The 56529-nt window shown below is 73.9% G+C and carries 50 protein-coding genes (2 of these 50 running past the window's edge); 27 read left to right on the forward strand and 23 right to left on the reverse strand.

Annotated features, from left to right (window positions below; all coding sequences use genetic code 11):
- Together CFP65_RS24270 and CFP65_RS24275 are read left to right on the forward strand one after the other, a co-directional pair.
- Nucleotides 1–276 carry the 3' portion of a sec-independent translocase gene (locus tag CFP65_RS24270; protein ID WP_104818182.1) on the forward strand. It extends 144 nt beyond the left edge of the window, so only the last 276 of its 420 coding nucleotides appear in the window; its start codon lies beyond the left edge, outside the window; it ends in the stop codon at nt 274–276.
- Nucleotides 277–494: 218 nt separating this feature from the next.
- Nucleotides 495–1181, forward strand: a complete 687-nt coding sequence (locus CFP65_RS24275) for a hypothetical protein (RefSeq protein ID WP_371682455.1) — start codon at nt 495–497, stop codon at nt 1179–1181.
- A gap of 27 nt (nt 1182–1208) precedes the next feature.
- Here CFP65_RS24275 and fdxA read toward each other — a convergent pair whose 3' ends face one another.
- Nucleotides 1209–1532, reverse strand: coding sequence for a ferredoxin (fdxA, locus tag CFP65_RS24280; RefSeq protein WP_104818184.1), 324 nt, complete (start codon nt 1530–1532; stop codon nt 1209–1211).
- A 95-nt stretch (nt 1533–1627) separates the two neighbouring features.
- Here fdxA and soxR point away from each other — a divergent pair, with 95 nt between their 5' ends.
- A complete protein-coding gene (gene soxR / locus CFP65_RS24285; protein WP_104818185.1) occupies nt 1628–2089 on the forward strand; it encodes a redox-sensitive transcriptional activator SoxR in 462 nt (153 codons plus the stop codon).
- Between the two features lie 83 nt (nt 2090–2172).
- Here soxR and CFP65_RS24290 read toward each other — a convergent pair whose 3' ends face one another.
- The 5 genes from CFP65_RS24290 to CFP65_RS24310 all read right to left on the reverse strand — a co-directional run bounded on the left by CFP65_RS24290 (nt 2173) and on the right by CFP65_RS24310 (nt 7075).
- Nucleotides 2173–3333 (reverse strand): Mrp/NBP35 family ATP-binding protein, encoded by a 1161-nt coding sequence (locus tag CFP65_RS24290; protein WP_104818186.1) that lies wholly within the window; start codon nt 3331–3333, stop codon nt 2173–2175.
- Nucleotides 3334–3412: 79 nt separating this feature from the next.
- Nucleotides 3413–3964, reverse strand: a complete 552-nt coding sequence (locus CFP65_RS24295) for a DUF1003 domain-containing protein (protein WP_104821084.1) — start codon at nt 3962–3964, stop codon at nt 3413–3415.
- A gap of 88 nt (nt 3965–4052) precedes the next feature.
- Nucleotides 4053–5357 carry a magnesium transporter MgtE N-terminal domain-containing protein gene (locus CFP65_RS24300; protein WP_104818187.1) on the reverse strand — a complete coding sequence of 435 codons (1305 nt, stop codon included), beginning with the start codon at nt 5355–5357 and terminating at the stop codon, nt 4053–4055.
- A 102-nt stretch (nt 5358–5459) separates the two neighbouring features.
- Nucleotides 5460–6287, reverse strand: a complete 828-nt coding sequence (locus CFP65_RS24305; RefSeq protein WP_104818188.1) for a MerR family transcriptional regulator — start codon at nt 6285–6287, stop codon at nt 5460–5462.
- 224 nt (nt 6288–6511) lie between these two features.
- Nucleotides 6512–7075 (reverse strand): hypothetical protein, encoded by a 564-nt coding sequence (locus CFP65_RS24310; RefSeq protein WP_104818189.1) that lies wholly within the window; start codon nt 7073–7075, stop codon nt 6512–6514.
- 137 nt (nt 7076–7212) lie between these two features.
- Here CFP65_RS24310 and CFP65_RS24315 point away from each other — a divergent pair, with 137 nt between their 5' ends.
- Nucleotides 7213–8172: a DMT family transporter gene (locus CFP65_RS24315; RefSeq protein ID WP_168219624.1), complete on the forward strand. Its 960-nt coding sequence runs from the start codon at nt 7213–7215 to the stop codon at nt 8170–8172.
- Between the two features lie 20 nt (nt 8173–8192).
- Here CFP65_RS24315 and corA read toward each other — a convergent pair whose 3' ends face one another.
- On the reverse strand, nt 8193–9308 hold the full coding sequence (corA, locus tag CFP65_RS24320; RefSeq protein WP_104818190.1) for a magnesium/cobalt transporter CorA: 1116 nt from the start codon (nt 9306–9308) through the stop codon (nt 8193–8195).
- 389 nt (nt 9309–9697) lie between these two features.
- On the opposite strand from corA, the gene CFP65_RS24325 reads away from it, so the two are divergent.
- The gene (locus tag CFP65_RS24325; RefSeq protein ID WP_104818191.1) at nt 9698–10348 is read left to right on the forward strand and encodes a suppressor of fused domain protein; all 651 of its coding nucleotides are present in this window, start codon (nt 9698–9700) and stop codon (nt 10346–10348) included.
- A 17-nt stretch (nt 10349–10365) separates the two neighbouring features.
- On the opposite strand, the gene CFP65_RS24330 is transcribed toward CFP65_RS24325, so the two are convergent.
- From CFP65_RS24330 to CFP65_RS24350, 6 genes are all read right to left on the reverse strand, one after another.
- A complete protein-coding gene (locus CFP65_RS24330) occupies nt 10366–10962 on the reverse strand; it encodes a MarC family protein (RefSeq protein WP_104818192.1) in 597 nt (198 codons plus the stop codon).
- 175 nt (nt 10963–11137) lie between these two features.
- Nucleotides 11138–11998: a PHP domain-containing protein gene (locus CFP65_RS24335; protein ID WP_104818193.1), complete on the reverse strand. Its 861-nt coding sequence runs from the start codon at nt 11996–11998 to the stop codon at nt 11138–11140.
- A 164-nt stretch (nt 11999–12162) separates the two neighbouring features.
- Nucleotides 12163–12801 (reverse strand): DUF6758 family protein, encoded by a 639-nt coding sequence (locus CFP65_RS24340; RefSeq protein ID WP_104818194.1) that lies wholly within the window; start codon nt 12799–12801, stop codon nt 12163–12165.
- A gap of 286 nt (nt 12802–13087) precedes the next feature.
- Nucleotides 13088–13234, reverse strand: coding sequence for a hypothetical protein (locus CFP65_RS39835; protein ID WP_168219625.1), 147 nt, complete (start codon nt 13232–13234; stop codon nt 13088–13090).
- Nucleotides 13235–13546: 312 nt separating this feature from the next.
- Complete coding sequence (locus tag CFP65_RS24345; RefSeq protein ID WP_104818195.1) at nt 13547–14446, reverse strand: alpha/beta fold hydrolase; 900 nt, start codon at nt 14444–14446, stop codon at nt 13547–13549.
- Nucleotides 14447–14643: 197 nt separating this feature from the next.
- Nucleotides 14644–17280: a DEAD/DEAH box helicase gene (locus CFP65_RS24350; protein WP_104818196.1), complete on the reverse strand. Its 2637-nt coding sequence runs from the start codon at nt 17278–17280 to the stop codon at nt 14644–14646.
- Nucleotides 17281–17934: 654 nt separating this feature from the next.
- Between CFP65_RS24350 and CFP65_RS24355 the strand changes: the two genes are divergently transcribed.
- A complete protein-coding gene (locus tag CFP65_RS24355; protein WP_104818197.1) occupies nt 17935–18678 on the forward strand; it encodes a ferritin-like fold-containing protein in 744 nt (247 codons plus the stop codon).
- Nucleotides 18679–18786: 108 nt separating this feature from the next.
- On the opposite strand, the gene CFP65_RS39840 is transcribed toward CFP65_RS24355, so the two are convergent.
- From CFP65_RS39840 to CFP65_RS24365, 3 genes are all read right to left on the reverse strand, one after another.
- Nucleotides 18787–19068, reverse strand: a complete 282-nt coding sequence (locus tag CFP65_RS39840; RefSeq protein ID WP_168219565.1) for a hypothetical protein — start codon at nt 19066–19068, stop codon at nt 18787–18789.
- A 133-nt stretch (nt 19069–19201) separates the two neighbouring features.
- On the reverse strand, nt 19202–19429 hold the full coding sequence (locus tag CFP65_RS24360; protein WP_104818198.1) for a DUF3107 domain-containing protein: 228 nt from the start codon (nt 19427–19429) through the stop codon (nt 19202–19204).
- A gap of 154 nt (nt 19430–19583) precedes the next feature.
- A complete protein-coding gene (locus tag CFP65_RS24365) occupies nt 19584–20240 on the reverse strand; it encodes a TetR/AcrR family transcriptional regulator (RefSeq protein ID WP_104818199.1) in 657 nt (218 codons plus the stop codon).
- Between the two features lie 366 nt (nt 20241–20606).
- Between CFP65_RS24365 and CFP65_RS24370 the strand changes: the two genes are divergently transcribed.
- The 6 genes from CFP65_RS24370 to CFP65_RS24395 all read left to right on the forward strand — a co-directional run bounded on the left by CFP65_RS24370 (nt 20607) and on the right by CFP65_RS24395 (nt 27356).
- Nucleotides 20607–21566, forward strand: a complete 960-nt coding sequence (locus tag CFP65_RS24370; protein WP_104818200.1) for an alpha/beta fold hydrolase — start codon at nt 20607–20609, stop codon at nt 21564–21566.
- Between the two features lie 254 nt (nt 21567–21820).
- Entirely contained in the window at nt 21821–23365 is a 1545-nt protein-coding gene (locus tag CFP65_RS24375; protein WP_158702342.1) for a DUF3492 domain-containing protein, read from the forward strand.
- Nucleotides 23365–24330, forward strand: coding sequence for a hypothetical protein (locus CFP65_RS24380; protein WP_104818202.1), 966 nt, complete (start codon nt 23365–23367; stop codon nt 24328–24330). The genes CFP65_RS24375 and CFP65_RS24380 overlap by 1 nt, the downstream gene beginning before the upstream one ends.
- 324 nt (nt 24331–24654) lie before the next feature.
- Nucleotides 24655–25617 (forward strand): NAD(P)-dependent oxidoreductase, encoded by a 963-nt coding sequence (locus CFP65_RS24385; protein WP_104818203.1) that lies wholly within the window; start codon nt 24655–24657, stop codon nt 25615–25617.
- Nucleotides 25618–25822: 205 nt separating this feature from the next.
- The gene (moeZ, locus tag CFP65_RS24390; protein ID WP_104818204.1) at nt 25823–27001 is read left to right on the forward strand and encodes an adenylyltransferase/sulfurtransferase MoeZ; all 1179 of its coding nucleotides are present in this window, start codon (nt 25823–25825) and stop codon (nt 26999–27001) included.
- A 79-nt stretch (nt 27002–27080) separates the two neighbouring features.
- A complete protein-coding gene (locus tag CFP65_RS24395; protein WP_158702343.1) occupies nt 27081–27356 on the forward strand; it encodes a hypothetical protein in 276 nt (91 codons plus the stop codon).
- A 3-nt stretch (nt 27357–27359) separates the two neighbouring features.
- Here the strand turns inward: CFP65_RS24395 and CFP65_RS24400 are convergent, their stop codons facing one another.
- On the reverse strand, nt 27360–30086 hold the full coding sequence (locus CFP65_RS24400) for a lysylphosphatidylglycerol synthase transmembrane domain-containing protein (RefSeq protein WP_254552541.1): 2727 nt from the start codon (nt 30084–30086) through the stop codon (nt 27360–27362).
- Nucleotides 30087–30253: 167 nt separating this feature from the next.
- Between CFP65_RS24400 and CFP65_RS24405 the strand changes: the two genes are divergently transcribed.
- From CFP65_RS24405 to CFP65_RS24420, 4 genes are all read left to right on the forward strand, one after another.
- Complete coding sequence (locus CFP65_RS24405; RefSeq protein WP_104818206.1) at nt 30254–30577, forward strand: MGMT family protein; 324 nt, start codon at nt 30254–30256, stop codon at nt 30575–30577.
- 149 nt (nt 30578–30726) lie between these two features.
- Nucleotides 30727–34146, forward strand: a complete 3420-nt coding sequence (locus tag CFP65_RS24410; protein WP_104818207.1) for an ATP-dependent DNA helicase — start codon at nt 30727–30729, stop codon at nt 34144–34146.
- A gap of 205 nt (nt 34147–34351) precedes the next feature.
- Entirely contained in the window at nt 34352–37534 is a 3183-nt protein-coding gene (locus CFP65_RS24415; RefSeq protein WP_104821087.1) for an ATP-dependent DNA helicase, read from the forward strand.
- Between the two features lie 191 nt (nt 37535–37725).
- Nucleotides 37726–38919: a PP2C family protein-serine/threonine phosphatase gene (locus CFP65_RS24420; RefSeq protein WP_158702344.1), complete on the forward strand. Its 1194-nt coding sequence runs from the start codon at nt 37726–37728 to the stop codon at nt 38917–38919.
- A gap of 54 nt (nt 38920–38973) precedes the next feature.
- Here CFP65_RS24420 and CFP65_RS24425 read toward each other — a convergent pair whose 3' ends face one another.
- On the reverse strand, nt 38974–39888 hold the full coding sequence (locus CFP65_RS24425) for an endonuclease/exonuclease/phosphatase family protein (RefSeq protein WP_254552542.1): 915 nt from the start codon (nt 39886–39888) through the stop codon (nt 38974–38976).
- 86 nt (nt 39889–39974) lie between these two features.
- Here CFP65_RS24425 and CFP65_RS24430 point away from each other — a divergent pair, with 86 nt between their 5' ends.
- The 5 genes from CFP65_RS24430 to nudC all read left to right on the forward strand — a co-directional run bounded on the left by CFP65_RS24430 (nt 39975) and on the right by nudC (nt 46666).
- Nucleotides 39975–40568, forward strand: a complete 594-nt coding sequence (locus CFP65_RS24430) for a PadR family transcriptional regulator (protein ID WP_104818209.1) — start codon at nt 39975–39977, stop codon at nt 40566–40568.
- A 72-nt stretch (nt 40569–40640) separates the two neighbouring features.
- The gene (locus tag CFP65_RS24435) at nt 40641–41396 is read left to right on the forward strand and encodes an ABC transporter ATP-binding protein (RefSeq protein ID WP_104818210.1); all 756 of its coding nucleotides are present in this window, start codon (nt 40641–40643) and stop codon (nt 41394–41396) included.
- Nucleotides 41393–44206 (forward strand): FtsX-like permease family protein, encoded by a 2814-nt coding sequence (locus CFP65_RS24440; protein ID WP_104818211.1) that lies wholly within the window; start codon nt 41393–41395, stop codon nt 44204–44206. Before CFP65_RS24435 ends, CFP65_RS24440 begins: the two co-directional genes overlap by 4 nt.
- A gap of 56 nt (nt 44207–44262) precedes the next feature.
- Nucleotides 44263–45663: a dipeptidase gene (locus CFP65_RS24445; RefSeq protein ID WP_104818212.1), complete on the forward strand. Its 1401-nt coding sequence runs from the start codon at nt 44263–44265 to the stop codon at nt 45661–45663.
- A 52-nt stretch (nt 45664–45715) separates the two neighbouring features.
- Nucleotides 45716–46666 carry an NAD(+) diphosphatase gene (gene nudC / locus CFP65_RS24450; protein WP_104818213.1) on the forward strand — a complete coding sequence of 317 codons (951 nt, stop codon included), beginning with the start codon at nt 45716–45718 and terminating at the stop codon, nt 46664–46666.
- 140 nt (nt 46667–46806) lie between these two features.
- Here the strand turns inward: nudC and CFP65_RS24455 are convergent, their stop codons facing one another.
- A complete protein-coding gene (locus CFP65_RS24455) occupies nt 46807–47325 on the reverse strand; it encodes an ATP-binding protein (protein WP_104818214.1) in 519 nt (172 codons plus the stop codon).
- Between the two features lie 178 nt (nt 47326–47503).
- Between CFP65_RS24455 and CFP65_RS24460 the strand changes: the two genes are divergently transcribed.
- A complete protein-coding gene (locus CFP65_RS24460) occupies nt 47504–48316 on the forward strand; it encodes a GntR family transcriptional regulator (RefSeq protein WP_158702345.1) in 813 nt (270 codons plus the stop codon).
- A gap of 59 nt (nt 48317–48375) precedes the next feature.
- Here CFP65_RS24460 and CFP65_RS24465 read toward each other — a convergent pair whose 3' ends face one another.
- Nucleotides 48376–48633 carry a mycoredoxin gene (locus tag CFP65_RS24465; protein ID WP_104818216.1) on the reverse strand — a complete coding sequence of 86 codons (258 nt, stop codon included), beginning with the start codon at nt 48631–48633 and terminating at the stop codon, nt 48376–48378.
- Nucleotides 48634–48782: 149 nt separating this feature from the next.
- Here CFP65_RS24465 and CFP65_RS24470 point away from each other — a divergent pair, with 149 nt between their 5' ends.
- From CFP65_RS24470 to CFP65_RS24485, 4 genes are all read left to right on the forward strand, one after another.
- Entirely contained in the window at nt 48783–51083 is a 2301-nt protein-coding gene (locus CFP65_RS24470) for an ATP-dependent DNA helicase UvrD2 (protein ID WP_104818217.1), read from the forward strand.
- 305 nt (nt 51084–51388) lie between these two features.
- Nucleotides 51389–51871 carry a hypothetical protein gene (locus CFP65_RS24475; protein ID WP_104818218.1) on the forward strand — a complete coding sequence of 161 codons (483 nt, stop codon included), beginning with the start codon at nt 51389–51391 and terminating at the stop codon, nt 51869–51871.
- Nucleotides 51872–52033: 162 nt separating this feature from the next.
- The gene (locus CFP65_RS40025; protein WP_371682456.1) at nt 52034–52399 is read left to right on the forward strand and encodes a WhiB family transcriptional regulator; all 366 of its coding nucleotides are present in this window, start codon (nt 52034–52036) and stop codon (nt 52397–52399) included.
- Between the two features lie 146 nt (nt 52400–52545).
- Entirely contained in the window at nt 52546–52791 is a 246-nt protein-coding gene (locus tag CFP65_RS24485; RefSeq protein WP_174805655.1) for a hypothetical protein, read from the forward strand.
- 99 nt (nt 52792–52890) lie between these two features.
- Here the strand turns inward: CFP65_RS24485 and CFP65_RS24490 are convergent, their stop codons facing one another.
- Together CFP65_RS24490 and CFP65_RS24495 are read right to left on the reverse strand one after the other, a co-directional pair.
- Nucleotides 52891–54222, reverse strand: a complete 1332-nt coding sequence (locus CFP65_RS24490; protein ID WP_104818219.1) for an AarF/ABC1/UbiB kinase family protein — start codon at nt 54220–54222, stop codon at nt 52891–52893.
- Nucleotides 54223–54514: 292 nt separating this feature from the next.
- The gene (locus CFP65_RS24495; RefSeq protein ID WP_158702346.1) at nt 54515–55579 is read right to left on the reverse strand and encodes a ThiF family adenylyltransferase; all 1065 of its coding nucleotides are present in this window, start codon (nt 55577–55579) and stop codon (nt 54515–54517) included.
- Between the two features lie 219 nt (nt 55580–55798).
- Here CFP65_RS24495 and CFP65_RS24500 point away from each other — a divergent pair, with 219 nt between their 5' ends.
- Nucleotides 55799–56479 (forward strand): M48 family metallopeptidase, encoded by a 681-nt coding sequence (locus CFP65_RS24500; RefSeq protein WP_104818221.1) that lies wholly within the window; start codon nt 55799–55801, stop codon nt 56477–56479.
- Between the two features lie 25 nt (nt 56480–56504).
- Here the strand turns inward: CFP65_RS24500 and CFP65_RS24505 are convergent, their stop codons facing one another.
- On the reverse strand, nt 56505–56529 hold the 3' portion of the coding sequence (locus CFP65_RS24505; RefSeq protein WP_104818222.1) for an NUDIX hydrolase. It continues 548 nt past the right edge of the window; 25 of the gene's 573 nt are visible here — the last part of the coding sequence; the start codon falls outside the window, past its right edge; its stop codon occupies nt 56505–56507.

Here is a 56529-nt window from a genome sequence, read left to right on the forward strand (position 1 = left end):
GAGGACATCCGGGCCGAGCTCGGTCCGGAGTTCAAGGACTTCGACTTCGAGGACCTGCACCCGAAGACCTTCGTCCGCAAGCAGCTGCTCGGTGGCAACGAGGACCCGCTCGGCTTCAAGGAGATCCGCGACGGCCTCGACTTCAAGTCGGTGCTGAACGACGAGCCCACCAAGCCCGCCCCGCCGGCCCCGAACCTGGTCAAGCCCGCCGCTCCCGACACCGGCACCCCGCTGGCCAAGGGCGAGCGCCCGCCGTACGACCTCGACGCCACCTGAGCGCCGCGCCGCGCTGACCGGCCGCCCGGCTGCGCACCTCGCCGCCGCGCGCGCCGCTGCGCTGTCCGGCCTCCGCCGCGCGCGCCGCTATTGTGCTGAGTGCTCCCGGTGTGGGCCAGGTCACGGAGGTTTCGTGCCCGACCTGCCGGGTGGGGGCGCCGGCGTGCGCCACGATGGAGCCCGCTACCGCAGGGAACAGGTGTCGAGGAGGTCCGGGGTTGGACACGACGAGCAGTGCGAGAACCGTCACGGCGGGGGAGCAGGGCGCGCCCGTGGTCGGTGCCCAGGCGGGCCCCCCGGCGGATCCGCTGGCCCCGTACCTGGCGGCGGACTTCCCCTGGTACGGCCTGGACGAGGGCTGGACGGGCCGCCGCTGGCTGATGCAGGCCGGCGCCGGGCAGACGGCCCGGGGCGCCCAGCGCGGCAGCGTGGACTACGGCACCCTCGGCCACGGTGACGAGCCGGCCCGGCAGTACGAGCCGCGGGACATGCGGCGCTTCGCCGTGGTGGTCACCATGGCCCGCCGGGACGTGCGCCGCAGCGCCGACAACACCGGCACCCTGGAGGCCACCTCCGCCTCCTCCGCCGCCTGGCTGGCCGGCTCCGGCCTCCTCGCGGCCACCTGGCCCGGCCAGCTCGACCGGGCGCTGCGCCAGGACTGGCTCGACCAGCAGACCGCCCTCGCCTGGGACTTGGCCGACGACCTGGACGGCCCCGGCTGGTCCACCCTCACCCTCCCGGTCAACGGCCTCCCGCAGCCCTTCCGCTACCGCGAGTCCGAGTACGGCTGGGTCCTCGCCGGCGAGGCCCCGGGCGTCCTCCTCGGCGCCTACGGCCGGGGCGTCTCCGCCTACGGCGCCGGCTTCTCCGCCGTCCAGGACCTCACCAACTACGACGGCCGCTGAATTCCGGCCGGCTCCCCGGTGGGGCGGTCAGACGGTGTCCCGCAGCGGCAGCGCTGCCACGATCGGATGGTCCTTCGGGATCAGACCGAGCTTCGCGCTGCCGCCGGGGGAGCCCAGGTCGTCGAAGAACTCGACGTTCGCCCGGTTGAACTCCCGCCAGGGCTCCGGGGTGTCGTCCTCGTAGTAGATCGCCTCGACCGGGCAGACCGGTTCGCAGGCACCGCAGTCGATGCACTCGTCGGGGTGGATGTAGAGCATCCGTTCGCCCTCGTAGATGCAGTCGACCGGGCACTCGTCCAGGCAGGCCTTGTCCTTGACGTCCACGCAGGGCACGGCGATCACGAAGGTCATCGGGCTGGGGTCCTCTCGGGGTCGGTACCGCTTGCCGGTCCGGCCCGGCCGACCGTATGACCTCAAGTAATCTTGAGGTCAAGAGGAGGCGGTGCATGACCCAGCAGCCCGGCGAGGCCAGGGCCACCCCCGACGACCGGCTCGCCATCGGCGAGGTCAGTGCCCGGACCGGGGCCGCGGTCTCGGCCCTGCGCTTCTACGAGGAACTCGGCCTGATCGCCTCCGAGCGGGACGGGCGCAACCAGCGCCGCTACCCCCGCCACATGCTGCGCCGGATCGCCCTGATCTCGGTGGCCAAGCGGATCGGCATCCCCCTGCAGGACCTCCGGGAGACCTTCGCCGACGTGCCGCTCGACCGCCCGCCGAGCCACCAGGAGTGGCAGCGCGCCTCACGCGGCTGGAAGGCCCGCCTGGAGGAACGCCGCCAGACCATCGAACGGCTGGAGGCCGAACTCACCGGCTGCATCGGTTGCGGCTGCCTCTCGATGAAGGCCTGCGCCCTCCTGAACCCCGGCGACACCCTCGCCGAGGACGGCGCCGGCCCACGCCGCCTCTAAGCCGGCCCCCGCCGCCTGTAGGCCGGCCCGAGCAATGGAACGGCCCCGGACAGGAACCTGTCCGGGGCCGTCGTGCCGTTCCGTCAGAACTTGTTCTTCGGGGTCAGCCCCAGGGAGAGGCCGGAGAGGCCGCGCTGGCGGTTGCCGAGCTTGGCGGCGATGGCGTGGAGGGCGGTGCCGGCCGGGGAGTCGGGGGCGGCCAGGACCACCGGGGTGCCGTCGTCGCCGCCCTCGCGGAGGCGGACGTCGATCGGGATGGAGCCCAGGACCGGGACGGTGGCGCCGACGGAGCGGGTGAGGGCGTCGGCCACGGTCTGGCCGCCGCCGGTGCCGAAGACGTCGACGATCTCGTCGCAGTGGGGGCAGGGCATGCCGGCCATGTTCTCGATGACGCCGACGATCTTCTGGTGGGTCTGGAGGGCGATGGTGCCGGCCCGCTCGGCCACCTCGGCGGCGGCCTGCTGCGGGGTGGTGACCAGCAGGATCTCGGCGTTGGGGACGAGCTGCGCGACCGAGATGGCGATGTCACCGGTGCCCGGCGGCAGGTCGAGGAGGAGGACGTCCAGGTCGCCCCAGTAGACGTCCGCGAGGAACTGCTGGAGGGCGCGGTGCAGCATCGGGCCGCGCCAGACCACCGGCGCGTTGCCGGGGGTGAACATGCCGATCGAGATGACCTTCACGCCGTGCGCGGACGGCGGCATGATCATGTCCTGGACCTGGGTGGGACGGCCCTCGACCCCGAGCATGCGGGGCACGGAGTGCCCGTAGATGTCGGCGTCGACCACGGCGACCTTCTGGCCCTGGGCGGCCAGCGCGGCGGCCAGGTTGACGGTGACCGAGGACTTGCCGACGCCGCCCTTGCCGGAGGCGACGGCGTAGACCCGGGTCAGGGTGCCGGGCTTGGCGAACGGGATCTCGCGCTCGGGCGCACCCCCGCGCAGCAGCTGCGAGAGCTCCTTGCGCTGCTCCTCGCTCATCACGTCGAGCTCGACCTCGACGCCGGTCACTCCGGCGACGGCGCCCACGGCCTCCGTCACCCGGCTGGTGATGGTCTCCCGCATCGGACAGCCGGACACGGTCAGGTAGACCCCGACGCGGACGGCACCGCCGTCGCCGATCTCGACCGATTTCACCATCCCGATCTCGGTGATCGGACGGTTGATCTCGGGGTCGTTGACGGTCGCCAGCGCCGCGCGTACGGACTCCTCCGTCACGCCGACCGCAACCTCTGTCTCGTTGGCCATGTGTTGATGGTACGGCCCGGCGCCGAGCCGGTGACTCGGCAGTAGCGTGCCACCGGTCACAGCGCCGGAACGCACCCGGTCAGAGCATTTCCGAGGCGTCCCGGCGCTCGTCGATCTCCTTGAGCAGGGACTGGAGTTCGGAGCGGATGAAGTCGCGGGTGGCGACCTCGCCGAGGCCCTGGCGCAGGGCCGCGACCTCGCGGGTCAGGTACTCCGTGTCGGCGATGTTGCGGTCGCTGCGGGCCCGGTCCTGCTCCATGTTGACCCGGTCCCGGTTGTCCTGCCGGTTCTGCGCGAGCAGGATCAGCGGGGCCGCGTAGGAGGCCTGCAGCGAGAGCGCCAGGGTGAGGAAGATGAACGGGTACTCGTCGAAGCGGACGGCCGGCGGCAGGAAGACGTTCCAGGCCACCCAGCACAGGATGACCACCGACATCCAGACGATGAACCGTCCGGTGCCGAGGAAGCGGGCGATCCGCTCCGAGAGCTTGGCGAAGGACTCCGGGTCGTAGGTCGGCAGGGTCAGCAGGCCGGGCCGCGAGGTGCGCGGCTGGTCGAGCCGGGCCCGGGCGGCCGAGCTCGACGGCTGCTCGGTACGGGTGGAGCTGCCCTCCCGCACCCGCAGCTCGCGCAGCTCGCGGAGCGACCGGAGCTCGCCCTGGAGGCGCTGGCGCGGGGAGGACTCGTCCCGTCGGCGGGCGTCGTCCCGGCGGCCCTTGCGGTCAGCGTCCACGGATGTCCTCGCTCTCGTGGCCGTGCTCCAGGTCGGAGCCGTTGAGGCCGTGCAGGGCTGCCTCGCGCCAGTCGTCCGGCAGCAGGTGGTCGAGCACGTCGTCGACGGTGACGGCGCCCAGCAGGTGGTCGGCCTCGTCGACCACCGGCGCCGCGACCATGTTGTAGGTGGCGAGGTAGCTGGTGATCAGCGGCAGCGGGGTGTCCGGCGGCAGCGGGTCGAGGTCGTCGTCGACCAGCGAACCGACCAGGGTGAACGGCGGCTCGCGCAGCAGCCGCTGGAAGTGCACGGTGCCCAGGTACTTGCCGGTGGGCGTCTCGTTCGGCGGCCGGCAGACGTACACCTGGGCGGCCAGGGCCGGCTTGTTGTCGGAGATCCGCACCCGGGCCAGCGCCTCGGCCACCGTGGCGTCCGGCTCCAGGACGATCGGCTCGGTGGTCATCAGACCACCGGCGGTGTCCTCCTCGTAGGAGAGCAGGCGGCGCATCTCGGCGGCGTCCTCGGGCTCCATCAGGCGCAGCAGCCGCTCGGCGTCCTCCTCGGGGAGGTCGGAGAGCAGGTCGGCCGCGTCGTCCGGGTCCATCGCCTCCAGGACGTCGGCGGCGCGCTCCTCCTGGAGCTTGCCGATGATCTCGACCTGGTCGTCCTCGGGCAGCTCCTCCAGGACGTCCGCGAGGCGGTCGTCGTCGAGCGCGGCGGCGACCTCGGCGCGGCGCTTGGAGGAGAGGTGGTGCATCACGTTGGCCAGGTCGGCCGGGCGCAGCTGCTCGAAGGTGGCGAGCAGGTTGGCGGCGCCCTGGCCCTCCTCGGCGAGCGCGAAGCCGGTGACGGCGGACCAGTCCAGGGTGAGCGTCTCGCCCTTGGCCTTGCGCAGCCGGCTGAGCTTGCCGGTCTGGACGAAGACCTTGGTGATCTCCCACTCCCGGACGCGGGTCTGCACCATGGCCACGTCCAGGACGGTGACCTCCTCGTGCGTCTTCGTCCGGGTGACGGTGCGGTCGAGCAGCTCGGCGAGCACCAGGGTCTCGGAGGGGCGCTGCTCGAACCGGCGCATGTTGATCACGCCGGTGGTCAGCACCTGGCCGGATTCGAGGCTGGTGACCCGGGTCATCGGCAGGAAGATCCGCCGCCGGGCCACCACCTCGACCACCAGGCCGAGCACCCGGGGCGGGCGGCCGCCGATCCGCAGCGAGACCACCACGTCGCGGACCCGCCCGACCTGGTCGCCGTTGGGATCGAAGACGGCCACCCCGGAGAGATGGGAGATGAAGACCCGGCTGCCTGGCCCTGCCACGGGGACTCCCTCGCGCGCTCTGCGGATGTTCCGCGCTTAGGCTACCCGGTGCCGATCAGCCGGGGCCGGGTCAGTGGCCCGACAGGGGGCGCGGGCGGGTGGTCAGCGCATCACCACCGGGGTTTGCAGCTCGGTGACCCAGGTCTCCGGAGCGCCCTCGCACTCCAGGTAGAGCTCGCGGCTGTGGCCGGTGGCCCGGTGGCCGGTCTCCTCGATCCAGCGGACCAGCGCCTGCTCGGTGGCGAGCACCCCGTCCATGGAGCCGTGGTGGACCGCGGTGGCCGCGCTCTCGATCGCCGGCAGGTCGACCACCGCGAACCCGTGCCCGGCGCCCGCCCCGGTCACCCCGGCCGCCACCGGCAGGGCCGCGTGCACCTCGACGGTGCCGTCGGGCCCGTCCACGTAGTAGGCCAGGCTCGCCCCGGCCGGGGTCAGCCCGGCGGCGGCCACCAGGCGGCAGAGCTCCGGGAAGAGCAGGGAGATCACCGGGGTGATGTCCCCGGGCTGGTAGCTGGCGGCGGTGGCGGACAGCTCCGCGACGCGGACGGCCGGGATCTGCTTGAGGACGACATCGTTGGTGGGCATCTGCCCCTCGCTCTCGATCGTCCGGAGCCTCGCCTCGACCCTGGTCAGCCTGGTGGTCGTCTCGGCCACGAGGGCGGCCAGTTCGGCCTGCCGCAGCCTGAGCATCCCGCGCAGCTCCTCGGCGCCGACCAGGTCACCGAGGATCGCGCCGACCTGCTCCAGCGTGAAGCCGAGGTCCTTGAGCGCGATCACCCGGTTGAGCTCGGCGAGCTGCCCGGCCTCGTAGCCCCGGTACCCGGTGTGCGGGTCGACCCGGGCCGGGCGCAGCAGGCCGATGGCGTCGTAGTGCCTGAGCATGCGGACCGACACGCGGCCGTGCTTGGCGAAGTCTCCGATGGTGAACATGGTGCGTCCGAGTGAAGGGTCTGACACGGTGTGAGGGTCAAGCCACTGGGGGCGCGGGTCAGTTGCACTACCAGGGGCGCGGGGAACTGCGCGAGGTCGGAAGAAGCGGGCCGTACGCCGACCGGAGGGCGCCAGTTGCACTGTCCAGGGGCGCGAGGAACTGCGCGCAGCGGGAGGCCGCAGGCCGTGTGTGGCTGGTCGCGCAGTTCCCCGCGCCCCAGGGCTTAGCGCCCCAGCTTGCCCTTGGCCACGAGCTTGGGGAGGCCGGCCGGGATCGGCTTGCGGGTGGTGGCGGGGGAGGCCATCGGGACGGCGGCGTGCGAGGCCTCGGGCATCGCGCCGGGCTGCTCGGTCAGCGGGCCGGCCGGCTCCAGGCGGAGCACCCGGCACTCGCGGGCCCAGCGCTCGTCGATGGTGTCGGTGTCGGGGGCGTTGAGCCGCTTGCCCTTGAGCTCCTCGACGGCGCCCAGCCAGCCCTCGCTCCGCGGGGCGAGCTCGCTGACCCGGGCGGGCCAGGCGGTGAGCCGGCCCCACTTGTCCTTGCTGCGCACCGTCACCTCGGCGCCGGCCCCGGCGGTGAGCCCGTGCAGCGGCTGCTCGATGCCGTCGCCGACCACCACCACGGCCCCGTCGTGCCAGGCGTGCCAGAGCGCCCGGGCCTGCGGCTGCCCGTCGGCCCGCACCCAGAGCAGGCCGGACTTCTTGGCGGCCTCCTCCAGCAGGGCGCGCTCCTCGATGGCGGCGGTGGCGGTGGCGGCAGCAGCGGTGGCGGGCGTCGTGGGCTCCATGGCCCAACAGCGTACGGGGTCGGGCCCGCGCTGTCCGGAGGGTGTCTCAGCGCCCGGGACGACAGTGTCATGACTCCGGTAGACCCCTTACCTTGGTACCGTTCCCGTCACCCGCGACCGACCACCGGAGGAGAGCTGTGCCCACCGTCGCCCGGCCTGACGCCGCAGCTCAGACCCCCGCCCCCAGCCTCCGGCCGGGGGGACCCCCTGCCGCCTCGGCGGCCCGGCCGGCGCTGCCCAAGCTCGACCTGCTGCTGCTGGCCGTCTCGATCGGCGGGATCTCGCTCTCCGCACCCCTGATCAGCGCCACCGCCGCCCCCGCACTGGCCATCGCCTTCTGGCGCAACGTCATGTCGGTGGGCGTGCTCGGCCCGTACGCGCTGCTGCGCCACCGCGCCGAGCTGCGCGGGATCGGCCGCCGGGCGCTGCTGCTCGCGACGGCGGCCGGGGTGCTGCTCGCGGTGCACTTCGCGCTCTGGATGCCCAGCCTGCGGATGACCTCGGTGGCCTCGGCCACCGCGATGGTCACCACCACCCCGCTCTGGACCATCCTCCTGATGCGGCTGCTCGGCCACCGGGCGCCGCGGCTGGTGCGGATCGGCATGTGCGTGGCCTTCCTCGGGGTGCTCACACTGACCGGGGTCGACCTCTCGCTCTCGCCGCAGGCGCTGGCTGGTGACGCGCTGGCACTCGGCGCCGGGCTGGCCGCCGCCGGGTACATGCTGCTCGGCGCGGAGGTGCGAAAGACGGTCAGCACCACCGCGTACACCCTGGTCTGCTACGCCACCACGGCCGTGGTGCTGCTCGGGATCTGCCTGGTGACCGGCACCGGGCTGTCCGGCTGGTCGGCCGGGGCCTGGTGGCAGATCGCGCTGCTCATGGTGGCCGCCCAGCTGCTCGGCCACTCGCTCAGCAACCGGGTGGTGCGCACCCTGGGCCCCTCGGTCACCTCCACCGCGATCCTGCTGGAGACCCCGGGCGCGGCGCTGATCGCCGCGCTCTGGCTCGGCCAGTGGCCGCCGGCCGGGGCCTACCCGGCCGTCGCGGTGATCCTGCTGGGCCTGGTGCTGGTGGCCCGGGGCAGCCGGGAGGGCTGACCGGCCGTCGGCCCGGTGCCTCAGAGCCAGCCGTTGCGGCGGAAGCCCTTGTACATGCCGATGCAGATCACGGTGATGACCCCGAGCACGATCGGGTAGCCGTAGCGGTGGTGCAGCTCCGGCATGTAGTCGAAGTTCATCCCGTAGACGCCGGTGATCATGGTCGGCACCGCGAAGATCGCCGCCCAGGCGGTGATCTTGCGCATGTCCTCGTTCTGGGCCACCGAGACCTGGGCCAGATTGGCCTGGAGCAGCGAGTTGAGCAGCTCGTCGAAGCCGTGCACCTGCTCGGTGACCCGGGCCAGGTGGTCGGCCACGTCCCGGAAGTACTTGCGCATCTCCGGGCCGATCGGGGCCTTCTCGGCCTCCGAGAGCAGCTGCATCGGCCGCAGCAGCGGGGCCACCGCCCGCTTGAACTCCAGCACCTCGCGCTTGAGCTGGTAGACCCGCCCGACATCGGCCCCGCGCCCGCCGCGGTTGGCGAACACGTCGAACTCGATCTCGTCCACGTCGGTCTGCAGCCGGTCGGCGACCAGCAGGTAGTCGTCCACCACCTGGTCGGCGATCGCGTGCAGCACGGCGGCCGGGCCCTTGCAGAGCAGGCCGGTGCCGTCGTGGTCGCCCTCCAGCCGGCGGCGCAGGTCCTTGAGCGAGCCGTGGCCGCCGTGCCGGACGGTGATCACGAAGTCGGCGCCGACGAAGACCATCAGCTCGCCGGTCTCCACCACCTCGCTGGTCGGGGTGAGCTGGTCGTGCTCCACGTACCGGATGGTCTTGAAGACGGCGAAGAGCACCTCGTCGTACCGCTCGACCTTGGGTCGCTGGTGCGCGTGCACCGCGTCCTCCACCGCCAGCGGGTGCAGGCCGAAGCGCTGCGCGATGCCCTCGAACTCGGCCTCGGTGGGCTCGTGCAGACCGATCCAGCTGAACGATTCAGCGCTCTGCTGGCGGGCGTTGCGCACGCGCTGGACGGCCTCGCGCGGGCTGCAGGTCTCGCCGTGCCGCTTGCCCGCCTGGTAGACGGCGCAGTCGACCACGGCGGACACGCCGTGGCCGGGGTGCAGTGGGTCGAAGGTCGCGTCGGGGCGGCGGCGCTGCGGACGGACGACGGCACGCAGGTTGTTCATCATCGACATGGCTGGCTCCTCGAGCAGGAGGCGTCACACGGCGGGGGTGGTCGCACGGGTGTGACGGCGAGGGGGACACCGACGGAGAGGAATGCGGTGCCCTGCGCGGCCGTGTACGAAGAAGCGCTCGGCGGGCCCGGTGACTACCGGGTGACGGACCGTCCGGTCAGCGGGAGGTGACCTGGGTGACGGTGGCCGGGCGGCGAGGACGACGTGACCGGGCAGAGCTGCCGGTACTGCATGGTCGGCTGGTATCCACCGCAACCACCTCCTCCGTGCCGCTTCCCACCGGGGAGCGGAAACACCCCCGGAGGCCAGTTGCCCAGGGTAACAGCTGCCGGGCGCGGCCCGCCGGGGTGTTGACGCCGTGCTGACGGAGGAGGTCTAAGGTCGGGGCCATGGCGCACGACTTCCCCCTGTTCGGCGATTTCTCCGACAACTCCGCGGCCGGCCCGGACGAGCACACCCGCGAGGCCGTCCTGGCCGCCGTGGAGGCCCGGCTGCTCAGCACCTTCGGCGAGCCCAGCGGCCGGGCCGGGGTCACCTTCCTCGGGGCCGACCGGATCGAGGTGCTGCGGTTCGGCCCGGACGCCGAGGGCCTGGTCCGGTACGCGACGCTCGGCATGGCCGCCGCACCGATGAACGACCCCTCGGCGATGCTCGCCGACCCCGTCCGCGGGCCCCGGGTCGAGCTGGTGCTCACCGTGCGCGGGGGGCGCGACGAGGTGCTCCGCACGCTGGCCACCTTCGCGGCCACCCCCCAGGTCGAGGGCCTGATCGTCGCCCCCGGCGCCTCCCTCGACCTCGGCCAACCCCTCTGGCCCGGCGCCCCCTTCACCTCCGTCCTCACCGCCGAACCCGGCGGCCTGGTCCCCGACCTGGCACTGGCCGCCCCCGCCGACCCGGTCCGCTTCCTCCCGCTGCTCCCGATGACCCCCAACGAGGCGGCCTTCAAGCGGGTCCAGGGAGCGGCGGCCCTGGAGGAGCGCTGGCTCAAGCACGGCACGGACCTCCGCGACCCCGAGCGCAAGGGTGTCGCACTCGGGTGACCCTCCGGCGGGCGCGGTCAGCGGGTGTCGATGAAGCCGAAGACGCCGCTGGCGACCAGCTGCACGGCGATGGCCGAGAGCAGCAGGCCCGACAGTCGGGTGATGAGCACCACGCCACCCTCCTTGATGATCCGGATGATCACCAGGGAGAACCGCATGGTCAGCCACATCACCACGTGCATGGCCACGATGGCGGTCCAGACGGCCAGCTCCTCGGTGGCGCCGTCCGCGCCCTGGACGGCCAGGATGACGGCGACGATCGCGCCCGGGCCGGCCAGCAGCGGGGTGCCGAGGGGGACGAGGGCGACGTTGACGTCCTTGGTCTGGGTCGGCTCGTCGATCTTGCCGGTGAGCAGGTCGAGGGCGATCAGCAGCAGCAGGATGCCGCCGGAGATCTGCAGCGCCGGGATCGAGACGTGCAGGTAGTCCAGGATCTGCTGGCCGAACAGGCCGAAGCAGGTGATCACGCCGAGCGCGACCAGCGCCGCCTGCCAGGCCATCTTCCGCTGGGTGCGGGCGGCCCGGCCGGAGGTGAGGGCCAGGAAGATCGGGATCGTCCCCGGCGGGTCCATGATCACGAACAGGGTGACGAAGAGCGAGCCGAAGGTCTTCATCCGGTCGGCCTTCGGAGGGGCCCTCGCCCTGGCGGGCCGGAAAGATCGCGCATGGCACGCATTCTCCGGCCCGCCGACCGCCGCCGCACGTCCAGCGCCCGGTCGGCCACGCCCGCCGCCGCACGTCCGGTGTCCGGTCGGTGGCGGCCACCGGCGGCTGCCGGGTGACGGTCGCTCAGGCGGTGATCGGCTTCGCCCCGGTCGCCTGGGCGAGCAGTGCTTCGTAGGACTCCGGGCTGGTGGTGTACTCGCCCAGCCGGACGGTCTTGCGGGTGCCGTGGTAGTCGCTGGAGCCGGTGGTGAACAGGCCCAGCTCGGCGGCCAGGCCGGTGAGGTGGGTGCGGGCGCCCTCGTCGTGGTCCATGTGGTCGACCTCCAGGCCGCCCAGGCCGGCCGCCGCCAGGTCGGCGATCACCTGGTCGGAGACGGTCCGGCCGCGCTTGGCCGCACCCGGGTGGGCGAAGACCGGCACGCCCCCGGCGGCCCGGACCAGCCGGACGGCCGCCACCGGGTCGGTCTCGTGCTTGCGCACGTCGGCCCGGCCGCCGTTGACCAGCCACTCGGGGGTGAAGGCGTCCGAGACGGTGGCCACCACGCCGGCCTCGACCAGCGCGCTGGCGATGTGCGGACGGCCCACCGAGCCCTCGCCGGCGATCCGCTGCACCTGCTCCCAGGTGATCGGCGCGCCCAGCTCCCGGCAGCGCTCGACGATCGCCCGGCCCCGGCGGAACCGGTCGGTGCGGACCAGCTCCCGCTCGGCGGCGAACTCCGGCTCCGCCGGGTCGAACAGGTAGGCCAGCAGGTGCATCGAGATGCCGCCCACCACACAGGACAGCTCGGCCCCCGGCACCAGGGTCAGCCCGCTGCCGGGCGGCAGGGCCCGGACGGCCTCGGCGGCCTCGGCGTGCCCGGCGACGGTGTCGTGGTCGGTCAGCGCCACCACGTCCAGGCCGGCGGCCACCGCGTTGGCGACCAGCTCGGCTGGGCTGTCCGTGCCGTCGGAGGCGTTGCTGTGGGCGTGCAGGTCGATGCGCACGGGTCTTGGCTCCCAGGGTCTGTCCGACATTGACTGCCGAGTCCGGCCCGGGTGTCGGCCGTTCGGGTCAGGCCAGGATAGATCGCCGACTCGTACGGGCGCGGAGGGTCCGTCAGGCGGGACGGCAGTGCGGCGGACGGACCGTCAGTGCTGCGGACGGCCCGTCAGGTGAGCAGCCGGGGCGAGAGCGCGCCGCAGGTCAGGAGCTCCAGCTCGGCCCCGGCGTCCCGCAGGTCGGTGAGCACCAGCTCGTCGTACATCAGCAGGGCCGACTGCTCGGGCCAGACGATCGCCCAGAGCCAGAGCCCGCGGGCCTCGCCGACGAAGACGGCCCGGTCAGCCGGGGCGTCCGGCACGTGGAACATCGGGGTGGGGCGGCCGGCGGCCATCAGCTTGGCGTCGGCGGGCTTGTAGAGCGAGACCGAGGGCCCCGGATCCGGGCCGGGCAGGCCCGCGTACCGGGCGCCGAGGCCGACGCCGAGCTCCTCGGCCACCAGCACCAGCTCGCCGAAGCCGCCGAGCGGCGCGGGGCCGGAGCAGGCCACGGCGGTGGCCCGGGCGCCGGAGAGGTCGTCGCCCGCGTGGGCGATGCCGGTGTACAGCCAGCCGACCGGCAGCGGCCAGGGCAGCCAGACCGGCACCTGCGAGCGGGCCACGGCCACCCCGAGCGCCTCGACGCTCGGTGGCAGCACAGGCTGCATCGGGTGCACTGCGCCGTGCTGGTCGCACTGCCAGGTGTCGGAGAAGAGACCGGGCGCGCGGACCCGGCCGGCGCACCTCGGGCAGCTTGGCTCGCCCCTCATGACTGACAACGGTCCTCCTCCCGGAGCGCCGCGTCAAGGACGATCACCCGTACGGGGCGCGTCGCTCACTCCCCCCGAACCGCCCGCGATACCGCGGCGGCCCCGCCCGGTGCCCGGGCAGTCCTAAGGGGATGTCCCGTGACGCGTACCGGCAAACGCCGCACCCGCACAGGGCGGCTCCGGACGCACTGACGCCCCGTCATCCGGCTCGTGGAGCTCAGGTGGATGACAGGGCGTCAGTGGGGTATCGGGGGCTCCGCCGCGGCCGGGGCCGGGGCGGCTCCGGTCAGGCCGCCTTGCACGGGCGGATGAGCAGACGTTCGCCGGTGCGGGCGGCGGCCTCGACCAGCTCGCGCACCGTGGCGGCGTCGGCGATCAGGCTGTCGGTCGCGGTGCCCTGGGCGTCGTCCAGGCGGAGGATCTCGAAACGCATGGGGGCCTCTCCTTCTCTGGCCTCGGTGGCTTGCGAGGCGCGTTCGGTTCGGTCGTTCGTGCGGGAGGTGCGGTGTCGCGGTGCGGGGGTCGTACCGACCACGGTGTCGGATCCCGACTTCCAGGTCGTTGCCCGCCCGTTAAGTCCCGGTTTCGGCCCCGCGGGGCCATCAGTGTCAACGGGGGCGCTGCTACGAATGATTCCCGGACAGAATCAAATATTACCCGAGCTAAAGATTTCTGTCCCGTGCTATGTCAAGTCGGCGTGATGTAGATCACAACTACTGGTGTACGGGAGGTTCAGTTGGGCGGTTCAGGCCCAGAAGGCGGCGAGTGCGGCGGCCGTGGCGGCGGGCTGCTCGGCGTTGGGGGAGTGGCCGGCGTCCGGCACGGTCACCCGGGCGGCGCCGAGGCGCTCGGCCATCGCGGTCTGCTCCTCGACCGGCCAGGCGTAGTCCCGCACGCCCGAGAGCACCAGCTTGGGCAGCGGCACGGCGGCCAGCTCGGCCACCCGGTCCGGGGCCGCGATCAGGTGGGCGCCCATGGCGGCCAGGGCCGTCGGCACGTTGGCCAGCCAGCGGCGGTGCAGGAAGGCGGCGATCTCGGCCCGCGGCCGGGTGGCGCCCGAACCCTCCTCCATCTGCTGCATCACCTGCCAGATGCTCTCCAGATCCATCGAACCGAGCGCGTCCACCAACAGCTTCGTCCGGGCCGCCTCGCCCGGCTCGATCGCACCCGGGCCGGTGGCGAGCAGGGTCAGCGAACGCCAGGGCAGCGCGGCCTCCGCGCCCTCCCGGGCGCCGGCCGCAGCGGCGAGTACGGCCTCGCGGACCACCTGGCCGCCGAAGGAGTGGCCGAGCAGGTGCAGCGGGCCGTCCCCGGCCAGGCCGGTCGCCGTTTCGGTGAGGGCCCCGGTCATCGCGAGCACGTCCTGGGCCAGCTCGGCGACGGCGTACGCGGCCGGGTCGGCCGGGCCACCGGACTCGTACTGGCCACGCTGGTCGACCGTCACCACCCGGTAGCCGGCCTCGGCGAGCGGGGCCAGCAGGGCGATGAAGTCCTCCTTGCTCCCGGTGAAGCCGGGCACCAGCAGCGCCGTCCCGCGCACGGCCCCGGCCGGCTCGGCCAGGTGCGCGGCGAACTCGCCCCGGGGGGTGGCCAGCCGCAGGGCCCGGGCGCAGCCGGGGAGGTTCAGGAAGGGCGGCGTGCTCATCGGGTCGGGCTCCTTCACCAGGCGTACGGGCTGGTCGGTCGGCTTCGACCGTGTCTGCATGTCTGAGTGCGTGCGGGTGTGCGTGCGGGTGCGGGTGCTGCATGCGGGCTGCGCTCCGTCCGCCGGAGGGCGGGGAACGCGGGACGGGCGGGCGGATCGTACCGATCCGCCCGCCCGTCCCGTCACTTGCTCGGTGCTCAGCTCTTCGCAGGGGCCTTGGCGGCGGTCTTGCGGGCGGCCGTCTTCTTGACCGGAGCCTCCGCCGGGGCGGTTGCGGCGGCCTTGCGGGCCCGGGGCGCCTTGGCCGGAGCCTCGGTGACCTCGGCCGTCTCGGCCTTGGGGGCGGCGGCCTTGCGGGTGCGCTTGGCCGGGGCCGGGATCTCGACCGTGGCCTCGGCGACGACGGCCTCGGCGGCCTTCTTGGCGGCCGTCTTGCGGGTGGTGGTCTTCTTGGCCGGGGCCTCGACGACCTCCGCGACAGCCTCCGCCTTGGGGGCGGCGGCCTTGCGGGTGCGCTTGACGGGGGCGGCCTCGGTGGCCTCGGCCACGACGGCCTCGGCGGCCTTCTTGGCGGCGGTCTTGCGAGCAGCGGTCTTCTTGACCGGAGCCTCGACGATGACCTCCGCGACGGCCTCCACGACCTCGGCCTTGGGGGCGGCGGCCTTGCGGGTGCGCTTGGCCGGGGCCGGGATCTCGACCGTGGCCTCCGCGACCTTCTTGGCGGCGGTCTTGCGAGCAGCGGTCTTCTTGACCGGAGCCTCGACGACGACCTCCGCGACGACCTCCACGACCTCGGCCTTGGGGGCGGCGGCCTTGCGGGTGCGCTTGGCCGGGGCGGCCTCGGTGGCCTCGGCCACGACGGCCTCGGCGACCTTCTTGGCGGCCGTCTTGCGAGCAGCGGTCTTCTTGACCGGAGCCTCGACGACGGCCTCCGCGACGACCTCCAAGACCTCCGCCTTGGGCGCGGCGGTCTTGGGGGCGGCAGCCTTGCGGCTGCGCGGCGCGGGCACCTCGGCGACCACGGCGGCCTCGGTCTCGACCGGGGCGGTGGTGGTGGCAGCGGCGGCGGCCTTGCGGGTGCGGGTGCGCTTGGCCGGCGCCGGGACCTCGACGGTCTCGACGACAGCGGCGGCGACCGCGACGGGCGCGGCGGCCGGCGCAGCCGGGGCGGTCTCCACCGGGGCGACCGGGGCGGCCGTGGCGGTCTCGACGGCGGCCGTCGGCTGACCGGCCGAGCGACCGCGCCGCGAGCGGCTGCGGCGGCTGGGGGCCGCCTCGCCGGCGGCCGGGGCCTCCATGGCCGGAGCCGGGGCGGGGGCCTCGGTGGTGGCCGGGGCCTCGACCGCCTGGTTCGCGGCGGCCGCAGCGGCGGAGCCGCCACGGTTGCGACGGCGACGGCGACGCGGGGCCGCCTCGCCCTCGGCGGCCGGACCGGTCAGCGGAGCCTCGGTGGCCGGGGCCTCGACGGCCGGGTTCGCGGCGGAGGAACCACCACGGGTGCGACGGCGCTCGCGCGGCGGGCGGGCCGGACGCTGCTCGGCGGTACGGGCACCGGGGCCCGCCTCGCCACGGCCGCCGCGCTCGCCACCGCGACCACCACGGTCACGGTCACGGTCGCGACCGCCACGGCCACCGCGGCCGCCGGTCTCGCCCAGGTCCTCGAGGGTCTCGGCGCCGAGACCGGCGCGGGTGCGCTCGGACCGCGGCAGGACGCCCTTGGTGCCCGGGGCGATCTTCAGCAGCTCGTAGAAGTGCGGGGAGGTCGAGTAGGTCTCCTCGGGCTCGTTGAAGTTGAGCTCGAGCGCCTTGTTGATGAGCTGCCAGCGCGGGATGTCGTCCCAGTCGACCAGCGTCACGGCGGTGCCGGAGGCGCCGGCGCGGCCGGTGCGGCCGATCCGGTGCAGGTAGGTCTTCTCGTCCTCGGTGCACTGGTAGTTGACGACGTGCGTGACGCCCTCGACGTCGATGCCACGGGCGGCGACGTCGGTGCAGACCAGCACGTCCACCTTGCCGGAGCGGAAGGCCCGCAGGGCCTGCTCGCGGGCACCCTGGCCGAGGTCGCCGTGCACGGCGCCGGCCGCGAAGCCGCGCTGGGTCAGCTGGTCGGCCACGTCGGCGGCGGTGCGCTTGGTGCGGCAGAAGATCATCGCCAGCCCGCGGCCCTCGGCCTGCAGGATGCGGGCGACCATCTCGACCTTGTCGAGCGAGTGCGCACGGAAGACGTGCTGCTCGATGTTGGCCACGGTGTGGCCGGTGTCGTCCGGCGCGGCGGCGCGGATGTGGGTCGGCTGGCTCATGTAGCGGCGGGCGAGGCTGATGACCTGGCCCGGCATGGTGGCCGAGAAGAGCAGGGTCTGCCGCTTGGCGGGCAGCATGGTGATGATCTTCTCGACGTCGGGCAGGAAGCCCAGGTCGAGCATCTCGTCGGCCTCGTCGAGGACGAGCGCACGGACCTTCGACAGGTTGAGCTTGCGCTGGCCGGCCAGGTCGAGCAGGCGGCCGGGGGTGCCGACGATGATGTCGACGCCCTTCTGCAGCGCCTCGACCTGCGGCTCGTATGCCCGGCCGCCGTAGATGGCGAGCACGCGGACGTTGCGGACCTTGCCCGCGGTCTGGAGGTCGTTGGTGACCTGGGTGCAGAGTTCACGGGTGGGCACCACGATGAGCGCCTGCGGGTGGTCGCTCAGCTGGTCCTCGGTGGCCCGGCCGGCGTCGATGTCGGCGCGCACGACGACCCGCTCGATCAGCGGGAGGCCGAAGCCGAGGGTCTTGCCGGTGCCGGTCTTCGCCTGGCCGATGACGTCGTGGCCGGTCAGCGCGACCGGCAGCGTCATCTCCTGGATCGGGAAGGGGTGGACGATGCCGACGGCCTCCAGAGCCTCGGCGGTCTCCGGGAGGATCCCGAGCTCTCGGAAGGTGGTCTTCGGGGTGTCAACGGTGGTGGACAGGGTGCTGCCTCTTCCATGTGGATGGGACCGAGAGCGAGAGGGCGGCGGGCAGCCAGCATCCTGCGTGCGGGCCGGACCGGCCCTGCGGAAACTGGACGCACACCGCGCCGGCCCCTGCGGCCTGCCCGTCACGGCCGGCCCTGAGGGAGGGCGCGTCGTGCGGCGGCGTGGGGGAGGATCCCTGCGGGGCCATGCGCGGGACCTTCGCCGACGGAAGCGGCGCGGTCCGCGGCGACCTTCGCTCGGCCACTGATGCGGTGCCACGGCCCGAAGTCCGGGCCGAGGTCGGAGCCGATCGGGTCTCCGACCGGGCATCCGCGTACGTGAGGCCGATGCCGTACGGAGCGGTAACACCCCGTCTGGGTACATCGGGCCTCACTACCACCATACAGTCAGGCGGCGACTCGAACACGTGACGCGTCTTACTCCGTGGGGGCAGACCCACGAGGACCACCTGGGCAGCGGTGCTCCGGGCCGCCGCGGAGACCGTCGCAGGGGCTCGCGCGGGCAGGGGGGCGGGAGGGTCTAGGGTGGCGAACCATGGACACTCAGGACGGGACCGCTCAGAACGGTCAGGGCGGTCAGGACGGGACCTCGATCGGCGACTGGACCAGCGCGGCGGCCGACCCCGGCTACCGCGCGGCGGTGCTGGACCTGCTCGGCGCCCTCGCCTACGGCGAGCTGAGCGCCTTCGAGCGGCTCGCGGAGGACGCCAAGATGGCGCCCGGACTGCCGGACAAGGCCGCGCTGGCCCGGGTGGCCTCGGCCGAGTTCCAGCACTACCAGCTGCTGCACGACCGCCTGACCGAGGTGGGCGCGGACCCGACCGAGGTGATGACCCCCTTCGTCGAGCCGCTGGAGTCCTTCCACCGGATGACCGCCCCGGCCGACTGGCTGGAGGGCCTGGTCAAGGCGTACGTGGGCGACGCGATCGCCACCGACTTCTACCGCGAGGTCGCCGTCCGGCTGGACGACGACACCCGGGAGCTGGTGCTCCGGGTGATGGCGGACACCGGGCACGCCGAGTTCGCGGTGGACCGGGTGCGGCAGGCCATCGCCGAGGACCCCCGGGTCGGCGGGCGGCTCGCTCTCTGGGGCCGCCGCCTGATGGGCGAGGCGCTCAGCCAGGCCCAGCGGGTGGTCGCCGAGCGCGACGCGCTCTCCAACCTGCTGGTGGGCGGGGCCCAGGTCCAGGGCTTCGACCTGGTCGAGGTCGGCAAGATGTTCAACCGGATCACCGAGGCGCACACCAAGCGGATGGCGGTGCTCGGGCTCGCCTCCTGAGGCGGCCGGGCGTTGTACGGGCGGTTGTACGGGCGGTTGTGCAAGCGGTTGTAGGAGTGCTTGCGTGAGTGCTTGCACAACGACTTGTACAACCACTTGTGCAACCGCTTACGCGTGGCGGTGGCGGCCGCGCGGGCGGCGGTCGGCCAGGTCCGGGCGGGCCAGGACGGAGACCAGGGCGACGGCCCCGAGCAGGGCGATCGCCAGGGAGATGCCGGGCAGGCGGCCGTCCAGCGCGTAGCGGCTGATCAGGCCGCCGAGCAGGGCTGCCACCAGGCCGGTGGCGACGGTCAGGGTGCGCGGGGCCCGGTACCAGCCGGGCAGCAGTGCGAGCGCGCCGACCCCGACGGCCAGACCGATCAGGGCGAAGGCGATCGTCTCGACGGGCACGGTGACCTCCCGAGCTGCGGCGTTTCCTGACCAGAGCCCTACCGCGTACCCGGGCCCGGCAAACGCGACCGCCCCGGACCTCGTCAAGAGGCCCGGGGCGGTGCTCGCCGCCGTCGGTGACGGCGGGAGGTGCTCAGAGGGTGCCGAAGCCCACCTTGCGCACGCTCGGCTCGCCGATCTCCACGTACGCCAGGCGCTCGGCCGGGACGATCACACGGCGGCCGTGCTCGTCGGTCAGCGAGAAGACCTTGGCCGAACCGGCCAGTGCATCGGCGACGGCCTTCTCGATCTCCTCCGCGGTCTGCGTGCTGTCGAGAACGATCTCGCGAGGCGCGTGCTGCACGCCGATCTTGACCTCCACGGCTTCCGTCCCTCCGGGTTGCTGAGCTCCGATGCGCGACCGCTCCTGAACTGCTGTTCGTGGGCGGCTGCGCCGTACGGCTTCACCATAGAGCACCCGGATGGCCCGGCGGCGGAGCTCCGGAGATCGATGCGGAGATCGGTACGGGGAGCGGCTACTCGCCCGCGGCGTCCGCGGCGGCGTCGGTCGGGTGCATCGGGAAGCCCTTGAGCCCGCGCCAGGCCAGGCTGGCGACCAGCCGGACGGCCTCGTCGCGCGGGATGTCCAGACCCTGCGAGAGCCAGTACCGGGCGGTGATCTGGGCCATTCCGCAGACGCCGGCGGCGAGCAGCTTGGACTCGTGCTCGGGCAGGTCGGTGTCCTCGGCGATCACCTTGCTGACCAGCGTCGCGCTGGCGTCCGAGGCGCGCTCGACCCGCTCGCGGACGGCCGGCTCGTTCGTCAGGTCCGACTCGAAGACCAGGCGGAAGGCGCCGGACTCGCTGGAGACGTAGTTGAAGTACGCGTCCATCGTCGCGGCCACGCGCATCTTGTTGTCGCTGGTGGCGGAGAGCGCGTCGCGGACGGCGTCCACCAGGGCGTCGCAGTGCTTGTCGAGCAGCGCGAGGTAGAGCTCCAGCTTGCCGGGGAAGTGCTGGTACAGCACGGGCTTGCTGACCCCGGCGCGGTCGGCGATGTCGTCCATGGCCGCAGCGTGGTAACCCTGGGCGACGAACACCTCCTGCGCGGCCCCGAGCAGTTGTTCGCGGCGGGCGCTTCGCGGCAGGCGGGCACCGCGCGGGCGCTCCTGCGCCTCCTGGATGGCCGTCACGGGCGCTCCTCACTTCACGGTCAGCGGACTGGCAAGGTGGTTGATTCTACTTTTGGGTAACTGGATCTGCGCCGGTCGAAGGCGAGAAAAGCCCCGGAAGCCCTTGTCGGGTGCTCACAATACGGGTCTGACCTGCACTGTCCATAGGGCGAGACGCTGCGGGGAACGGGCCCGGGAGGGGCCCGTACATGCTCGGTACGTGCTCAGCGCGTGCTCCTGAGCCTGCTCCGGGCCTGCCTCGGGCCTGCCTCGGACCTGCCTCGGACCTGCATCGGGCCTGCTGGGTAGCCCTGCCGGGCAGGGTGTCCGGGCCTGGTGGGCAGGGGGCTGGGGCCCGGCGGGGTGTCCTCACTACCATCGTCCCTCATGAGCACTGAGCAGCGGGCGACGGCCCCGGCCGAGCCCCTCCCGACCGCCGTGGACCTCCCCGATGCCGTGGGGCCGGACCGGATGGTGACCGTGCCCGGGGCGGTGCTCGCCGTGACCGGGCCGGCGGCGGGGAGCGAGGGGCTGCCGCCCGCGCTGTTCGTGCACGGGCTCGGCGGGTCCGGGGACAACTGGACGGAGCTGATGGCCGAGCTGGCCGACACCGTCTCCGGCGAGGCGGTGGACCTGCCGGGCTTCGGCTGGTCCGAGCCGCCGCTGGACGGGGACCACTCGCTCTCCGGCCACGTCCGGGCCGTGATCGGTTACCTGGAGGCCTCCGGCCGGGGCCCGGTGCACCTGTTCGGCAACTCGCTGGGCGGCGCGGTGGCCGTTCGGCTGGCTGCCCTGCGGCCGGACCTGGTCCGCAGCCTCACCCTGATCTCCCCGGCCCTGCCCGAGCTGCCGCCCCAGCGCACCGCCTGGCCCACCGGCCTGCTCGCCGTGCCCGGCGTCCCGGCCCTGCTCCAGCGCGCCGCCGCCTCCGGCTCCGGGGCTGCGGGTGCGGCCGAGGTCGAGTCCGCCACCGCGCGGCTGCTCGACCTGGTCTACGGGGACGCCGCAGCCATCCCGGCCGAGAAGCGGGCCAGGGCGGTGGCCGAGTACCGGCGGCGGGCCGCCCTGCCGCACGCGATGGCCGCGCTGGTCGGCAGCGCGCGCGGCATCGTCTCCGCCTACACCCAGCGGGGCGACCAGGCGCTGTGGCGCCAGGCGGCGCAGGTCCGGGTGCCGGTGCTGCTGGTCTACGGGCTCAAGGACAAGTTGGTGTCGTACCGGTCGGCGCGACGGGCCTGTGCGGCGTTCGCCGACGCCCGGTTGCTGGTGCTGCCGGAGTCGGGGCACGTGGCGATGATGGAGCACCCAGTGCAGGTCGCCCGCGCCGTGCGGGAGCTCGTCGCCTAGGGGCGTGGCCCCCAGCAGTGCTGAAAGTTACGCGAGTTCACTCGTTCAGGTGGCTACCAGGCACGTGACCGATGAGGGGTCGGCCGGGCGCTCTACCTTCGTGGGTGTCGGACCGAACACGTGTGGGGGGAGCGCACGAGCCGGTGCCTTCCTCCGTTGAGTCGCGCGCGGGGCCGACGCCACAGCCGACCAGGCTCCTGCCGTTCTGCGGCCGCCCCCTGGTCCATCGAACCCGCTCAGCTCTGGAGGTCGTCGTGCGCATCGCACTGCTCACCGAGGGCGTCCACCCGTACGCACAGCGTGCCGGTGGCGGCTGGTGCAGGCGACTGGTCGAGGGGCTCGCCGAACACGAGTTCCAGCTGCACCTGCTGGCCGGGGACGGTGGCGGGTCCGGTGGCGGGGGTGGTGCGGGGGAGGGGCCCGCGACCTATGGGCCGGCGACGTACGAACTGGCGATGTGGGGGCGGCGGCCGGCCGGACGGGGGCCGGCGGCGCACCGGCGGCGGGCGTACGTGCGGGCGTACCGGGAGTTGGTCCGGGCGCTGGTGCTGCCGGGGGAGCGGGGCTCGTTCGCCTCCGGGCTGTACCGGCTGGCGGAGCTGACCCGGCAGGACGGGGCGCTGCCGGCCTTCCTCGCCTCGGGGCACGCGCAGCGGGTGCTGGAGCGGGAGTGGCGGGCGCCGGGGGCGGACACCGCCGCCGGGCAGCCGCTGGTGCGGGACGTGCTGGTCGCGGGCGACCTGCTGGAGCAGTGCCTGCGGCCGCTCTCGGCGCCCTGGTACGGGCCGGGGCCCGGGCGGCTCGGGGCGGTCGACCTCTGCCACGTGGTCGGCGGCGGGCCGGCGGCGCTGCCGGCACTGGTCGCCAAGCGGCTGCACGGGGTGCCGTTCGTGGTCACCGAACACGGGCTGCACCTGCGCGAGCAGTACCGGAGCTACCGCAGCGCCCCGTACCGCTGGCCGGTCCGCGCGCTGCTGCTGAGCTTCTTCCGGCTGCTCACCGAGGAGACCTACCGGGAGGCGGCAGTGCTCACGCCCGGCAGCGCCTACGACCAGCAGTGGCAGCAGCGCTGCGGGGCCGACCCGGCGCGGACCAGAGTGGTGCACGAGGGTACGGAGGCCGTCGGGCGGGAGGCGGCCGGGGTCGAGCCCGAGCAGCCGGTGCTGGTCTGGGCGGGCGCGCTGGAGCCGGGGCGGGACGCCGACCTGATGCTGCACGCCTACGCCCGGGTGCGGGCCGAACTGCCGGGGGCGCGGCTGCTGGTGTACGGGGAGGAGAGTGCCCCGGGCTACCTGGACCACTGCAAGGCGATAGCGGAGCGGCTCGAACTCGGGGAGGGCGTCCGGTTCGCCGGGCTGCCGGAGAGCACGGCGCAGGCCTGGGCCGCCGGGACGGTGGTGGTCTTCACCGGGCTGACCCAGCGCAGCCCGCGGCTGCTGGCCGACGCGATGCTCAGCGGCCGGGCGGTGATCAGCACCGAGGTGGGGGTGGCCCGCGAGGTGGTCGGGCCCAGCGGGCTGCTGGTGCCGCCCCGGGATCCGGCCGCGCTGGCCGGGGCCTGCCTAGCGCTGCTGCGCGACGAGGAGCGCCGGGCCCGGTTCGGGCTGGCCGGTCGGCTGCGGGCGCAGGAGCGTTTCGCCGTGGCCCCGGTGGTCACCGCCTTCCGCGAGATCTACCTCGAACTCGTCTCGCACTGGCCGGCCTTCCCGGCCGTGGACGGCGCCGACGGCGGTGTGCCGCGCCCCTTCGCCCGCCCCGCCGAGTACTGGGTGGCGGGTGCGATGGCGGAGGCCCACTGATGCCGCACCACCAGGCGGGGGAGCCGACCGGCGGGGCTACCGGGGCTACCGGGGTGATGGGTGTCGCCGGAGCGGTGGGTGCTGCTGCGGTGCCGGGTGCGGCCGAGGGTGCTGCTGCGGCCGTGGGGGAGTCGGCTGCGGGGGAGCCGGTGGTGGGGGATCCGGTGCGGGAGCTGATGGTGCGGCACCGGGTGGTGTGTGAGCAGGCGGTGGATCCGTTGGAGATCGCGGCGGCGCTGGAGGACTCCGGGCTGGGGCAGGCGGAGGTGGGGCGGTACCGGCACGCGGACGTGTTCGGGCTGGCGGAGGAGCTGTTCGCGCGGGTGCCGAGGGCGCCGAGGGTGTCGCGCGAGCGGGGGGACGCCGGGGTGGCCGGGCGGGAGCGGTCGGCCTTCGGCTGGGTGGGGTGGGGGCAGGTGGTGGCGGGGCTGGCGCTGGCGGTGCCGCTCTGGGAGGCCGAACCGGGGCTCGGGGCGGCGGCGGCCGAGGGCGTGGTGATGGCCGAGGTGGTCGGGGGCTGGCTGGACCGGGTGGCCCGGGGGCACCTGGGGCAGGCCGGGACGATCGCCGAGTACCGGGGGCGGATGCGGCCGGTCCTGCCGGTCGCGGCGCTGCTCCAGGTGGCGATGGTGCTGCTGCTCGGGTTCCTGGGCACGGTGCTGTCGGCGGGGGAGGGGCCAGGCGGGCTGCTGCACCGGGCGGTGGCCCAGGCAGGGGTGGGGTGGTGGGGCACCTTGGCTGTGCTCGGGGTGCTCCAACTGTTCGCCGTCACGCTGCGGCGGCGGGGGCGGCCGATGGCGGCCCTGGCGGCGCCGCTGCTCGCGTTGGCGGTCGCGGCGGCCGGGGTGGCGGTGGGCGGGCCACCGGGGACGGCTCTGCGGTTCGGCGGCGGAGCGGTGGCGGTGGTGGTGCTGCCGTACGCGTGGGTGCTGCTCGGGCGGCCGGCGTTGGCGGAGCCCACCTGAATGTTCGCCCGCACGCAAAGTTGCCCAGCGCACAAAGTTGCCCAGCGCGTAAAGGTGCTCGGCGCGTAAAGGTGCCGACCGCCCAAAGTTGCCGACCAGGTAAAGGTGCCCAGCACGCAAAGGTGCCCCCGAGGAACAGGTACCCCCGTGGAACAGGTACCCCCGACGAAAAAGTGCCCCCGATAGACAGGTGCCACGAAAGCAAAGTTAGCCCCACTGAAAAGTTCGTACGAACGTAAAAATAGGCCATGGGCAAAGATGCGCCGGGCCTCACCCGTTACCCGCCCGGCCCGAACGGGCGGGCTTCGTGGAAGGACGCTCCCGATGAGGGTGCTGCTGCTGGGCGCCGACGGCTTCATCGGCCGTCGGGTCGCCGACCGCCTGCTGGCCGACCAGGACCTCGCGGTCACGGTGCTCGGCCGACGCGATTCGGCCGACATCCGTTTCGACCTCACCGCCGGCAGCCCGGGTGCGCTCGCCCGGTTCCTGGACGCGGCCGCCCCTCAGGTGGTGATCAACTGCGCCGGCGTCACCTATGGCACCTCCCGCGCGCTGATCAAGGCGAACACGCTCGCCGTCGCCACCGTCTGCGAGGCGATCCGTCGCAGCCGGGAGCCCGCCCGGCTGGTGCACGTCGGTTCGGCCGCCGAGTACGGTCCGATGCCCGCCGGGGTGCCGATCCCCGAGACCGCCGAACCGAGGCCGGTCGGCCCGTACGGGGTCTCCAAGCTGGCCGGGACGGAGTTGGTGATCACCTCCGGGCTGGACGCCGCCGTGCTCCGGGTCTTCGACGTGGTGGGCCCCGGGGCGCCGACCGCTTCGCTGTTCGGGCGGCTGGCCGAGGGCCTGCGGCGGGCCCTCGAACACCACGAGCGGGTGGTGCGGATGCCGGACCTGTCCGGATTCCGGGATTTCGTGGACGTGCGGGACGTCGCCCGGGCGATCCAGGCCGCCGCCGTCTCCGCCGCGACGGGCGTGATCAACGTGGGCAGCGGCCACGCCGTCCGGGCCAGGGACGCCGCGCAGCTGCTGGTCCGGGCCTCCGGCTTCGAGGGCACCATCAGCGAGGATGCCCGCCAGGTGCTGGTGCCCAGCCAGGTGGTGACCGACCTGCACCGGGGTGTCGAGCAGCCGCCCCGGGTGATCGAGCCGAGGGCGGTGGTGGAGCCGGTGCAGTGGCGGCAGGCCGATGTCCGGACCGCCCGGGATCGTCTCGGATGGCGGACGCAGGTCCCGCTGGAGGAGTCCCTGGGCGACGTCTGGCTGGAGACGGCCTGTCGGGTCTGACGGACACCGGAGTGTCCGTGAGGGGCGTGGGAAGCGCTCAACCAGGGGTTTCCAGGGGTGGCGCACCTGTTTCGTCAGATCCCATCATCCGGCGTCAGGTGTCTCGTAGTTCGGACGTGCTGTCTCGGAATAGCCCGCCCGCGTGACACTGTTGGCTTAGCTGGTAATTCGAAACGCCATCGATCTGACGACCATCGGAGCCCCCGTGTCGCTGCCACCCCTGGTCGAGCCCGCCGCCGAGCTCACCATCGACGAGGTTCGCCGGTACTCCCGCCACCTGATCATCCCGGACGTGGGGATGGCCGGGCAGAAGCGGCTGAAGAACGCCAAGGTGCTGTGCGTCGGCGCCGGCGGCCTGGGTTCGCCTGCCCTGATGTACCTCGCCGCCGCCGGTGTGGGCACGCTGGGCATCGTCGAGTTCGACGTCGTGGACGAGTCGAACCTCCAGCGCCAGATCATCCACGGCCAGTCCGACATCGGCCGCTCCAAGGGCGAGTCCGCGCGCGACTCGGTCAAGGAGATCAACCCGTACATCAACGTGGTGCTGCACGAGGAGCGCCTCGACAACTCCAACGTCATGGAGATCTTCTCCGGCTACGACCTGATCGTGGACGGCACCGACAACTTCGCCACCCGGTACCTGGTGAACGACGCCGCGGTGCTGCTCGGCAAGCCGTACGTGTGGGGTTCGATCTACCGCTTCGACGGCCAGGCCAGCGTGTTCTGGGCCGAGCACGGCCCCTGCTACCGCTGCCTCTACCCGGAGGCCCCGCCGCCGGGCATGGTCCCCTCCTGCGCCGAGGGCGGCGTGCTGGGCGTGCTCTGCGCCTCGATCGGCTCGATCCAGGTCACCGAGGCCATCAAGCTGCTCGCCGGCGTCGGCGAGCCGCTGGTCGGCCGTCTGATGATCTACGACGCCCTGGAGATGAACTACCGCCAGGTGAAGGTCCGCAAGGACCCGAACTGCGTGCTCTGCGGCGAGAACCCGACCGTCACCGAGCTCATCGACTACGAGGCGTTCTGCGGCGTCATCTCGGAGGAGGCCCAGGAGGCCGTCGCCGGTTCGACGATCACCTCGAAGCAGCTCAAGGAGTGGCTGGACGACGAGGAGGACATCTTCCTGATCGACGTCCGCGAGCCCAACGAGTACGAGATCGTCAACATCCCGGGCGCCGTGCTCATCCCCAAGGACCAGTTCCTGATGGGCAACGCCCTGGAGCGCATGCCCCAGGACAGGAAGATCGTCCTGCACTGCAAGACCGGCGTCCGTTCGGCCGAGGTCCTCGCCGTCCTCAAGTCCGCCGGCTTCGCCGACGCCGTCCACCTGGGCGGCGGCGTGATCGGCTGGGTCAACCAGATCGAGCCGCACAAGCCGGTGTACTAGGCACCAGCCAGCTGTGGAACGGCCCGCCGGGAAGCCCCCGGCGGGCCGTTCCGCGTCGGTGGGGAGGGAGGGGACGAGCGTGGTGTCGTTGTACGTCCACGAGATCCGGAGCCGGACCGAGGCCGACGCGGACATCGTCGTGCGATGCATGGAGGGGCCCGTCCAGGTCGGTGCTCGGTTCGACCGGTTCAGCGGCGTGGACCGGGCCGTCGACCTGGAGCTGATCCGGATCTTCGCCTTCCATCGCCCGGTCGAGTGGCTGGACCCGGTGCACACCGGGCTGGTCACCCTCGGGGGTGCGGACGTGCGTCGGCTGGCGCCGGGGCAGACCGTCCGGGGGACCAACCCCGGTTGAGGGTCAGAGCGCGCCCTTGCGCTGCAGCACGTTGTAGCAGACCCAGCCCGGGATGACCGGCAGCCAGAAGGTGAGGGCGCGGTAGAGGAAGACGGCGGGGGTGGCGGCGGCGGCCGGGACGCCGGAGAGGGTGAGGGCGCCGACGAGGGCGGCCTCGACCGGGCCGATGCCGCCCGGGGTGGGGATGGCGGAGCCGGCGGCGTTGGCGGTGAGGAAGACGACGGCGACGGCGGAGAAGCTCATGGAGCCGCCGAAGGCCTGGATGGAGGCGTCGAGGCAGGCGGTGAAGCTCAGGGTGAGCAGCAGGATGCCGCCGAAGCCGGTGAACAGCTTGCTGGGGGTCTGCATCAGGTCGAGCATGCGCGGGACGACGCCGAAGAAGAGTGAGCGGACCCGGGTGACCACGAAGCGCCGCAGCGGGCCGACCGCTGCGACCACCAGCGAGAGCACGGCGGCCGTGAGCACCCCGATGATCACGGCGCGGGAGGCGCCGAGGTCGCCGTTGGTCTGGGTGCCGGTGATCAGGCCGAAGCAGAACAGCAGCAGCAGGTGGCCGCCGAGCCCGGCGAGCTGGGAGGCGCCCACGCTGGCCGCCGCCTGGCCGGGCCGGATGCCCGCCTTCTGGAGGTAGCGGGTGTTGAGCGCGATGCCGCCGATCGCGGCGGGCGCGACCAGCTTGACGAAGGAGCCCGCCACCTGGGCCGCGACGGTGCGGCGGAAGGGCAGCCGCTCCGGCACGAAGCCGGTGAGGCTCATCGAGGCGGCGATGTAGGTGACGGCGGCGGCGGCCAGGGCGGCCGCGGCCCAGGCCCAGTTCATGTGGGAGAGCTTGAGCTGGGCCGGCTGGATGGTGGTGAGCGCGAGGTAGGCCGCGAAGGCCAGCGCGATCACGGTGATCAGGGTCTTGGGCTTGAGCCGTTCCAGCTTCTCCGGGGCCAGCGGGGCCTCCGGGGCGATCTGCAGGATCTGGCCGCGGATCCGGCTGAGCAGGTCCTCGCCCGCCGTCGCGATGTCCTCCTCGGCCTGCTGCTGGGTGCGCTCGCCGGAGGCGACCTGCTCCAGCGCGAGGGCCTGGGCGGCGGCCTTGCGCTCCTTGGTCTGTCTGGCCAGGTCACCCCTGGTCTGCCGGCTGAGCCCGACCGGCTGGAGCAGCGGCAGCGAGCCGGCCACCCGTTCGGCGCCGAGCACCGCGTTGGCGGTGGCCACGGCCCGTTCGGGCCCGACCCGCAGCGCGAAGGTGGTGAGCAGCTGGGCGAGGTCGATCCGCAGGGTCAGGTCGCCGGCCGCGATGTCGCCGCCGGAGAGGTTGACCAGGCAGCCGGTCTTGTCGTCCACCACCAGCAGGGATTCGCCGGTGAGGCGGCGGTGGGCGATCCGGCGGTCGTGCAGCCGGCCCACCGACTCCCAGAGCGAGGCCATCACCTGGTCGGTGATCTCCCCGTCGCCCAACTCGTCCAGGGTGCGGCCGGGCACCTGCTCGTAGACCAGGATCGCGGCGTCCGGCCCGAGCTCGGAGGTGGCCACCAGCTGCGGCGCCCGGGCGCCGGAGGCGGCGGCCGCGTACGCGATCAGCGCCTCCTGCTCCAGTGCCTGGCGCAGCGACTGCGGGCTGCGCCGGACGGCCACCGAGCGCAGCCGCAGGCGGCGCCAGGCGCGGTAGAAGAAGCCGGAGGCCTGCTGCTCGCGGTCGATGATGTGGACGTCCAGCGGCGGGCCGTCCTGCTGCTCGACGTAGTAGCGGCGGGTGCCGCCGGGCGCGTCGGGGGCGCGGTGCGCCCCGGCCGGGGCGAAGCCGACCTTGCGCAGGCCGGTCATCAGGTGGCTGCCGGTCGGCCGGATGTTGGGCGAGCCGATCGCGTACAGGGTGCCGTACGCCACCGACCAGCCGATCAGCACGGTGAGGATGAGCGAGAGCAGCGTGGTGTACCCGCTGACCAGCTCGGTCAGCCCGCTGAGGACGACCACCACCCAGAGCGCGACCCGCCAGCGCGGTCTGCTCGACATGCCGACGGCCGTCATGTAGGCGATCACCGGTGCGAGGTACCCGTGGACCGGGTCGGTCAGGGTCTGGCCGCCGTCCGGCGGCAGCTGGGTCAGCGCGTCCCGGATGGCCATCGGCGCGCCCGCCGCGACCCACCAGTCCACGCCCAGCGAGACCCCGTACGCGAGCACGGAGGCGAGCACGCCGTCCGCGACCCGCAGGCCGTCCCGCTTTATCAGCCGCTCGACCGCGAAGGCCAGCGGTACGCCGAGCACGGCCACGCTGGAGACCAGCGCGGCGACGGTGCTCAGCACGCCCGGGATGCGGTGGGCGTTGGTGGAGATGTCGTTCTCCAGGCCCGAGGTGGTGGAGACCGCGAAGCGGGCGACCAGGAAGAGCGCGATGATGCCGAGCAGGCCGGCGACGAAGCGGATCAGGTCGGAGGGCCGGTGCGCGCGGGCGGCGAGCAGCGGCTCGTCGACGGCGAGGTCGTCGCCGGCGTACGGGTCGAGCCCGTCCCACGCTGCCGATGCTTCGGGGCGGGACGGAGGCTCGGGGTGCTTCGTCAAGTCCAGGTGTGGTTCCGGTGCGGGCTCCGGGCCCGGGCCGGCTGGTGGGTGGTCGGCCGCCACGCCCTGCTCCCCCTCGTGCGGTGCTTCCTGCGGTTCGTGGTGTTCGGGCTGGTGCCCGGGGTCGCCGACGGGAGGCTGGGCACCCTCGTCCGCTGCCACGTCTGCCGTCCCGGTCATCTGGTCTTGTCCTCGTATCACCACTCACCGCCCCGAAGATGGTGGCATGCTCCGGCCGCCCGTGCTGGACAGGGGGCGCACCGGGCGCGGCGAATCCCCCGCACGGCGTCCTGGAACACCGCCGGACGAGGAACGGATGGCGGAACCTATGAGTAAGAATCGCGCACATGACGCAGAGCACGGGTGAGGCACCACCGCCCTATGTCGAATCGGTTCTCGACCTGACCGAGCGTATTCCCCCGGGCCGGGTGATGACCTACGGCGACGTGGCCGAGTACCTCGGGCAGGGCGGCCCTCGGCAGGTCGGGCGGGTGATGGCGATGTACGGCGGCGGCGTGCCCTGGTGGCGGGTGATCCGGGCGGACGGCCGCCCGCTGCCCGGCCACGAGGACCGCGCGCTGGCCAACTACCGGGTCGAGGGCACCCCGCTGCGGCTGGTCGGCGGCGTCCCCCGGGTCGACCTGCGGCAGGCCCGCTGGGACGGGAGCTAGCCGGAAGTCGGCCGGGAGTCGGTCGGGAGCCGGCCGGGGGCGCGTCGGCGAGGGGTGTGCGCCCCCGGCGGGTGGGAAGCGGATGCGGGTGCGGGGTGGGCGGGGCAGGATCGTAGGCTCGATGTTCCATCCCCAGCCTGAGGACGTCGGTGACTTCCCCCTTCCGCCTGGTGCGCAGCCCCCTGGCCCTGCCCGCCCCGCCCGTACTGGACGAGTACCAACGGGCGGTGGCCGAGCACGCGGGCGGCCCGCTGCTGGTGCTGGCCGGGCCCGGGACGGGGAAGACCACCACCCTGGTGGAGTCGGTGGCCCGGCGGATCGAGCGGGGGACGGACCCGGAGCGGATCCTGGTGCTCACCTTCAGCCGCAAGGCGGCGATGGAGCTGCGGGACCGGATGACGGCCCGGCTCGGGGTGGGCGACGTCGTTGCGCCCACCCCGCAGGCCACGACTTTTCATTCGTTCTGCTACGCCCTGCTGCGCGAGCACCAGACGCCGGAGGAGTACGCGGAGCCGCTGCGGCTGCTGTCCGGGCCCGAGCAGGACGTGATGGTGCGCGAGCTGCTGGCGGGCGGGGCGGAGGACGCCCGGGACGGGGTCGGGCGGATCGCCTGGCCGTTGGACCTGCGGGCCTGCCTGACCACGCGCGGGTTCGCCGACGAGGTGCGAGCGGTGCTGGCGCGCAGCCGGGAGCTGGGCCTGGGCGAGGCGGAGCTGGGCCGGTTCGCGGCCGGGGTGCAGCGGCCGGACTGGGCCGCCGCCGCGCTCTTCCTGGCCGAGTACCTGGACGTGCTCGACCTGCGGGGCGTGCTCGACTACGCGGAGCTGGTGCACCGGGCCGTGCTGCTGGCCGAGCGGGCCGAGGTCGGGGCCGCGCTGCGGGAGCGCTACGAGGCCGTGTACGTGGACGAGTACCAGGACACCGACCCCTCGCAGGTGCGGCTGCTGCGGGCGCTGGCGGGCGGCGGCCGGGACCTGGTCGCGGTCGGCGACCCGGACCAGTCGATCTACGCGTTCCGGGGTGCCGACATCAACGGCATCCTCGACTTCCCGCAGGCCTTCCCGCAGGCGGACGGGCGGCCGGCCGAGGTGAAGGTGCTGCGGGTCTCGCGGCGCTCGGGCGCGGTGCTGCTGGCCGCCACGCGGGAGCTGGCGCGGCGGATGCCGATGGGTCGGCTGCCGGCCGGGAAGCTGGCGGAGCACCGGGCGCTGCTGCCCGCCCGGGAGGGCGGGCAGGCGGAGGTGTACACCTACCCCACGCCCGGGGCGGAGCTGGATTCGGTGGCGGACCTGCTGCGGCGGGCCCACCTGGAGGACGGGGTGCCGTGGGGGGAGATGGCGGTGCTGGTCCGCGCCGGGGCGCGGTCGATTCCGGGCGTGCGGCGGGCGCTGGGCGCGGCGGGGGTGCCGCTGGAGATCGACGGTGACGATCTGCCGCTGCGCGAGGAGCCGGGGGTGGCGCCGCTGCTGCTCGCCCTGCGGGTCTGCGCGGGGCCGGCCGCGCTGTGCGACGCGGAGACGGCGCGGACGCTGCTGACCGGGCCGCTGGGCGGGTTGGACGGGGCGGACCTGCGGCGGCTGGGGCGGGCGTTGCGGGAGGAGGAGCGGCGGCACCTGCGGGGTGCCTCCGGCGGTGAGCTCGCCGATTCCGAGCTGCGCGAGGAGGGCGGGGGTGTGGTTGGTGAGGCGGCTGCGGGCTCTGAGCTTCCGCTGCGCGCAGTTCCCCGCGCCCCCATTGAGCCCGCCTTCGGCGAGGCCCCTCGCGGTGCTGTGGTGGTCCGTAGCGCTGAGGAGCTGATCCGGGAGGCGTTGGCGGAGCCGGAGCGGTTGGTGGCGTTCGAGCTGGGGGCGGCTCGGCGGGTTTACGAGGTGGGGGTGCTGCTGCGGAAGGTCAGGGAGTTGCTGGCCGGGGGCGGTGGGGCCGAGGAGGCGCTGTGGGAGCTGTGGGACGGGAGCCGGCGGTGGCGGGAGCGGTTGGAGCGGGCGGCGCTGCGGGGTGGGGCGGCCGGGCGTAACGCGGATCGGGATCTGGACGCGCTCTGTGCGCTGTTCGAGACGGCCGCGCGGGCCGAGGAGCAGGTGGCGGGGCACCGGGGGGCGTTGGAGTTCCTGGCGGAGCTGGAGGCCCAGGACATCGCGGCGGACACGCTGACGGTGCGGGCGGTGCGGCCGGAGGCGGTGCGGTTGATGACGGCGCACCGGTCGAAGGGTCTTGAGTGGCGGGTGGTGGTGGTCGCGGGGGTGCAGGAGGGGCTCTGGCCCGACCTGCGGCGCCGCGGTTCGCTGCTGGAGGCGGACCGGATCGGACGGGACGGGCTGGCCGAGCCGCTCTCGCCGGCGGCGCTGCTGGGGGAGGAACGGCGGCTGTTCTACACCGCGGCGACCCGGGCCAAGGAGCGGCTGATCGTCACGGCGGTGAAGGCGCCGGCCGAGGACGGGGACGAGCCCTCGCGGTTCCTGCGCGAGCTCTACCGGGAGGAGCTGGACCCACGGACCGGGAAGGTGACGGCCCGGCGGCCGCAGGTGACCGTCGAGGACGTGACGCACCGGCCGCGCAGGCCGCTCGCGGTGGCCGCGCTGGTGGCGGAGCTGCGCGCGGTCACGGTGGATCCGGGCCGTAGCCCCGAGCTGCGGCGGGCCGCCGCCGAGCGGTTGGCGCAGCTGGCCGAGGCGCGGGACGAGGACGGGGTGCCGCTGGTGCCCGCCGCGCACCCGGACCGGTGGTGGGGGCTGGTGGACCGCACGGAGGCGAGTGAGCCGCTGCGGCAGCCGGACGTGCCGGTGCGGCTCTCCGGGAGCGGGCTGGAGCAGCTGGAGGGCTGCTCGCTGCAGTGGTTCCTGGACAAGGACGTGAAGGCGGCCACCACCACGACCGCCGCCCAGGGTTTCGGGAACGTGGTGCACGCGCTGGCCGACGAGGTCGGCTCGGGGCGGACGCCGGCCGACCTGGCGGTGCTGATGGCGCGGCTGGACACGGTCTGGGACGCGCTGGCCTTCGACGCGCCGTGGAAGTCACGGCAGGAGAAGGAGCAGGCGCGGGCCGCGCTGGAGCGGTTCCTGCACTGGCACGTGCTGGAGCGCGGCCGCACCACGGTGGCCACCGAGCAGGGTTTCGACCTGACCATCCCGGTGGGGGAGGTGGAGATCCGGATCCGGGGTTCGATGGACCGGGTGGAGCGGGACGAGGCCGGCCGGGCGTACGTGGTGGACTTCAAGACCGGCAAGCAGCTGCCCACGGACAAGTCGATGCCGCGGCACCGGCAGTTGGCGGTCTACCAACTCGCGGTGGAGCACGGGGCGTTGGCCGATCTGCCGGGCTTCGAGGAGGGCGCCGTCGCGGGCGGGGCCGAGCTGGTGCACCTGCGCGAGCCGGCGAAGGGCGCGCCGGAGGAGCCGAAGGTCCAGCACCAAGGCCCGGCCACCGAGCCCTGGGTCTCCGATCTGCTCGCGGAGGCGGCGGGCAAGGTGCTGGCGGAGCGGTTCGTCCCGACCACGGGCGAGGGCTGCGCGAGGTGTGCGTTCCGCAGCAGCTGCTCGGCGCAGCGGGACGGCCGTCAGATCATCGACTAGATCCAGCTGCACTATCAGGGGCGCGGGGAACGGCGCGGCCAGCCCGGCGCCGCCGACCAGTCGAGATGCCCGGTTCAGTTGCACTATCGGGGTGCAGGGCTGGGGCGTGATCAAGGCTCTACGGAGCTGGGTGGCTGGTCGCGCAGTCCCCCGCGCCCCTGATGGTTGTCCGCCGCTGTCATCGAGAACGATTAGGTTGGTGGACGTGTCCGCCGTCCTCACTGACCCCGCCCAGCTCAAGGAGCTGCTCGGCATTCCGTTCAACCGGGAGCAGATGGCGGCGATCGGGGCGCCGCTGGAGCCGGCGGTGATCGTGGCGGGGGCCGGGTCGGGGAAGACCACGGTGATGGCCGCGCGGGTGGTGTGGCTGGTCGGGTCGGGGGCGGTGGGGCCGGAGCAGGTGCTGGGGCTGACCTTCACCAACAAGGCGGCGGGGGAGCTCGCTGAGCGGGTGCGCTCGGCGCTGGTGCGGGCGCGGGTGCTGGATCCGGCGGAGGAGAGCCTGGGGGAGCCGGAGATCTCCACGTACCACGCCTTCGCCGGGCGGCTGCTCAAGGAGCACGGTCTGCGGATCGGGATCGAGCCGGACACCCGGCTGCTCGCGGACGCGACCAGGTTCCAGCTGGCGGCTAAGGTGCTGCGCTCGGCGCAGGGGCCGTTCCCCGGGCTGACCGGGGCGTTCTCGGGGCTGGTGGCGGATCTGATCGCGCTGGACGGGGAGCTGGCGGAGCACCTGGTGGAGCCCGAGGAGCTGCGGGCCTTCGACACGGCGCTGCTCGACCAGCTGGCCACGGCCAAGCTGGGCAACGAGGACCTGCGGGCGCTGCCGGTGACGGCCCGGGCCCGGTTGGAGCTGCTGGAGCTGGTGGAGGAGTACCGGCGGCGCAAGGCCAGGGCCGGGCTGATGGACTTCGGCGACCAGATCGCGGCCTCGGCCCGGCTGGCGCAGCGGCGCAAGGAGGTCGGGGAGCTGCTGCGCGCGCAGTACCGGGTGGTGCTGCTGGACGAGTACCAGGACACCTCGGTCGCGCAGCGGCTGATGCTCGCGGGGCTGTACGGCGGCGGCACGGGCCACCCGGTCACGGCGGTGGGCGACCCGTGCCAGGCGATCTACGGCTGGCGCGGGGCCTCGGTGGCCAACCTGGACGACTTCCCCCGGCACTTCCCGCGGGCCGGGGGCGCCCCGGCGGCCCGGTACGCGCTGAGCGAGAACCGCCGCAGCGGCGGCCGGCTGCTGGCCTTCGCCAACCACCTGGCGGCGCCGCTGCGGGCGATGCACGAAGGGGTGGAGGCGCTGCGCCCCGCGCCGGGGGCCGAGCAGGAGGGGTTCGTCCGCTGCGCGCTGCTGCCCACCCACGCGGAGGAGATCGACTGGCTGGCGGATTCGATCGCGCACCTGGTGCGCACCGGCACCGCCCCGGGGCGGATCGCGGTGCTCTGCCGGGGCGGCGGGGCCTTCCCGGACATCCACGCGGCGCTGGTGGCCCGGCAGGTGCCGGTGGAGGTGGTGGGCCTGGGCGGGCTGCTCCAACTGCCCGAGGTGGCCGACCTGGTGGCGGTCTGCGAGGTGCTGCAGGACCCGACGGCCAACGCCGCGCTGGTGCGGCTGCTGATCGGGCCGCGCTGGCGGATCGGCCCGCGTGACCTGGCGCTGCTCGGGCGGCGGGCCGCCGAGCAGGTGCGGACGGGGCGGCCCGAGGGCGCGGACGCGCTGGCGGCGGCGGTGGCCGAGACCGACCCGACCGAGATCGTCTCGCTGGCGGACGCGCTGGAGACCTTTCTGGAGCGCGAGCAGCCGGACGAGCTGCCGTTCTCGGCCGAGGCGCGGGTGCGGTTCGCCCGGCTGGCGCAGGAGTTGCGGGAGCTGCGCCGGGTGCTGGCCGAGCCGCTGATGGACGTGCTCCACCGGGTGCTGGCGGTGACGGGCCTGGAGGTGGAGCTCTCGGCCTCGCCGCTGGCGCTGGCGGCCCGGCGGCGGGAGACGCTGCACGGCTTCCTTGACGTGGCCGCCTCCTTCGCCGATCTGGACGGCGACCCGGGGCTGAGCGCCTTCCTGGCCTTCCTGCGGGCGGCGCAGGAGTACGAGCGGGGCCTGGACAGCAGCCTGCCCGGCGGGGAGGACACCGTGAAGGTGCTCACCGCGCACAAGTCCAAGGGCCTGGAGTGGGACGTGGTCGCGGTGCCCGGCCTGGTCAAGGGCGGCTTCCCGACCGACAAGGGCCGGGAGCGGTGGACCAGCACCAAGCGGGTGCTGCCGCACGCGCTGCGCGGCGACGCGGCCACGCTGCCGGAGCTGGCCGAGTGGGAGCCCAAGCCGATGGCGGCGTTCAAGAAGGAGATGGCCGAGCACGCCAAGGTCGAGGAGCTGCGGCTGGGGTACGTGGCCTTCACCCGGCCGCGCTCGCTGCTGCTGGCCTCCGGCCACTGGTGGGGGCCGAGCCAGAAGCGCCGCCGGGGCCCGTCCGCGTTCCTGACCGAGCTGCGGCTGCACGCCGAGCGGCCGGGCTGCGGCGAGGTGGAGGCGTGGGCCGAGCCGCCGCTGCCGGAGGCGGAGAACCCGGCGCTCACCGAGCAGGTCGAGACGCCCTGGCCGCTGCCGCTGGACCCGGCGGCGCAGGCCGCCCGGCGGCGGGTGGCCGAGGTGGTGCGCGGGCGCCTGGACGGGGTGCCGGCTGCCGAGCCGGAGCCGATGGCGCCGGAGGACGAGCGCCAGGTGGCCTCCTGGGACCGGGACCTGTCGGCGCTGCTGGGCGAGCTGGCCCGCTCGCGGCGGGCCGTGCGCGAGGTGCCGCTGCCGCCCTCGCTCTCGGCCACCCAGCTGCTGCGGGTGGCGGCCGACCCGGACGGCTTCGCCCGGGAGCTGGCCCGCCCGATGCCGCGCCCGCCGCAGCCGGCCGCCCGCCGGGGCACCCGCTTCCACGCCTGGGTGCAGGCCAGGTTCGAGCAGCGCTCGCTGCTGGACGTGCTGGAGCTGCCCGGCTTCGACGAGGACGGCATCGAGGACGAGCGCGACCTGGAGCGGCTCAAGGAGGCCTTCCTGCGCAGCCCGTACGCGGGCCGGCGGCCGTACCGGGTCGAGGCGCCGTTCCAGCTGGTGCTCGGGGGGCGGGTGGTGCGCGGCCGGATCGATGCGGTCTACCGGGAGAGTGACGGTGGCTCAGGGTCACCGCGCTACGAGGTGGTCGACTGGAAGACCCACCGGGAGGAGACGGCGGACGCGCTGCAACTGGCCGTCTACCGGCTGGCCTGGGCCGAGGCGGCCGGGGTCGAGCCGGAGCAGGTCACGGCCTCGTTCCTGTACGTCCGCAGCGGGCGGGTGGAAAGACCGTCAGGACTTCCCGGCCGAAAAGAGTTGACCAGGCTTCTGATCGGGAATAGTGAAGAATGAGTCACGCAGAGCATCCAAGTCGTCACAGCGTCGCGCGAAACCTGTGCACAGTGCACTTTTCGCGCCTATTGTGGGGTCGGTAACCGGTCAACCCCGTACTCCGGCCACCAGCGAGGCCCGTAGGCCCTGACCCTCAGTCACCACCGCAGGTGTCCCCTGGCACCGGCCACCTTCTGCTGGAGAGACCGAAGTTGAGTGCGACCGGATGGATCAGAACGCGGCTCGGGGTGCTGCTCCCCGGAGCCGGGTCAGGTGGGGTGGCCGGCCCGCCCGGCACCTGGCCCAAGACCGCCCTGGCGCTGCCGTACATCGGCATGCTGCTGGTGGTCTCCCTCGACTACTTCAGCAACACCAAGGTCACGGTGGAGCCCGCGCTCACCGCCGTGCCCGCACTGGCCGCCGTGGTCAGCCGGCGGGCCTGGTACCCGCTGCTGATCGGGGTCTGCACCGAGCTCGCCGCCTTCCTGATGGCCTTCTACAACGAGGCGCTCGGCGCGTCGGTGCACAGTGCCACGGTGTTCGCGATCGCGCTGGTCGCGGCGATCGGCTGGGTCAGCGTCACCCTGCGGCTGCGTCAGGAGCGGGCGCTGGCCGACGCGCAGGTGGTGGCCGACGTCGCCCGGCGGGTGCTGCTGCGGCGGGTGCCGGACCGGGTGGGCTGCGTGCGGGCGGCCGTGCACTACGCGGCGGCGGCCGAGCACGCCTCGATCGGCGGTGACCTCTACGAGGTGGTCAACACCCGGCACGGGGTGCGGGCCGTGGTCGGCGACGTGCGGGGCAAGGGGCTCAACGCGGTGGAGACGGCGGCCGCCGTGCTCGGCGCCTTCCGCGAGGCCGCGCACCAGGAGCCCGCGCTGGAGAAGGTGGCCGGCTGGCTGGCCGTCAGCCTGGACCGGGCCCTGCACGAGAACGACCACCCCGGGGTGGAGGAGGAGTTCGTCACCCTGGTGCTGATCGGGGTGGGCCCTGACGGCGCGGCCGAGATCGTCAACTGCGGCCACCCCTCGCCGCTGCTGCTCCGCGCCGACGAGCCGGTGCGGGCGCTGGAGCTGAACGAGACGGTGCCGCCGCTCGGCGTGCTCGACCCCTGCGACGTGAAGCCGCCGGTCCAGCGGCTGGCCGTCCGGCCGGGCGACCGGATCCTGCTCTTCACCGACGGTGTGATCGAGGCCCGGGACAGGCACGGCGTCTTCTACCCGCTGGCCGAGCGGCTGCCGCAGTGCGCGGACGGCACACCGGGGGAGGTGCTGGGGCGGCTGCACGAGGACGTGGTGCGGCATGTCGGGCGGGTGCCGGGGGACGATGCGGCGATGCTCTTGCTCCAGTACGAGCCGGTGGGGGTGCTGCCGCATCAGGCTGCTGAGCAGGTGCTGGCGAACGGTTAGGGGTGGGCAACCACCGGGGGCGCGGGGAACTGCGCGCGCCCCCATCGCATTCCCTTACAAGTCGACTTCCACCACCAGTGGGCGGTGGTCGGAGACGACCGCCCTTGGTGCCCGGGCTGAGGTTGCCGCCTGGCGAGGGAGGCCCATGGCCAGGACGTGGTCGAACTGGACCGTGGGGCGGTGGGATGGGTAGGTCGGGGTCTTGGCGAGGTCGTACCAGCCGTGCAGGCGGGTGCGGGGTCGGGCCCGGCGGACTGCGCGGGCGGTGCGGACGCGGTCGCGGGCCGAGGCGCCGCCGAGCACGGTGCGGGGGACGGCGCCGATCAGGTTGAAGTCGCCGAGCACGAGGTGCGGCTGGGGGAGGTCGGCGATCCAGCGCCGGACCGCGGCCAGCTGGGCCATGTTCCAGCCGGGCACGAAGGAGAGGTGGGCGGCGACCACGGTGAACGGGCCGTGCTCCCCCTCCAGGACGGCGGCCAGGGCGGCCCGGGGCTCGTCCGGGACGGGGGTGAGGCCGCGCCGGCCGGCCACGCGGAGCGGGAGGCCGAACGGCGCCGGGGCGAACCGGCGCGCGCGCCAGTGGCTGACCGGGAGGCGGGTGAGCAGGGCGGTGCCGTAGGAGGGGAGCTCGGTGGCGCTGCCGAGCTCGGCGGGGCCGTAGACGGTGAGGCCGGCGTGCGCGGGGTCGGTGATCCAGCCGGCGACCGGGGCCGGGCGTCCGTGCAGGGCGGCGGCGAACCGCCAGTCCGCCGCGCCCATCGCCTTGGCGGCCACGGCGGTCTGGTCGGTCAGCCCGGAGCGCTCCTGGTGGCGGTCGACCTCCTGGAGGGCCAGCACGTCCGCGTCCAGCGCGGCGATCGCCTCGTGCAGCGGCTCGGCCGGGTCGAGCGGGTACGGCAGCGGTGTGCCGTCCCCGGCCAGGGGCTGACCGTGCAGCAGGTTGAAGGTCGCGATGCGCAGCTGGGTCACCGTACGACCGTACCGGTTCGCACGGCGGCCGGGTCCGGGCCTGCGGGGCTTGAGACCGGCGGACATACCGGGTATACATACGTGGTATGTCCATCCGTCACGGTCTGCTCGCCCTGCTCGACCAGGGCCCGCGCTACGGCTACCAGCTGCGCACCGAGTTCGAGGCCCGCACCGGCGCCACCTGGCCGCTGAACGTGGGCCAGGTCTACACCACGCTCAGCCGGCTGGAGCGGGACGGCCTGGTCACCCCCGACGGGGAGGACGAGGAGGGCCACGTCTACTACGCGGCCACCGAGGCCGGCCGGGCCGAGCTGCGGTCCTGGTTCGACACCCCGGTGCCGCGGGACAGCCCGCCCCGGGACGAGCTGGCGATCAAGCTGGCGATGGCCGTGACCGTGCCGGGGGTGGACGTGGCCGCCGTGGTCCAGGGGCAGCGCCGGCACAGCATGAAGGCGCTCCAGGACTACACCCGGCTCAAGGGCCAGGCGATCACCGCCGACACCGGCGCCCAGGCGGACCTCGCCTGGCTGCTCGTCCTGGAGCAGCTGATCTTCCAGACCGAGGCGGAGATCCGCTGGCTCGACCACTGCGAGAGCCGCCTCATGCAGCGGGCCGCCGAGCCCGCCCCCGCAGCCGTGCCTGCCCCGGCCGCCAAGGCCAGGCGCCGCGCCCGGCTCTGAGCCGCCGAGGCCGAGCGCCACTTCCGGCCCCGAGTCGTCCGTAACCGAACCAGCACCATCAGGGGGAGCACCATGAGCTCACCGACCGCACAGCCCGTCCTCCGGCTGCAGGGCGTCACCCGCGTCCACGGCCAGGGCGCCGCCCAGGTCCACGCCCTCAGAGGGGTGGACCTGGAGGTGCGGGCGGGTGAGTTCGTCGCGGTGATGGGCCCCTCCGGCTCGGGCAAGTCGACCCTGCTGACCCTGGCCGGCGGGCTGGACTCGCCCTCCGAGGGCCGCGTGGTGGTCGAGGGCAGCGTGCTGGGCGAGCTGAACCGCAAGGGGCTGGCCCGGCTGCGCCGCCGCAGCGTGGGCTACGTGTTCCAGGATTACAACCTGATACCCGCGTTGACGGCGGCCGAGAACGTGTCGCTGCCGCGCGAGCTGGACGGGGTCTCCAGCCGGGCGGCCCGGCGCGAGGCGGTGGCCGCGCTGACCGAGCTGGGCATCGAGGGCCTGGCCGACCGCTTCCCGGACGAGATGTCCGGTGGCCAGCAGCAGCGGGTGGCGATCGCCCGCTCGCTGATCGGCGACCGCCGGCTGGTGCTGGCGGACGAGCCGACCGGCGCGCTGGACTCCGCCACCGGCGAGTCGGTGCTCGCGGTGCTGCGGGCCCGCTGCGACGCGGGCGCCGCCGCGATGATGGTCACCCACGAGGCCCGGCACGCCGCCTGGGCGGACCGGGTGGTCTTCCTGCGGGACGGCCGGATGGTCGACCAGAGCGTCCAGCAGGACGCCGGCAGCCTGCTGGTGGGCTCGGGCGGCGGCTTCGACGGGCCGTCGCGGTGAGCCTCTCCTCCTGGCGGCTGGCCCTGCGGATCGCCCGGCGCGACGCGTTGCGCGCCAAGGGCCGCAGCGCCCTCGTACTCGCGATGATCGCCCTGCCCGTGCTCGGTGTCACCGGCGCCGACATCGTCTACCGCAGCGGCCAGCTCGACCCGGGCGAGCGGGTGGCCCGGGTGATGGGCGGGGCCGACGCGCTGGTCTCGGTCTACCAGCGGGGTGACCTCGCCGAGCAGGCCCCGGACTACCTGGACGGCCGCACCGGCAGCTCGCCCGAGCCGGGCAAGCCGCTCGGCGCCGAGCAGCGGCGCAGCCTGGCCACCGAGCCGGCCACCCTGCTCGGGGAGCTGCTCCCGGCCGGCAGCCGGCTCGTCCCGGTGCAGGGCGGCGGCACCTTCACCACCACCAGGGAGGGCCAGCTGCGGGTCGCCACCGCCGAGGCCGACCTGACCGACCCGGTCTGGCGCGGCAAGCTCGACCTGGTCGAGGGCAAGGCCCCCGCCACCGACCGCGAGGTGGCCGCCACCCGGCACTTCCTCGACCAGGCGGGGCTGCGGATCGGCGACACCACCACCCCGCGCGAGGGCCACCCGTACACCGTGACCGGCGTGGTGGAGAACCCGGCCGCCCTGGACGAGGACACCCTGGTCGGCCGCCCCGGCGCGCTGCTGCCGGCTCCCGCCGGCGGCGAGAGCGCCCGGGGTGCGGACACCTGGCTCGCCGTGCTGCCCGCCGGGGCGGTGCTGGACTGGCCGAAGGTGCTGGAGCTCAACAAGTACGGCATCACCGCCAGCAGCCGCGCGGTGCTGCTCGACCCACCCGCCCGCGCCGAGGTGCCCTTCTACCAGGGCCGGGCCGGCACGGGCGACGACCGGCTGGAGAACCCGATCCTGGTGATCACCGCGACGGTGGCCGGGATGGCGCTGCTGGAGATCGTGCTGCTCGCGGGCCCGGCCTTCGCGGTCGGTGCCCGCCGCTCGCGCCGCCAGCTCGGCCTGCTGGCCGCCGCCGGCGGCGACCGCTCGCAGGTGCGGGCCGTGGTGCTCGGCGGGGGCGCCGTGCTCGGGGCCGCCGGTGCGGTGCTGGGCGTGGTGCTGGCGGTCGGGCTGGTCGCGGTCGGCCGGCCCTGGGCCGAGCAGCGGGCGAACAGCCGGTTCGGCCACTTCGACCTGCACGCCCTCGACCTGCTCGGCATCGCGCTGATCGGCCTGGTCACCGGCCTGCTGGCGGCCGTGGTGCCGGCCGTCCAGGCCGCCCGGCAGGACGTGGTGGAGGCGCTGGACGGCCGTGGCACGGTCAAGCCCGCCAACCGCAGGCTGGCCCTGCTCGGCCTGGTGATGCTGATCGGTGGCACCGCGCTGGCGCTCGGCGGGCAGGCCGTCGGGCAGCGCACCGTGCCGGTGCTCGGCGGCTCGATGATCGCCGAGCTGGGCATGGTCGCGCTCACCCCGATCCTGGTCGGCCTCTTCGGCCGGCTGGGCCGCTGGCTGCCGCTCAGCCCCCGGCTGGCGCTGCGCGACGCCGTCCGCCACCGGGGCCGCACCGCCCCGGCGGTGGCGGCCGTGATGGCCGCCGTGGCGGGCTCGGTCGCGGTCGGCATCTACACCACCAGCAACGACCAGGCCGCCCGCGAGCGCTACGAGGCCCGGATGCCGAACGGCGCGGTCAGCCTCTCGTTCAGCTCCCGCACCGAGGGCGCGTTCGACGCGGCCCGGCAGCGGGCCGCCGTCGAGCAGGCCGCACCGGGCCTGGGCGAGCGGGGCGACGTCGCCTCGGCCGCCTTCCCGGCCGACTGCAACGCCGGCAAGTCCTGCGGGTACGTCGAGGCGGTGCTGCCCAAGGAGCAGCGCTGCCCCGCGTACGAGGTGGACTCCCGGCGCACCGACCCGGCCGAGTACGACCGGCTGCGGCGCGACCCGCGCTGCACCCACCAGCCCAACTACACCGGCCAGTTCGGCGCCACCCCGATCGGTGGCGCGGCGGTGCTGCGCAACCTGTTCGGAGCGCAGGACCGGGCGGCCGAGGGGGCGCTGGCGGCGGGCAAGGCGGTGGTCTTCGACGCCCGGTACCTGACGGAGGGCCAGGTGACCCTGCGGATCACCGACCCCTGGCCGGAGGGCGGGCCGACGGTGGGCCCGGACGGCTCGGTGGTCCAGCCCAAGGAGCCGGCCTCGCACGAGGTGCGGGTGGACGCCGTGGTCGCCGCCGCCCGGGTGCAGGCCGCGCCGGTGCTGCTGGGCGATCCGGCCGCGCGGCAGCTGGGCCTGGCCCGGCTGGACGCCGGCTCGGTCTGGCTGCCCCCGGCCGCGCCCGACGGCACCGCCGAGCAGCGGGTCACCTCGGCGGTGGCCAAGCTGGACCCGGGCAGCCGGCTGGAGGTGGAGCGGGGCTACCGGTCCAGCCAGGGGCTGATCTCGGTCGGCCTGACCGTCTTCGCGGCCCTGGTCGCGCTCGGCGCGGCCGGCATCGCCACCGGCCTGGCCGCCGCCGACTCCCAGCGCGACCTGGCCACCTTGGCGGCCGTCGGGGCCACCGGAGGCATCCGCCGACGGCTCTCGGGCTTCCAGTGCGGGGTGATCGCCGCGATGGGCGCGGCGCTCGGCACGGTCTGCGGGGTGGTGCCCGCGGTGGCGCTGCGCAAGGTGGAGGCGCTCGCCGCCTCCGGCACTTCCACGGTGCCCGGAAGTGACGAGGTGGTGATCGCCTTCCCGTGGGCGACCATGGGCGTCACCCTGCTGCTGCTCCCGGCGGTCGCGGTGCTGCTGGCCACCCTGCTCACCCGCTCGCGGCTCAGCCTGGTGCGCCGCGAGGCGTAGTCGGTACAGGTGCCGGGGCTGCGGGCCCCGGCACCAGACGGTCTAAAGTCGTCCGTATGACGAAAACCCCGGACAGCGTCGTCCGCACCTACATCGAGCAGCACCAGGGCGAGTTCCTCGCCGACCTCTCCGACTGGCTGCGCATCGCCTCCGTCTCGGCCGATCCGGCCGCCGCCGGTGAGGTGCGCCGGTCCGCCGAGTGGCTGGCCGCGAAGCTCACCGAGACCGGCTTCCCGGTCGCGGAGGTGTGGGAGACGGAGGGCCTGCCGGCCGTCTTCGCCGAGTGGCCCTCGGGCGAGGCCGACGCGCCGACCGTGCTGGTCTACGGCCACCACGACGTGCAGCCCGCCGCCAAGGCGGACGGCTGGGCCACCGAGCCGTTCGACCCCACCGTGATCGGCAAGCAGCTGTTCGCCCGGGGCGCGGCCGACGACAAGGGCCAGGTCTTCTTCCACACCCTCGGGGTCCGGGCCCACCTGGCGGCCACCGGCCGCACCGCCCCGGCCGTCAACCTCAAGCTGCTGATCGAGGGCGAGGAGGAGTCCGGCTCGCCGAACTTCGCCGCCCTGGTGCGCCGCGAGGCCGAGCGGCTGGCCGCCGACGTGGTGATCATCTCGGACACCGGCATGTGGTCCGAGACCACGCCCACCGTCTGCACCGGCATGCGCGGCCTGATGGACGCCCAGATCGACTTCGCCGGCCCGGACACCGACATCCACTCCGGCTCCTTCGGCGGCGCGGTGCCCAACCCGGCCACCGTCGCGGCCGAGCTGGCCGCCGCCCTGCACGACGCCGACCGCAAGGTGGCGATCCCGGGTTTCTACGAGGGCATCGTCGAGCTGACCGAGCGCGAGCGCGAGCTGTTCGCCGCGCTGCCCTTCGACGAGGCGCAGTGGCTGCGGGTGGCCAAGTCGTACGGCGCCGAGGGCGAGGCCGGGTACTCCACCCTGGAGCGGATCTGGGCCCGCCCGACAGCCGAGGTGAACGGCATCTGGGGCGGGTACACCGGCCCCGGCGGCAAGACCATCGTGCCCGCCGAGGCGCACCTCAAGCTCTCCTTCCGGCTGGTGGCCGGCCAGGAGCCCGAGAAGGTCCGCGAGGCCGTCCGGGAGTGGGTCGCCACGCAGGTGCCCGAGGGCATCCGGTACGAGCTGGTCTTCCCCGGCGCCACCCGTCCCTGCCTGACCCCGCTGGACCACCCGGCGCTGCAGGCCACCGTCCGGGCGATGGGCCGGGCCTTCGAGCAGGAGGTGCTGTTCACCCGCGAGGGCGGCTCCGGCCCGGCGGCCGACCTCCAGGACGTGCTCGGCGCGCCGGTGCTCTTCCTGGGCATCTCGGTGCCCTCGGACGGCTGGCACTCGGTGAACGAGAAGGTCGAGCTGGACCTGCTGGCCAAGGGCGTGGAGACCGCCGCGTACCTGTGGAGCGAGCTGGCCGAGAGCCGGGCCGGGGCGTGAGCTGCCCCGCCGTCGCCACTGTCGAGACCTACCTGATCGGGGATGGACCGAGTTGAGCACCGCGCCTGACACCGCCGCGCCGCAGGACGTGGCCCACCTCGCCCTGGCCCGGGCCGGGGTGGACCGTGCCGCCCAGCACCGCTTCGACGAGCCCTGGCTGGCGGCGGCCTGGAGCCACCCGACCACCAAGGTGCTGCCGATCTCGGGCGGCGAGGCCTTCGTGGTCGAGACCGAGACGGGCACCGAGCTGGTGCTGCTGCCCTCCTTCGAGGCGCCGCAGACCGGCGACCGGTACTTCCTGGGCACCGACGAGGACGGCACCTCGTACTTCGCGCTGGCGGGCGACAGCCTGCCGGGCCGGCTGGACGGCGACGCCCGCCCGGCCGGGCTGCGCGAGGTCGGGGCGCTGCTCTCGGCCCGGGACGCCGGGCTGCTGGTGCACGCCGTGGCGCTGGAGCACTGGCACCGGCTGCACAGCTTCTGCTCCCGCTGCGGGCACCCGACCGAGAAGGCCGGGGCCGGCCACGTGCGCCGGTGCACCTCCTGCGCCGCCGAGCACTACCCGCGCACCGACCCGGCGGTGATCATGCTGATCACCGACGGGCAGGATCGCTGCCTGCTCGGCCGCCAGGCGCTCTGGCCGGAGGGCCGCTGGTCCACCCTGGCCGGCTTCGTGGAGCCCGGCGAGTCGCTGGAGCAGGCGGTGGCCCGGGAGGTCGTCGAGGAGGCCGGCGTCCGGGTCGCCGAGGTGAGCTACGTGGCGAGCCAGCCCTGGCCCTTCCCGGCCAGCCTGATGCTCGGGTTCCTCGGCAAGGCCGACCCGGCCGGCACCGCGATCACCGTGGACGGCGAGGAGCTGGCCGAGGCGCGCTGGTTCTCCCGCGAGGAGCTGCGGGCCGGCATGGCGGCGGGCGAGATCGTGCCGCCCTCCGGCATTTCGATCGCGCGTCACCTGGTCGAACTCTGGTACGGGGAACCGCTGCCGAGTTCGGCCCGCTGGTAGCCGCGGGAATACCCGCCGGTAATCGAAAACGGGGGCGTCATAAACCCCGAGGGGGCGTGCGGCCAATAGTCGCACGCCCCCTTTGTTCGGCCATCTCTCCGCGGCCATTTCCGGTGCCGGCGGAATGACTCCCGAACGGCTCAGGAGGCCTCGCGGACCGGGCCGTCCGGAGCCGCCGTGTCCAGCCAGCAGCTGACCGTCTTGCCGGTCAGCCGGGTGGTCACCGTCCACTTGCTGCAGAGCGCGGAGACGATCGCCAGCCCCCGGCCGCTGGAGTCCTCCGGGGCGGCCTCGCGGGGCTGCGGCAGGCCGCGGCCGAAGTCCGCCACCGAGATCTGCAGGGCCTGCTCGGTGAGCGCCAGGGTGATCGAGACGGCCCCCTGGCCGTAGCGCAGGGCGTTGGTGACCAGCTCGGACACCAGCAGCTCGGCGCTGTCGGCCAGCCCCGGCGCGCCCCAGGCGGCCAGCGCCGTCCGGGTCAGCCGGCGGGCCCGGGCGACGTTGCCCGGGCGCGGCGGGAAGGAGGCCGAGGCGGACCAGGAGCCGCGCTCGGCGGCCTCCAGGGCCCGCCCCGGCCGGTGGTCGGCCCCCGACGGGGCGGTGAGGTGAGTCGCTGACTGCCGCGCTTCGGTGTCGCGCGCGGCCGTGGTTTCGGGCATGGTTCCGCCCCCGGGAGTGCCGATGGGAATGTCCTGCTGCGCCCCGCCGGTGAATGCGGGACGGACTGGCGGGCTGAGCCGGGGCAGAGCGGGTAGGATCGGCCTCGGAATCCCCAATCCCGGCCAATATTGGCGGGTTTGGCTGAAATGGCGCAAGCCGAATCGCTACATTCCTCGGGTGACAATCCCTCGGGGCAGTGCCCAATCCCCCAAGTACCAGCGGCTGGCCGCCGACCTGCGCCGCCGCATCGCCGCCGGTGAGTGGCGCGGCGACACCGCGCTGCCGGTGGAGACCGAGCTGGAGCAGCACTACGGCGTGGCCCGGAACACGGTCCGGCTCGCGGTGGACGTGCTGGTCAACGAGGGGCGGCTGGTCCGCCTCCAGGGCAAGGGCACGTACCTGAAGGACCATCCGGTGCTCGACCACCGGGCGTACGCCCCGCCGCTGGTGCCGGGCCAGCGGGACTGCCTGGCCGGGCCCAGCGAGGTCTACACGAAAGAGGCGCGGGCGGCGGGCCGGCAGTTGACGGCCGACTTCGAGATGCTGATCGTCCGGGCCCGCGAGGACATCGCCGAGCGGCTCGGGCTGCGGCCCGGGGAGGCGGTGGTGGTGCGGCGCCAGCTGCGCCTGATCGACCGCGAGCCCTACTCGATCGAGGAGAGCCACTACCGGGCCGGGCTGGCCGCGGGCACCCCGCTGATGGAGCCGGACGCGGTGCCCGGCGGCGACGAGCAGGTGCTGGCCGCACTCGGCCGCACCGAGGTCGGCGGGGTCGACCACCTGGTCTCCCGGATGCCGGGCCCGGAGGAGTCCGCCTGGTTCCAGGGCGGCCCCGGGGTGCCGCTGCTGGTGCAGACCCGGGTCACCTACGACTCCCGGGGGCCGGTGCGGGTGATCGAGACCCGCTACTCGGCGGACCGCTGCCGGCTGGTCTACGGCCTGGGCGAGCTCGGCGGGCGGCCGCTGGAGCAGCAGACGCCCGCCGAGTGACGCGCCGTCAACACGTGGCGCGCCGTCAGCCGACCAGGGCGGCCTGGCTCTGCCCTAGGTCAGCCCGCCAGGGCGGTCTGAACCTGACGCAGGCTCGGGTTGGTCATCACGACCTGCTCGCCGCCGGAGGTGGGCCGCACGATCACGGTCGGGACGACCTGGTTGCCGTTGTTGACCGACTCGACGTAGGAGGCCGAGGCCGGGTCCTCCTCGATGTTGATCACGTCGTAGGCGATGCCCTCGCGGTCCAGCTGGCTCTTGAGGCGGTTGCAGTAGCCGCACCAGGTGGTGCTGTACATCGTCACGCTGCCGGACATCGCGGAGGCTCCTTCGGGAGGGGTTACGGTCGGAAGGGAGAACGTCCGGCGCACGGGCGGCATTCCGCGCCGCCCACCGGGCAGAAGGTCTGATGATCGCACCCGGCCTGTGGACAACGCAGGCCGGTGTGTCCCCCGGGGCTGAGAGGATGGTCGGCATGCAGGAAGAGCTTCCGGCCGATTTCGGCCCCCACGCGTACGAGTCCGCGGCCTACGACGGTGCGTCCGGTGCCGACGCGGTGCTCGCGGGCCTCGACCCGGAGCAGCGGGCCGTCGCCACCGCCCTGCACGGGCCCGTCTGCGTCCTGGCCGGCGCCGGGACGGGCAAGACCCGCGCCATCACCCACCGGATCGCCTACGGGGTGCGCAGCGGCGTCTACCAGCCCCAGCAGGTGCTCGCGGTGACCTTCACCGCCCGCGCGGCGGGGGAGATGCGCGGCCGGCTGCGCCAGCTCGGCGCCGAGGGCGTGCAGGCCCGCACCTTCCACTCCGCCGCGCTGCGCCAGCTCCAGTACTTCTGGCCGCGCGCGATCGGCGGCGAGGTGCCCCGGCTGCTGGAGCGCAAGGTCCAGCTGGTCGCCGAGGCGGCCGGCCGCAGCGGCCTGCGCGTCCAGCGCACCGAGCTGCGCGACCTGACCAGCGAGATCGAGTGGGCCAAGGTCACCCAGATCGTGCCCGACGACTACCCGGCCGCGGTCGCCAAGACCAGCCGCGAGGCCCCGAGGGACCCGGCGGAGATCGCCAAGGTCTACGCCACCTACGAGCAGACCAAGCGCGACCGGGGTGTGATCGACTTCGAGGACGTGCTGCTGCTCACCGCCGCGATCCTGGAGGACCGGCCGGAGATCGCCGAGCGGGTCCGGGCCCAGTACCGGCACTTCACCGTGGACGAGTACCAGGACGTCTCCCCGCTCCAGCAGCGCCTGCTCGACCGCTGGACGGAGGGCGGCGCGAGCCTCTGCGTGGTCGGCGACGCGAGCCAGACGATCTACTCGTTCACCGGCGCCACCCCCGACTACCTGCTGAACTTCCGCACCCGCCACCCCGAGGCCACCGTGGTCAAGCTGGTCCGGGACTACCGCTCCACCCCCCAGGTGGTGCACCTGGCCAACGGGCTGCTGGCCAAGGCCCGCGGCCAGGCCGCCCAGCACCGCCTGGAGCTGATCTCCCAGCGCGAGGCCGGCCCCGAGCCGGTCTACCTGGAGTACACCGACGAGCCGACCGAGGCCGAGTCCACCGCGGCCCGGATCAAGGCGCTGCTCGGGCAGGGCGTGCGGGCCAGCGAGATCGCCGTGCTGTTCCGCACCAACGGCCAGTCCGAGGTCTACGAGCAGGCGCTGGCCGACCTGGGGGTCTCGTACCAACTCAAGGGCGCCGAGCGGTTCTTCGAGCGCCCCGAGGTGCGGGACGCGGTGATGCTGCTGCGCGGCGCCGCCCGGGCCGGGGACGACCCGCTGACCGACGGCGCGCCCGACCTCGCGGGCCAGACCAGGGCGGTGCTGGCCACCCGGGGCTTCACCCCCGAGCCGCCGGCCGGCTCGGGCACCGTGCGCGAGCGCTGGGAGTCGCTGGCGGCCCTGGTGCGGCTCGCCGAGGAGTTCGCCGCGGCCCGCGCCAAGGCGGGCCTGCCGACCGACCTGGCGGCCTACGTGACGGAGCTGGACGCCCGCGCGGCGGCCCAGCACGCCCCGGCCGTGGAGGGCGTCACGCTGGCCTCGCTGCACGCCGCCAAGGGCCTGGAGTGGGACGCCGTCTTCCTGGTCGGCCTCACCGAGGGCACCCTGCCGATCATCTACGCCAAGACCGACGAGCAGGTCGAGGAGGAGCGCCGCCTGCTCTACGTGGGCGTGACCCGCGCGCGGGTGCACCTCACGCTCTCCTGGGCGCTCTCGCGCTCCCCCGGCGGCCGCGCGAGCCGCAAGCCGACCCGGTTCCTGGACGGCCTGCGCCCCGGCTCCGGCAGCGCCGGTCCGCGCGCCAAGGGCGGCAAGGGCGGGGTCGAGTACGGCGCCGAGCGCCCGGCGGGCCGCAAGGCGCGCGGCCCGGTCAAGTGCCGGGTCTGCGACCGCACGCTCACCGAGGCGGTGGAGCGCAAGCTGCGCCGCTGCGAGAGCTGCCCCTCCTCGATGGACGAGGCGCTCTACGACCAGCTGCGCGGCTGGCGGATGGCCCAGGCCCGGGAGCAGGCCGTCCCGGCCTACGTGATCTTCACCGACGCGACGCTGATGGCGATCGCCGAGGACGTGCCCCGCAGCGAGCGTGAGCTGGCCCTCATCCCGGGCGTGGGCGCGATGAAGCTGGACAAATACGGTGCCGCCGTGCTCTCGTTGTGTGCGGGGGAGCCACCGACAGACAGTACGACCGACCAGGCCGATGAGGCCTCGGACGTGCCGTTCGCCGTCGACGACGACCCCGTGGACGTTCCGGGGGAGTTCGACGAGCTGGCCTGAGCCGGGCTCGATGATCTCTGCGCGGAGCAGCCGCAGAGGTGCCGGAGCACAGCCCCGGAAACTCGCCGGAAAAATAGTTTGCGCCCCACAGGTGGAGCGCAATAGCCTGCCGGAGCGGTCAAGGGGACGAGATCGCGAGCTGTCCGGGGTCACACCCGGCGCGGCTCTCTCCTGCGCACCACCAGCTTCATCAGCTCGTACCGCGCGATCCGCTCCACCTGCACGACCAGCACGACCTGACCAAACATCCGAACATCGGAGCCCGGGGGACTGGGTACCGCGAGCGCCGAGAGGAGGCGAAGACAGTGGAAACCACGAAGACGATCACCAAACTGACTGGCCAGACCGTTATCGCCCTGCCCTCGTGCGCCGCTGCCTCCTTCGGCAGCACCGCGTCGTTCGGCAGCACCGGCTCCTTCGCCGGCACCGCGCTCTCGCGTGGCGCCGTCGTCCTCGCCGGCAATGGTCTGGGTCTCGACGCCACCGGTCTCACCCTCACTGTCAGTGGTCTTGGCAATGCTGGTGCAACCTTCGTCGGGGCTGGTCTGTCCATTGACTGGGCCACGTTCGTCGGCGGCGAAGCGCTGCGCAGCGAGCGAGGAATCCCGGCACCGAAGGCAGTGGTGGCAGCCGCCAAGCATGGCGTCTATGCCCAGGTCATCGGTGCCGAGAAGCCCCAGCAGCAGGATGAGAAGCAGATCGACCAGGCCAAGGCCGCCCGTCCGGGCGCCATGGCCATCCGGATGCGGGCCTTCCGCGGGCCCCAACCCTGGAGAGAACGAACCTGAGTCAGCCTCAGGTCGGCGCCTCCAGGGCCGCGGAACCCGTACACCGGGATCCGCGGCCCTTCTGTTTTGTCCGGTACGTCAGACCCTGGCCCTTCGGGGCCTCCGACCCGGCCCACCAGCCGGCCGGTTCGGAACCACAGAGAAGAAGACGAGGAACACCAAGTGACCACGGTCATCACACCGCCACTCCCGTCCGTACCGACAGACACGATCACCAAGGCCGACCAGGCCGACCCTCCGGAGGTATCCCTGATGCAGCTCACCGCGATCGACGACGCCGAGGCGCTCGGTCTCCCCATCCCCTGCCGCGCCTTCGACCCCGAGGTCTTCTTCGCCGAGACCCCGGCCGACGTCGAGTACGCCAAGTCCCTCTGCGGCACCTGCCCGGTCAAGGACGCCTGCCTCACCGGTGCCCTCGAGCGCCGCGAGCCGTGGGGCGTCTGGGGCGGCGAGCTCTTCGTCCAGGGTGTCGTCGTCGCCCGGAAGCGTCCCCGTGGCCGTCCGCGCAAGACCGAGGTCGCGGCGTGAGCCCCGCAGCCACCGCAGTGGCCGTCCGCCGGGGTGAGCACGCCCCGCAGACCGAGGCCCTGCGCCGTTCCATCCGCCTCGCCGCCGCCAAGGCGGACGCGGCAAACTCCCGTCCATTCCCCCGCCCGTCACAGCAGGACCACCACATGAACCCCGTCGCCGACACCGCCCCCCGCCCCCTCGCCCAGGCCGGCGAACTCCAGCTCCCGAACAGGACCCTCGAGATGCATCTGCTCCACGAAAACCTGGCCCGTGCCCATATGCAAGAACGCCTCCAAGAGGCGGAGCACGAACGGGTCGGCGTCCGCGTCGCCCGGGCGGCCCGCCTGGTGCGGCGCGCCGAGCGCGCCTCGCTGCGGGCCCGCAAGGCCCTCGCCCTCGCGGTGATGTGAGGCCCTCGCCCGGAGGCGAGGTGACGAAGTCACCGTAGGTGCGCAGAACGCGAAGAAGGCCGCTCCCCAACCCCGGGGGAGCGGCCTTCGTGCTGTCTCCTAGCCCTTGGCGAAGCCGGGGAGCCACTCGGTGAGCTCCTCGTGCAGCCGCACGGTGGCGCCGAGCTGACAGAGCACGCCGATCGTGCTGAGCGTGACGCGGTGGATCAGCAGGTACGAGGGCGGCAGGTTGAGCTGCTTGCCGAGCTCGTACGCGGGGGAGCGCGGGTCGGCGATGCGCGCCGCCTGGGAGCGCATCCACTCCCGCGAGAAGGTGAACTCCTCGACCCTGGTCGGCTCGATGATCGGCCGCAGGTAGTCGAGCACCGCGTCCGGGTCCAGCGTGATGGTCGGGCGGACGAAGCCCTCCTGGCGGAGCATCCGGTAGACCGCGCCGGCGTCGCCGGCCAGGGCCAGCCGGAGCGAGACCCCGATCGGGGCGGGCAGCCCGCCCGGCAGCCGGTCGACGGTGCCGAAGTCCAGCACGCCCAGGCGCCAGCTCTCCACCGGGCCGTCCGTCTTGAGCAGGCGGAAGTTGCCCGGGTGCGGGTCGGCGTGCAGCAGCCCGGTGCGGCTCGGCCCGGCGAAGAGGAAGCGGGAGAGCAGCTGCCCGGCCCGGTCGCGCTCGGCCTGGCTGCCGCCGGCGATCACCTGGGAGAGCGGGGTGCCGTCCATCCACTCGGTGACCAGCACCGTGCCGGTCTGCGAGACCACGCCGGGCACCGCGATGTCGGCGTCCGCCGCGAACTCCTCGGCGTGGGCGGCCTGGGCCTTCGCCTCCAGCTCGTAGTCCAGCTCCTCCGAGACGCGCTCGCGCAGCTCGGCGATCAGCGGCTTGATGTCCATGCCGGGGATCAGCGGCCCCAACACCTTGGCCAGCCGGGCCAGCTGGGAGAGGTCGGAGAGCAGCGCGTCCCCCGCGCCCGGGTACTGGATCTTCACGGCCACCGCACGGCCGTCGTGCCAGACGGCCCGGTGCACCTGCCCGATGGAGGCGGCCGCCGCCGGGGTGTCCTCGAACTCGCGGAAGTTCTCCCGCCAATCCGGGCCCAACTGCTCGGTGAGCACCGTGTGCACGGTCTTGACCGGCATCGCCGGGGCCGAGTCCTGGAGCTTGGTCAGGGCGGCCCGGTAGGGCCCCGCGACCTCCTCCGGGAGGGCCGACTCGAAGACGGACATCGCCTGCCCGAACTTCATCGCCCCACCCTTCAACCGCCCGAGGGTGGAGAACAACTGCTCAGCCGTCTGCTGCTGCAACTCGGCGGCCACCACGTCGGCGGGGCGCCCGCCCAGCCGCTTCCCCAGCCCGATGGTCGCCCGCCCGGCGAAGCTCAGCGGCAGCGCGGCGAGCCGGGCCGTCCGGGAGACAGCCTTGCGGGGCATGTCAGACATGAGGCACTGCCTTGCGCGGACGAACGCTCACCCTGGCCTCCCTAGCGGATGGTGGTCTGTACGGCCATTGTGCCCGCTCGCCTCGCGAGCTCGGCAGAGTACGTCAACCCCGAAAGGGGCGCGGGGAACGGCGCGACCAGCCACGCACGGCCTGTCGGCCGATCGCACCGAGCCAGTTGCACTATCCAGGGGCGCGGGGAACGGCGCGCTGCGGTAGGCCGCAGGCCGTTCGTGGTCGGCCGCGCAGTTCCCCGCGCCCCCGGCATGCCGCCCCAGTAGTGCCGCCCCTGCGCTACCACTGGCAGCCGCACTCTGGGTGGGGGCGGAGCCGAAGACGCCGCGTCATTCCGTCGGCGGCGGAGATCTCGCACCAGCCGTCCACGCTCGGCGGGGGGACGCCGTCGAGGTGGAGGGTGACGTGGAGGGCGGCGAGGCCGGCCAGGGCGGTGGCGAGGGTGGTGTCGCAGGCGGGTGAGCGGGGGCCGCCCGGGGCGCCGGGGAGGAGCTGGGCGAGCAGGCGGGGCCAGCAGTCGTCCTCGTCGCGGCGGGTGAGCGTCGCGCAGCTGCCGCAGGCGGAGACGCCGGGCACCACCAGCGGGCCGACCACGCCGAGGTGCTCCAGGACGCCGACGTACAGGTGGGGGACGCCCGCCCGCATCAGCTGCTGGGATTCGGCGGCCAGGCCGGCGAAGGCCGCGCTGCCGTCGCGCGGGGCCAGCACCACCAGGGCGGGCGGGCCTTCGGGGCGCCGGCCACGTGCGGTCGGCGGGGCGCCGACGGCGCGGTGGACGGCCTCGCGGGCTGCGGTGGAGCGGAGCCGGCCGATCTCGCCGGGGGCGAGCCCGGCGGGGGAGCAGTCGGCCGCCGTCACCCGGCCCTGGTCGAGGAGGTCGACGGTGCCGACGCCGGCGGCGGCCAGGGCGGTGCCGATCGCCGCGCCGACCCGCCCGGCACCCCGGACCTCCACCCGCGCCCGGGCCCGGGCGGTGAGCACGGCGGCGGCCTCCCCGGGCTCGGGGTGCACCAGGGAGAGCGAGGCCAGATCGGGGGCGAGCAGCTCCTGGCGGGCCTTGGGGTGGTGGGCCAGGGCCTCGGTGGTGGCGGCGGTGTCGTCGAGCAGGCCGCCCTGCTCCAGCGAGCCGAGCAGCTCCTCGGCGAGCCCCTCCCCGAGCCCGAGCCGCTCGCCGGCGGCGAGCAGCGCGGGCCGCTCCCGGGTGCCGTCGAGCAGGTCGAGGAAGGCGGCCACCGGTCTGCTCACCTCGTCGACCACCCGGGCGTGCCGGCGGAGCGTGCCGAACTGCAGGGTGTCCTGGTCTCGCCAGACCCGGGACAGAGCGGGCTTGAGCGTCGGTCGCACGGTGACCTCCCACGGCAGGTGTCGTGGAGGAAGCATGCCGCAGACACCGCCCCTGACGTGCGGCTTCGTCCACAGGCTCGGTGTGATCAAAGGATCGTCGGTCTACCGACCCTGTGGACAACGGGGACCCGTCCGGACGGGGAAGTTCAGGCGGCGGGCAGTGAGAGTTCGGCCACGGCAGCGCCTTTCTGTCGGAGGGAGCGGGTAACGTCCTGTGACATGGCAGCCGAACCGGACTCCCATCGGTCGGCGTCGCGTCGGCGTGCCCGTGCAGCCTCCGGGTCAGGAGTCGTGACGCCGAGCAGTCGAGCGCGCTCCACCGAGCTACCACCGAGCACACCGTCGGGGCCGCCCGCCTCCGAGACCGGCCTGCCGCCGCTGGGGCCGGTGGAGGTGCGGCGCAGCACCCGGCGGAGCCGGACGGTGTCGGCCTACCGGGAGGGCGACCGGACGATCGTGCTGATCCCGGCCCGGATGTCACCGGCCGAGGAGCAGCGCTGGGTGGCCCAGATGCTCGACCGGCTGGCCGCCAAGGAGAGTCGGCGGGTGCTGGGGGACGATGCGCTGTCGGCCCGGGCCCGGGAGCTCTCCGCCACGTACCTCGGCGGCCGGGCCGCCCCGCTGCACGTGCGCTGGGTGACCAACCAGAACTCCCGCTGGGGCTCCTGCACCCCGAGCGAGGGCACCATCCGGCTCTCGCACCGCCTCCAGGGCATGCCCGAGTACGTGGTGGACTACGTGCTGCTGCACGAGCTGGCCCACCTGCTGGTGCCCGACCACGGGCCGGCCTTCTGGGCCCTGCTGGAGTCGTACCCGCGGACCGAGCGGGCCCGGGGCTACCTGGAGGGCGTGGCCTCGGCGGCCCGCCTGCCCCACGTCCCCGGGGCCCGCGAGGAGTGACCTCCTCGGGGGCCCGCGCACAGGACTAGGCGGTCAGCTTCTCCGCGAGG

Origin of the sequence: Kitasatospora sp. MMS16-BH015 (genome assembly GCF_002943525.1) — a bacterium.
Taxonomy (GTDB): domain Bacteria; phylum Actinomycetota; class Actinomycetes; order Streptomycetales; family Streptomycetaceae; genus Kitasatospora.

What these genes read in the sequence shown, in the direction of transcription:
- fdxA (WP_104818184.1), bottom strand. Translation starts at nt 1,532, where the DNA reads ATGACCTTCGTGATCGCCGTGCCCTGCGTGGACGTCAAGGACAAGGCC.
- soxR (WP_104818185.1), top strand. Translation starts at nt 1,628, where the DNA reads ATGACCCAGCAGCCCGGCGAGGCCAGGGCCACCCCCGACGACCGGCTC.
- CFP65_RS24290 (WP_104818186.1), bottom strand. Translation starts at nt 3,333, where the DNA reads ATGGCCAACGAGACAGAGGTTGCGGTCGGCGTGACGGAGGAGTCCGTA.
- CFP65_RS24305 (WP_104818188.1), bottom strand. Translation starts at nt 6,287, where the DNA reads ATGTTCACCATCGGAGACTTCGCCAAGCACGGCCGCGTGTCGGTCCGC.
- CFP65_RS24310 (WP_104818189.1), bottom strand. Translation starts at nt 7,075, where the DNA reads ATGGAGCCCACGACGCCCGCCACCGCTGCTGCCGCCACCGCCACCGCC.
- corA (WP_104818190.1), bottom strand. Translation starts at nt 9,308, where the DNA reads ATGTCGATGATGAACAACCTGCGTGCCGTCGTCCGTCCGCAGCGCCGC.
- CFP65_RS24325 (WP_104818191.1), top strand. Translation starts at nt 9,698, where the DNA reads ATGGCGCACGACTTCCCCCTGTTCGGCGATTTCTCCGACAACTCCGCG.
- CFP65_RS24330 (WP_104818192.1), bottom strand. Translation starts at nt 10,962, where the DNA reads ATGAAGACCTTCGGCTCGCTCTTCGTCACCCTGTTCGTGATCATGGAC.
- CFP65_RS24340 (WP_104818194.1), bottom strand. Translation starts at nt 12,801, where the DNA reads ATGAGGGGCGAGCCAAGCTGCCCGAGGTGCGCCGGCCGGGTCCGCGCG.
- CFP65_RS39835 (WP_168219625.1), bottom strand. Translation starts at nt 13,234, where the DNA reads ATGCGTTTCGAGATCCTCCGCCTGGACGACGCCCAGGGCACCGCGACC.
- CFP65_RS24345 (WP_104818195.1), bottom strand. Translation starts at nt 14,446, where the DNA reads ATGAGCACGCCGCCCTTCCTGAACCTCCCCGGCTGCGCCCGGGCCCTG.
- CFP65_RS24350 (WP_104818196.1), bottom strand. Translation starts at nt 17,280, where the DNA reads ATGACGCTGCCGGTCGCGCTGACCGGCCACGACGTCATCGGCCAGGCG.
- CFP65_RS24355 (WP_104818197.1), top strand. Translation starts at nt 17,935, where the DNA reads ATGGACACTCAGGACGGGACCGCTCAGAACGGTCAGGGCGGTCAGGAC.
- CFP65_RS24370 (WP_104818200.1), top strand. Translation starts at nt 20,607, where the DNA reads ATGAGCACTGAGCAGCGGGCGACGGCCCCGGCCGAGCCCCTCCCGACC.
- CFP65_RS24380 (WP_104818202.1), top strand. Translation starts at nt 23,365, where the DNA reads ATGCCGCACCACCAGGCGGGGGAGCCGACCGGCGGGGCTACCGGGGCT.
- CFP65_RS24385 (WP_104818203.1), top strand. Translation starts at nt 24,655, where the DNA reads ATGAGGGTGCTGCTGCTGGGCGCCGACGGCTTCATCGGCCGTCGGGTC.
- CFP65_RS24400 (WP_254552541.1), bottom strand. Translation starts at nt 30,086, where the DNA reads ATGACCGGGACGGCAGACGTGGCAGCGGACGAGGGTGCCCAGCCTCCC.
- CFP65_RS24405 (WP_104818206.1), top strand. Translation starts at nt 30,254, where the DNA reads ATGACGCAGAGCACGGGTGAGGCACCACCGCCCTATGTCGAATCGGTT.
- CFP65_RS24430 (WP_104818209.1), top strand. Translation starts at nt 39,975, where the DNA reads ATGTCCATCCGTCACGGTCTGCTCGCCCTGCTCGACCAGGGCCCGCGC.
- CFP65_RS24435 (WP_104818210.1), top strand. Translation starts at nt 40,641, where the DNA reads ATGAGCTCACCGACCGCACAGCCCGTCCTCCGGCTGCAGGGCGTCACC.
- CFP65_RS24445 (WP_104818212.1), top strand. Translation starts at nt 44,263, where the DNA reads ATGACGAAAACCCCGGACAGCGTCGTCCGCACCTACATCGAGCAGCAC.
- CFP65_RS24455 (WP_104818214.1), bottom strand. Translation starts at nt 47,325, where the DNA reads ATGCCCGAAACCACGGCCGCGCGCGACACCGAAGCGCGGCAGTCAGCG.
- CFP65_RS24465 (WP_104818216.1), bottom strand. Translation starts at nt 48,633, where the DNA reads ATGTCCGGCAGCGTGACGATGTACAGCACCACCTGGTGCGGCTACTGC.
- CFP65_RS24470 (WP_104818217.1), top strand. Translation starts at nt 48,783, where the DNA reads ATGGTCGGCATGCAGGAAGAGCTTCCGGCCGATTTCGGCCCCCACGCG.
- CFP65_RS24485 (WP_174805655.1), top strand. Translation starts at nt 52,546, where the DNA reads ATGAACCCCGTCGCCGACACCGCCCCCCGCCCCCTCGCCCAGGCCGGC.
- CFP65_RS24490 (WP_104818219.1), bottom strand. Translation starts at nt 54,222, where the DNA reads ATGTCTGACATGCCCCGCAAGGCTGTCTCCCGGACGGCCCGGCTCGCC.
- CFP65_RS24500 (WP_104818221.1), top strand. Translation starts at nt 55,799, where the DNA reads ATGGCAGCCGAACCGGACTCCCATCGGTCGGCGTCGCGTCGGCGTGCC.